We start from the raw sequence: 57,355 nt of genomic DNA on the forward strand, positions 1-57,355 counted from the left end.
TCGGTCTTGTCCAGCCGTTAACTCTTTTATAACTTGTCCGCAAACTTCAGGATTTTCCCTTGTCAGTACTGCTTCTGCCATATTATCTGTATCTTCTCCTTGATATCCGCCTGGCGCAATTACTGCACCATTTGCACGATAATAATCATACCAACTACTAATTGCTGCGATTGGAATAATTGTTTTTAAACCTTCAACTCCAGTAGTCGCAACAGCATTTGGTAGTGTACCATTATAAGACACTCCAGTCATACCTACATTTCCTGTAGACCAATTTGCCTGAACTTCCTCACCCTGTTCTGTAAATGCTTTCGCGCGACCGTTTACCCAATCAATAACAGACTTTGTACCGAGTATTTCTTGTTCATCTCCAGTTGTAGGGCATCCATCTGATTTTCCAGTACCGATACTTTCGCCTAGAATAACTGCATAACCTCTTGGCACGTAATAGTTCCCATACGAACCAAGATTAACCGCTCCATACGGTTTTCCTTCATACGCATACAATTCTTCATCTACATTATATACAGGAACATCTTTTAATCCAGATCGATATGGACTCATTTCATAAATAACAGGAACCTTCACATTCGAATCTGTCTTTGGACGCATAACTTTTATCGATACTCTGTCTTTCTTACCGTCGCGATCACTATCAACTTCTGTCTCTACATATAAATTTTCGATAATGGCTTCATCGAGAGAATAAATCGGCTTTGTCATCCCATTTTCTAATTCAATTTTCGTATTTTTAGTCTCTTCTTTCTTCTCTGCATGCACATCCATAGTAAAGCTAGGTATAATTGTTGCAGATAGCATTGCTGACAGTGTAATTGCCATTTTCTTTTTACTCAAAATGTTCCCTCCCCTTATTCGTTCTCTTTTACTATATAACAAAATAACTGAAAATTCAGTTTTATTTTTATATAATAGTTGAGAAACTCAAAGATTTCTTATTAAGTAAAATTCAATACAGGTGTGAAAGTATTTTCCCACTCCCAGCTTCTATATAAAGTGAGCCCTCACCAATCGGGCGTTTACGGGCAGCGGGGCCCCCACCTAACTTCTTTGCTTCCGCTGAATTTTGAGTTTTGGGGTCTTACTGCCCGGCAAATAGCCGGAAAAATAGAGAAAAAGACAACCGATATTTCTATCGATTGTCTTACATTCCATTTATTATTTTTCTAACTCTTTAAAGGTATCTTTCAAGTCTTTATCAGATACTTTTATATCTGCATTTTTAAGCAGATCTCTAGTAACTTGTTGATGGAATTGAGGATCTTGTATACGTTGCTGTTCTAATTCTTTACGAATATTCTCTTTCTCTTCCTCATATGGTTTAAGCTCTTTTTTATCCGTTAGCTTAATAATATGATATCCGAAAGAAGATTTAACAGGTTCACTCAATTGACCAACTTCTAACTTATACGCAGCATCCTCAAATTCTTTCACCATCATACCAGGTCCAAATTCAGATAGTTCCCCACCTTTTTCTTTAGAACCTGGATCCTCTGAATATTGTTTAGCCAATGCCGCGAAATCTTCGCCACTATTTAATTTTTCTTTAATTTCTTTTGCTGTCTTTTCATCTTTTACTAAAATATGGCTAACTTGAAGCTTTGGCTTATAATGATCTTTAATATCTTTTTCCGTTACGGTTGCTTTAATAGCTTTTTCAAAAGCGAAAGTAAGCTTTAATTTCTCTTTCAACTGATCTTCATTTTTCACACCATTAGATTCCATATATGTATTAAAATTATCGCCCATCTTGTCTTTTAATTCTTTTAGTTGTTTCGTTACCTCTTCATCCGTAACTTTATATTTATCATTTAATACTTTTTCTACTACCATTTCAGATAAATTCTGTTTACCGTAGTTTTCTTTTAATTTTTTGTTAAAATCGCTTTCTGAAATGCTTCCTGATTTTGTCGTTACAATATTATCTGATGAACCACATGCAGATAAAGATAACGTCATACCCATTAAAATGCTACCAATTACTAATTTCTTTCTTTTCAAATCTGAATACCTCACTTCATTAAATTCAAATATAACTATGTAAATATAACGTTTTCCTGTGAACTTCACGTGAATTTAATGAAAGTAGAACATTTGCTAATTCTCCATTTAATACATCAATTTTGAAAATTATGGTGATTCATCCTGTATCGCTAATCTCTAAAGCTGCAAAAAGGACTAATATTTTCATTAGTCCTTTTTCACATTTATATAAAATTGAATTTCTCCATCTATAGAGGAAACTCCATATTCAAAACCATGCCTTTCTAAAATACTTTTCACTATCGCTAAACCTAATCCTGTACCTGATTTTTCTTTACTACGAGAAGATTCTAGTACATAAAAAGGCTCCCAAATTTTCTCTATATCCTTAATTTTATCCGTAGGAATGCCATTTTTTATTTGGAAATATATACTTTTATTTCTATCTTCTAATGTAATTATTATGTTTTGATTTGCTGTATATTTTATCGCATTAGAAATTAAATTTTGAAACACCATTCTCATTTTATTTAAATCTGCATAAACGATTGTATCGCCCGCATTACAATTTACTTGCAAGTTAATTTCTTTCGAATCCAGTTCAATCTGATGCTTATCTAATATACTCTGGACCAGTGGTTCAATGGGGAATTCTTCTTTTTGTAAAATATCTCTTTCTAGTTTAGAAAATCGTAATAATTCTTCAATTAAGTTTGATATTTGATCTGTTTGTTTAATAATTGTATCTACATAAGTCCCATCATCTAATCCATCTTTAATCCCCATAGAGTATGCTTTTACTAATGCGATCGGTGTCTTTAATTCATGCGTTACATCACCCATAAATCGTTTTAAATGTTCATTACGATCAGTTAAGTCTTGATGTGCTTCATGTAGTTTTTCACTCATGATATTAATACTATTGGCCAACTCTCCTATTTCATCATTCGTTTTCACTTTCGTTCTTTTAAACTGCAAATGTGAAATATCCTGAGCCACATCACTTAACTCTTTCAGTGGTGTCGTTATTATTTTTGAAAGTATCCACACAAGTAAAATAATAAGAAGGAGCGAGAAACATAGGATATATAAGTAAAATGTATTTAACGTATTTATAATTTCATTTGAATTCGCAATGGAAGTCCCAATTAAAATTATCGTATCATCTTTCGCAATATATTTAGCAAAAAAACTCGCTTTTACCTTTCCTTGATCGTACAGTTTATTCGATTGCCCTTCCGTCTTCACTTTCATAACTTCGTCTTTCGTAATCCAAAGCTTATTTAACGTTACTTTCTTTTTCGTAAGTTGCATGCGTAACGCGTCGTTCATAGCATCTTCTGACTGATTAATTGGCGTATACGCAATTGTAACATTATTTTCACTTTCAATTGTATGAATAACATCTTCTAAATCATTGACTGGCGCATTTTGTATTTGAGTTGTAAATTCATTTAAGTTTTCACGTGTTTTATAAATATTATATTTCGGCAGGAGAAAGTTAATTAATAATAAAGAAATTGTAAATATAAGAATAACGGTTAAAGAAATGCTGAGAAATAGCTTTTTCCCAAGTTTATTCACTTTGTTCCTCCAAACTATAACCCAGCCCGCGATGCGTCTTAATAATATTTTCTCCAATTTTTTTACGCAGCCTTCTTACATGTGTATCAACCGTTCTCTCTTCTCCAAAATAGTCAAATCCCCATACAATGTCTAACAATTTTTTACGAGTTAAAATCGTTCCTTTATGATTTAAAAAGCATTTTATTAATTCGAGCTCTGTTTTTGTAATTTCTAACTCTATATCATTTTTATATACTTTATTTTTGGCTAAATTTATCTTTACATCTTGTACTTGAATAATATCATCATGCTGAATAAGCTTTTTCGCTCGCGTAATTAGTACTCCTGGATGAAATGGTTTTTTCACGTACTCATCTGCCCCGCTTTGAAGTGCTGCTAATTCATCTTCACTTTCACTTTTCGCCGTAAGCATTAATACTTTTACGCTTGAATTCTTTTTTATTTCCTGACAGACAGTAATACCACTATGTTTTGGCATCATCCAATCCAAAATAGCTAAATCAATTTTTTCATCATAAAATATTTGAAGTGCTTCCTCTCCGTCTTTCGCTAATAAAACTTCGAAGCCTTCTTTTTCAAAATAAGCTTTTAAAATTCTTAACATATCTTGTTCGTCATCTGCAATTAAAACTTTCATATTTTTTCCTCCATTGCTTTTAAACAAAAACCAATTGTATCATACAACATCTTTGTTACATGAATGTGACAGAAAAATATTTAAAGCTTTTGAGGGGATAGTAATGGTGAGGTGTTGTATTATGATAAAAAAAATCGGGGTCATTTCTCTTCTTTTATTTCTATTATCAACAAATGCATTAGCAAATACAAATCAACAAATTGAAGTGTTTGATTGTCAAAAAGAAATGGTCATTCAAAAACAATCTTTAGATCCAATAGTCCAAAAAGAAGCAGTTCAATACGCTAAAGCAATTACTGGTCCATTTAAAAACTTAAATGTCGTTCCAAAAGATGGCTATATGATAAAAATCCCATTATCTAAGCCGGTTTCTATTACTAATCAATGGTTACACACTACAATAGACGAAGTACTTATACTGCTCCCACTAAATGAAAAGCCTTATATTATGCTTTATGATGATGAAAATAATCCGCATTTTTATTATGTAAAAGGTAAACCAGGATTATTATTGAAACAAATGAACGTTAAAACGTAATTGACTGAAAAGGAGTCACCTTATAAGCTAAATTTTAAAAGCTAAGGTGCTCTTTTTTATAATAACAATTTAGTAAATGAAATTATAAAAGTTGTTTTTTAATATAAGGATCGCAACTTCATATATCAGCGATTTTTAAGATATATCGATTTACCAACTAAAATACCTGTCCGTCTATTCTTTTGGTAGCCACCTCGATAATACTTTGTAGTGACTAGATCCCTTATATAATCCCTCTTTTACAAATCCATTTGCAGTATAAAACGCATCTCCTTGCTTCGTGTCAGCATGTAATACAATCACTTCAAAATCCTTTTCCGCATGACATAATAGTTGGTTTAATAATAAGTTCCCTAACCCTATACGCCGAAAATCCTTTGAAATATAAAATCTCCTTAACCGCCCAATCTTATTGTCTTTTGTGTACGGATCCTCATTTAAACCTCCAACTCCAATTAACATATCACCTCGGAAAACACCATATAAACATTCTCCAGTTTTATTGAATACATTTATTTTGTTTTTATATTCATTTATTATCCTTATAAGGAAATTAAAACCTTCTTCTTCACTCTCTTGAACGAGATGACTGAATTCATATTCCATTAAATTTTCTATTTGTTGAATATGTATATCTTTCAAGTCCATTCCCCCTAAGTACGAAAATATATAAAAATGCTCGAGAATCATTTATTCTAAGCATTTTTATGGTTGTTACTTTATTTAATTCATAGCGTGCGTATTCTTCACTTCAGATAATATTCCCTTCAACCCCATTAAATCATCTATTACTATATCAGCCTGAGCAAGTTCATCTTCTTGCGCAAAATCAAAACTGCACCCAATTGCCAGTAAACCGTTGTCTTTCGCTGCATTTATATCAGATAGCCGGTCACCAACTACGGCTGCCTCTTTTATATCATATTTGTTCATAATACTTTTAACTAAGTCACCTTTATTTAGCGATTGTATTTGTTCAATACTAAACGTTTCAGTCACCCACTTGTCTAAAGCATAATAAGTTACGATTGCTCGTAAATATTCTTTCAAACCATTACTAGCAATGTAAATGGAACAATTATTTTCTTTTATATATGTAAATATTTCTTTTACATTTGGATATAAAGCGCCTTTTCCGCTTTTTATGTTTTCAATAAGTCTATCTAAAAAATATGCATCTGTTTGTTCTCTTATTTCAATAGAATGGTCTGGTAATAAAGCTTCCCAAACTTTCGGTAACGGCACACCCATAATTTCTCTATATTTATCAATTGGTGTTACTGTATCCCATAATTGTAATGATCTTAAGTGATCAAAAGTATCATCTAATGATAATTCTAAAATTTTATCTGTTTGAAATAATGTACCATCCATATCAAAAATTAATGCTTGTAACATTCCTATCTCTCCTTTTGGACTATGGTTTTACCAGATATATTTTTAAGCATCTCAATAATAATTTCTGAGCAATAATTCGCAGCAGTTTTCGCGAAGTCATCATAAGAAATTTGAGCTTCATCATCTGCGCTGTCAGAAATACATCTTATAATGAGAAACGGTATATCATTTATATAGGCAACATGTCCAATTGCTGCCCCTTCCATTTCTGTACAATGAGGTGCGTATTCGTCTATTAATTTCGCCTTTAACTTTGAATCTTCAACAAAACATTCACCGCTGACAATTCTTCCTTCATGAACTGCAATCTGTAAACTACTACTAATACAAGCTTTACGTGCTAACTCTACCAATTCCTTACTTGCAATAAATTCCTCTTGGAACGGAAATAAGTTTTTCATTTGAGTTTTACTTACATCATGATGAGTAACATTCGTTGAAATAACTATATCGCCGACTTTTACATCTGAATGTAATCCGCCAGCAACGCCCGTATTAATGATAGAGTCTACATCAAATTTATGAATTAATGTTTGCGCGCATGCAGCTGCATTTACTTTCCCTACACCAGAACGTGTAATAATTACTTCTATTCCCATGAATTCTCCAATATAAAAAGGCATTCCCGCTATTGTCTGTTCCTCTTGTATAACTAGTTTTTCTAAAAGTAAATCTATTTCAATTTGCATTGCTCCAATAATGCCGATTCTGTTCATGTATGTAGTCTCCTCTTTATTTATAAGTCGGCCAATATATTATGTAATACACCATAATTTTCAGCTATCCAATTCATTTCATCTGCAAAGCGTGAAGGTGGTACACTATGCTGATCCATATTGGCATGGATCCACCAAGTACTCTCCATGTACCAAAGCATTTGAATTGCCCGAACAATATTCCCTACTGGAAAGTCTACTTCATTGCGGTACCCTTCTAAAAATGATGCAACAAGACTCTTATTTAATACTCCGTCACTTAATGCGCACGATATAACTACACGGCCAATATCTAACTCTACATAATCGTAATCCATGCGATCAAAATCAAGAATCGCTGATACTTTATCATTATGAAACAAGAAATTATCTACCCATAAATCACGGTGCACCCATCCCCGTTGGCTATTATGAAATTGTTCTGTATTTACCAATTGTGTTGCTTCTTGCTGTAATTTTATATAAGAGAGAATGTGCTCTTTTCCTAGCTTCTCTACTTCTCTCATTTTTTCTTCCCAATGTTTCAATCTCGCCTCTTTAGTAGGTGGAACAAATTTAGGATTTTCTCCTTTTATTAAAGAGCCATCATTTAACAAGTTATGCATATAACCTATCGTCTGACCAAGAGAGTGAATTTCCTTTTGATTCACTTTTCCTGGTGAAACTAAGCTACCTTCCTTATGTTCTAATACTATAAATCTTTCATCACTTTTTGATATATGCATTACATTATTTTTATAAATTAATACCCTTGGACAACTTACACCATTATTATGTAATCTTTGCTGTTGTTGTAATGCTTGTATTAAAAGGTCTGAGTTATACATTTTGTACCGTTCTTGATTATATTGCTTTAATACAAAATCCCCTGCATCCGTTGCGAGTTTCCACTTCAAATTTAGCCAACCACGGTGAATAGGTATTGCATTTCGAATTTTAAATTCAAATAAAGTTTCACTTTCTACTTTCAGCTCTTGAAAAATCATTGTAGCTTTTTCATTAGATAACGGCTCTATCATCTTACTTATCCTTTCTTAGCTTGGCATTCCTTTCACTCTCTCTAACATAACCGACAATAAAAATTTCGGAAGTACAAGTTGCCTCTTCAATCTTTTCGGCTGTGAGAGTAACCTATACAGCCATTCAGTTCCAGTATCCCTCATCATTTTCGGTGCTCTTTTTACAGTACCAGATACTATATCAATCATGCCTCCGATACCAATAGATAGCGGAACGTTTAATGTTTGTATGTTTTCATAGATGAACTCTTCTTGTTTGGTGAACCTAGTCCTACGAGTAGTAAATGCGGCTTGAATTGCTTAATTTTTATTTTTATTTTTTCTATTTCTTCACCATTTACAAATCCATGCTGTCCTTTAAACTGTGCTCCTGGGAACTGCTCATTTAATTTTTCTAATGCCTTTTTATTACTTTCTGGAGCGGCTCCAAAAAGAAAGACACGATATTCATTGTCGTTACAATATTTTATTAAATCGTGAGTTAAATCCGCCCCAGTAACACGTTCTTTCAAAGTTCCTTTTAATATTTTCGAGCCAATTATGACACCAATCCCGTCCGCTGTTATTAAATCCGCAGATAGTAACATCTTTTTAAACTGCTTTGATTTTTCCGTATTTTCCTTTGCAGACATAACAATTTCAGGATTTGCAGTTACTACAAACCTTGGTTTCTCTTGTTGTTCATGTATCCAACCTTTTAATAAACTTATAGCTTTTGCATATTCTAAAGTTGAAAAAGGTATACCTTTTATAAACTGTTGATCCACTATACTCTCCCCTTACATAAGCTGCAAATATTCATCAATGTCTTTAGAAATTTGAATAAAAGCCTTATTCCAAAATTCATAATTTCTTATATCTATTTCAAAATATTTTTTCATAAGCTCCTCTACTGGAGCCTTTCCTGTTTCTCTTAAAAACTCTTTATATTTCGGATGAAAAGTACTTTTACTTTCTTGAGCTATTTCTAATAAACTAAAACTTACTAAATATCCAAATGTGTATGGATAATTGTAAAAAGGAACATCTGCTATATAAAATTGAATATATTTCATCCATACAAACGGCTGGTATTCACTTAAAGAATTTCCATATGCTTCTTTTTGTGCCATTATAGATAATTTCTCAATTTCATCAGCACTTAATGGACCCTCTTTACATTTTTCATAAAATGTTTTTTCAAACTGATACGATGCTCGTATTGCCATTACATAATTAAAACTATTTCTTATTTTCCAGCTAAGCAATGCCTTTTTCATATCTTTACTATCAGTTGTTTCAATTAGATAATTTAAGAGTACCGTTTCAAAGAAAATAGATGCTGATTCAGCCGTACTCATCGGCAAATAATCATCTAAAAAAGATGTAGATTGTTCAAAACTCATATTATAAAAATGCCAAGCATGTCCTAATTCATGAGCGAGCACTCTTACACTATCTATACTCCCATCATAACGCATGGAGATTCTCGATTCTTTCTCACTGAAAAATGGAGCACAAAACCCACCTGGTGGTTTATTCTCTCTCGGTTCAGCATCTATCCATCCACTTTCTATCGCATTACGTGCAAATACTGCTAATTCTTCGTCAATATTCTTACATGCATCATAAACGTTTTGTACTGCGACTGAAAAAGGAATAGTAACCTCATTACTTTCCTTTACTGTCATAAGTTCATGCCATGTAATCGAAGCTTTCCCTTTCTTATACACGCTTAAAGCACTTACTAATTTATCAAGGTTTTCTTCTGTCACATTCCACATTTGTAATAATACAGTTTCTGAAATGCCATTCGCATGAAAAGATTGTGTTAAAATCTCTCTATCTTCTATTTCATTACTCTTTATATTACGTAATCTCCCTATTTGATTTAATACAGTAGCAAAGATTTCTTTTTCTTTATTTAATGCATTTGTAAGTAACTCGAATAATTCTAATCTTTCCTTTTCATTATCACTATTCATTGCAATGTTATTTGCTTGTCCAAATGATAATTGTTTGTTATTGTGCGCTATTTCTATCCTATCCCGTAATTGTATGTACATATTTTCCCACGCATTAAGTTCATCTTTTATTAACTTAGTATTATCTGAAGTTTCCACTTCATTATGTTTTATTACTTGCTGTACTTCACTTTTTAGTTCCTTCACTTTCACAGTCAATTTAGTAAGGTCAGATGAAACACTTTCTTCAACCGATTGACAGTACAAATAGTATTCTGCTTTTTCAATAACTTGTATAAGCTTTGAAAGAATCTCTACATCTTTTGTTACAAAATATTGCTCTTTCAACTCCAAAATCGGAAATAGAATATCCTCATTCAAATACAGTCGATTTAAATCCCATCTAGCAATTTCTTGCATTTTTATAGCCGCCTCCTATTTTTACAAATAGTTACAGATATTTCTCCCTACACAATTATATATGAAATGACAAAATTTCGATATCATTAAATATTCAGATTCCTATAAATACATTCTTATTTATACTCTTTTCTTCTACCATTAAGTATCATTCCACATATAAAAAATACTCCCTCTACAAGATTGCATTTGATATAGGAAAACTTCAAAGATTTTATCTTCATCAATACCATAACGACCGATTATCACAGATTAAAAAATAAAAAAGGATTGATCAAAAGATCAATCCTTTACTCTACTTCATTTAAGAAAAATAACGTTATAACGCCAGGTCCTGTATGTGCTCCGATTGCTGCACCAATTGTATTTACGATAAATACTTCACAGCCAAATCTTTCCGTAATTAATGCTTTTAATGCTTCAGCTGTTTCTAAATCGTCACCGTGAGTCATACCGATTGTTTGACCTTTAAGGTCTTTACCACGCTCTTCCATAATATCAACAATACGGCTTAATACTTTCTTTTTCCCTCGTACCTTTTCAAGTGGTACAAGTTTTCCTTCTTCCACGTTTAAGATCGGCTTAATGTTTAGTAAACCACCGATAAAACCAGCTACTTTACTTAAACGTCCACCTCTAACAAGGTACTGTAAGTCAGCTACAGTGAAGATGTGCTCCATATGGTTCATTAGAAAAGCGACACGGTTTAAAATATCTTCTTTTGATGCGCCATCTTTTGCCATTTTAGCAGCTTCTAAAACGACAAGACCTTGACCAAGCGAAGCACATTTCGTATCAATAATTTCTAAATCTAAATCTACATATGTTTCTTTTACTTCCTCTTTAATGACAACTGATGATTGATATGTACCAGACAGTTCAGATGAAAAGGCTAAATATATACAAGGATTACCTTCTTTTGCATAAGAAACAAATTTTTCTTGGAAAGTTTCAAGTGAAGGCAATGACGTTCTATAAACAGCGCCTTCTCTCATTTTTTGCAATAATGTAACTGACTCTAATGTTACTCCATCTAAATACTCTGTTTCTGCTTCATCATATACACGGAGTGGAATTAAATCAATATCATATGCTTGCAGCAATTCTACTGGTAAATCCGCCGCACTATCCGTAATGATTTTAACACCCATTTTTAAACCTCTATTCTGTTATAAATATAAAATAATAAAATAAAAATAGTACTTTTAAATTATATACGTAAAACTTAAATGAAGAAAGGAAAACACTTTATATTGTATGCACTATTCTTCAAAACTTGAACTATTAATGAAAATGATTCTATTTTAAACACCTTTTTCTTATTATTTTTCTATAACACGAATAATTTTATAAGTATTTTGTATCATTATATTTTGATTCTTTATCTTAATATAATCTTTTCAAATTCATACTGTTTAAAATTTAAAAGCCAAATCCAATAAAGGAAATGGCTTTTAAATTTTCATAAAATAACCAAAATTTATTTTCCATCACATTGTTCTCATTATTATTTTGGCGATGTTAAATATTAGTCCAGTTATGATTAATATTTATAGCCTGTACTATAATTAAAACAGTGAATATTCACCTGTAAGAATCACTAGATAAAAAACAAGTTAAACATTTTATAAAATATTTAATTTTACTAGTAAAGCTAATAAAATTTGGAGAAGAATTTGAACATTTACTGCTATGTCTGTATCCGTAGTCGTAACTGTAACATTTCTAGAATTTCTAATAACAGTTTCTTGTTTATTAATTTGTTTAATAGATGATTTTTGAAACAATTCTTGTGCTACACGGTCAGCTTTTTCACTGTCTGCTATAGAAACACTTATTATAACCACAATAGCTGCTTGTAATGCTGCTTGAATAGATAAAGCAGCTTTTGTATCTGTAGTAGTAACTTCTACATCTGCTGAATCTACAATTGTAATAGATTCTTCAGAAATTTGGTACGTTTTACTTTCTTGCGCAGCTGCTTCTGAAACGCTAGCATTTTTAAAAGACGGATGAGGATTTGAGGAATCTAATGCACTCCACTTTTTATTTTCATCTGAATGACATGTTTTGTCCATACGTTCACCCCCTTTCAATCTAAATAATTATTAACTTGTGATTGTATTTCAGAAACAATACTTTTAATTTGCTGCTTTTTTTCTGGTGATAAATTTTTTAGTTTTTCTTCATTGATTCCATGCCTATTAAAAATATCTGAGAGTAAAAGGTCTATAATTATATTCTTTTGATCCTTATCAAACTTAAAGGAAGAAAATTTATTTAAATCATCCATTTACAATGTTCACTCCTATCAGTTTCCTATAAAAATTTCAAATAACTACCAGCATTATATGCATTTAAATAAAAATTGCTTGGACAAGTAACTTAATCTTCTATTTTCACTTCTTTTTACTAATAAAATCAAAAAGCTGTCTTCTAATAAGAAGACAGCCTTCCTTTACTTCACATATATAAGTTTTATTCAATGTTAAATTATAAGTTCACCTTTGTTATTGTGTAGTTTTCCACACTTAATTTCCCATTAATCTTGAATATTAATTCAGTCATAATGAGAAGTCCAAGCTTGTACCACATATTACAACAAAAAAATATTTATTTAGAGTGAACCCTTATAGCTAAATATAAATGGGATAGACACTTTATAAAATATTTAATTTAACTAGTAACGCTAATAAAATTTGAAGGAGAATTTGAATATTCACTGCAATATCTGTATCAGTAGTTGTTACGATTACGTTTCTGGAATTTTTAATAAATGTTTTTTGTCTATTAATTTGTTTAATAGATGATTTTTGAAACAATTCTTGTGTTATTTTATCTGCCTTTTCACTATCTGCTATAGAAATACTTACCACAACCACAATAGCTGCTTGTAATGCAGCTTGGATAGATAGCGCAGCTTTTGTATCTGTAGTAGTAACTTGTACATCTGCTGAATCTACTATTTCAATATATTCCTCAGAAATTTGATCGATTTCATCTGTTTGTATAGCTTTTTCTAAAAAATTTGCATTTTTACTAAATGAATAATAATTTAATGATTCGCAATCTTCTTTTTTTGATTCACAGTCCTCTTTTTTTGGCTCACAATCCTCTTTTTTTGGCTCAGGAACTCGTTTTTTCGGCTCAAACTCCCGGTTTAATGGATCCCGATTTTTCTTTCGTCTACAAACTTCACATTCACACATAAAATCACCCCTTTTAGTCTTAAAAATTAGCAATATTAAAATATTGACTAACTAATAGCATTTTATGTATTTTTTTAAAATTTGTTTGGACAAGTAACTTAAGCTTCTACTTCTTTTTCTAATAAAAAAAGCTGCCTTCTAATAAGAAGACAACTTTCTTTGTGACTACTCTAGAATAGATTTCATACAATATAATTGTTCCTTCCTTATAACCTGAGTTCGTCACTTTAGTTATAAAAATGTGGGTATATCCTATAACCTTTTTTAGGGATCATCCATAATTTATTTCATAAAAAGTGCTTTGTTTTACTGAAAGGTGGTTGCGGAAACAACCGCCTTTTTATTCGGAACAAAATAAAACTTTTATATAAAAGGCCCATAATTAAATACACTAAACTTCATATGATATATTGCATCCTTTCTTTTTAGAATGAGTAGTCATTACTGAAGGGCACTTTTCGAAGTGCTCTTATCTTTAATCTCCCTCTTTTTCAGGAAGAGTTTTTTACTAAATCCTAATATGATTTGTATCAATAAGGCTGGCGATTATCACATTTCCTTAATAGCTTCAATGAATACAGTAGCTACTAATTAAAATACCCCTATGATTTTCTCTACACTTAAACAATCGTGCGTTATCGAACACATGAACTATTTTTTATTTTGACTATGTAACACTAAATTCACAACATTATTATCCTATATTTGGTGAAGCCTACATTTCAATGCCAGCAATCCCAAACTTTTAACTAATAACTTAAACAAATGTGCTATCTCAAGGTTCTTTTGATATAGTATGTTATGTTCTATATAATGAAGAGAGCGCTAGTATTTCCAAGGAGGATGTATATGAGTATTCAATTGGCCACATCTAACGATTTAGAATGGGTTAATAATCAATATGACTCAATAGGATTTGTAAGAAGTGATTTAAAGAGAGATAAAGTTGCAATTATTACATATAACAATGAGTATGCAGGTGTTGGACGATTAGTCCAAATAGATGCAGATACTTTAGAAATGGGTGGAATTTTTATTCTGCCTCAATTTAGAGGGCTACAATTAGCTGGTGAGCTTGTTTCATTTTTAGTGGAAACTGCGAGAAAATCACAAATACAAGATGTATATTGTCTTCCTTTTGAGGAATTAGAAAACTTTTATAAGAAATATGGCTATACTGAAGTCGATACTACGAAAGAAGCAGTCCATCCAATTATTATAAAAAAATATAATTGGTGTTTGGAGAACTACGAAAAACACGTTCTACTATTTAAATTGTAAATGTAATAAAGTGAAACTTTAATCAGTGGGGCTTTGATTAAAACTCTATGTTCCGTCAATACTATAGATAACATGATTGTATTTCTCCATTCTCCCTTGGAGAGGAGCAGTTAGCTTTTGCTAGCTGCTCTTTTATTTTTTCAAAAAGTTACATAAATATCTTTAATTCCAAACATTCAAAAGATGAAATGTGATAAGATCGTTATGAAGATATTTACCAACTAATAAATGCGCCCTAGACTTACGTACTAGGGCGCATTTATTTTTTAGTATGTAATTCCTTCACTCATCTATTATCCACAAAATAAGTATCATACGCTTTATCAAAAACATATCCTAACTTTTCTGCTAGGTTAGCAGATGTAGTATTGGCTGCGTCCCAGTTTGGATACTTTCCATTTTCTAAGCAATCCAATATAAGAGCTGCACTAACTACAGTTGCCAAACCTTTTCTTCTATGATTGTGATCAGTCGCAACTTCAATTTCAATTCCATCATTATAAATACTATACGAGGATGCACCGCATACAACTTCTCCGTTATATAAAATGCTATAACCTATACCACGGTTTATATAATCTTCTACCGACTGAAATTGACTTGTAAAATCTTCGGAGATCTTATGTAATGTAGGGCTATTTGCGATATGCTCATCTATTCTTTTTAGCTCATATCCTTTTGGAAGTGTTGATATAAAAGATTGTAATTTTGAACGATTAAAAACTTCTGGATTTCGTTTGAATTTATAACGTAATAACTTATCTATTTTTCTTTCATGGAATGTTTCTAGGCGTTGTTTCCACTCTTCACTATTTACGATAACTAAAATTCTTTCTGGAATATTACGTAATAACTCTTCTGTTTCTTGCACATTTGGGTCTCCAGCGTAAAATGTGAAAATTCCTACCGTAACTTGTGCTACTGTTGGATTTTCAAGATCATTTACCCAAGCAGTACCCATATGTCCTTGTAAATAAGAAAGTAAAACAACGTTATTGAAATCATCAAACATAGAAACTAGTTTTTTTCTTGTACGTATATTCGCTTCATATATCATTTACATTCCCGCCTTCTTTAAAATCAATCGTATTCTAAATATTTAAGATTCAATATATATAATTTTTCAATAAACCACTTACCATATAAGCAAACACCTATTAAACTAAAATTTTATATAATTATAAATTATTCACAAATATAAAATTATTATAACATCTAATAAAAAAAGAGTATCTCACTTTTTAAACTTTAGAATATACATCGTGTATGTATAAACCCTCAACATAATGTATGAGGATTTATCAAAAAATGCGTTATAACTCCTTCTTAGAAATAAAAGATTCCGTCTCACCATTCTTATATACCTTAGTCAATTTAACAACCGATTTGTACGTGTTATCGTCATCCTTTATCATTTTTTTCAGCTCTTCTATTTCGATATTACCAGTTCCACTCTCTACTTTTAAACAATTTGAAATGTTTAAGTATCCACTAGATGCGAAAAGAATAATGAATGTAATATCAGGAAAATTAATGAATAGTATTCCAAACTTCAAAGGGTTCGCAGCAGTATCCGATAAAACTAATCGAAAATCTAACAGTTCAGGTACTTGAACAAAATCCTTAGAAACAATTGCTTCACCTACGATTGCAACTTGCTTTACTATATTCCCAAGTTCATCTGTAAATTCAGTACATATAGGTGCATCAATTGTTTTCGCTTGTAAAGATAAATTTAATTCTGGATCATGAAAATCGAAAAAGATTGTGCTCCCCTCTGTTAAACATTGCGGGCACACATTTCCTAGCAAGCTAAAGTCCTCTTCAATATATTTAACTTTCGATTTGCAACTACAAACTTTTCCTATTCGGATTGCATCAATTTTTGAGTAATCTACAAATATAACCTCACTGTCTTCTTGTACAAATGATACAATCCCTTTCATCACATTAAACGAAAGAAAATAGGATACAACGATTTCGTTTCCTGCTATTACAATACTTTCAACTTTAGTATACGGTTCTAGACTTTGTAAAAATTCACATATACTATTTTGGCAACATCCACAATCACGTTTCGGCTCACAATCCACTTACACTCCATCCCTTCTTTATATAGAATAGCTAATACATATATATGAAAGGAAAACAAAAAAGCTTGGACAATATAACTTTAACGTAGGAATATCGTTACCTATTCATAATATTAGTAAGGGAATTACACCAATAATGAGTAATAACAGATAATTTTTACTATAAATACATATAACAATTTCATCTTTCATGAAAAAAACGTTATAATGAAGTGTAGCCTCTACGATTACGTTATAAAGGAGATTAAAACAATGGCTAAAATTAAAGTATACCAAGTAAAAGAAGAAAATATGGAAGCAGTAAAAAACATCATTGATGTTGAGGAACAAAACCCAACTGCTGAAAACTTACAAAATCTATACGCATGTGTATTAGAAACTGAAGATATGGCATTGCCTGAATCATACATTGAAGAAGATATCTTAATTGATTCTATGGAAGTTATGGTTAACGCTTCTCAAAGCAAAGTAAGAGACTTAGGTGCATACGATGTAATCGAAGTTCAAAACAAAGGTAAGAAAACACAAATTTTATTACTTGCAGACGAAGAATACGAAATTATCGAAGGCTAATCTAACACCATACATATGAAAAAGCTCCTTTCCAATTGGAAAGGAGCTTTTTCATTACGCTTTTGATGTTTCGCTCTTTTTATTCTTTTGTTGTTTCTTAATTACCATGCGCTCATTTCCCATAAAGAAAATGAATATGAATGCTAATCCAGCTGGTACCAATGCCCACATGAACGTTTGAACAATTGAACTAGAAAGAGCATCAATAATCTTATCTAATATTTGCGGAGGGATTTGAGATCTTGCCGATTCTGATAAAATGGCTCTTGAATCCCCTAATGTGTTTGTATTCATTCCCCCGCTCATACCTTTAAATGCTTCTTCTAATTGACCTTGGAAACCTGTTCTTTGAATCATTCCGAAGATTGTAATACCAAGTGTCATACCTAATGAACGAATGAAATTACTCGTCGAAGTCGCAGATCCGCGCTGTTCCATACCGAAGTTGTGAATAGCTGCCATACTTAGTACAGAGAATGAGAAACCGACTCCAAATCCGATAATGATCATATACACTGTTAATAATGCACGACTTGTTTCTGGCGTTAATGTGCTTAATAAAAATAGTCCAATTAGCATAATAACCGCAGAAATGATCATAATGTTTCGGTAGCTAAGCTTTGTCGTTAAAAAACCACCTAACTGCGCTGTTACGACTGAGCCTAACATCATTGGTAAAAGTAATAATCCTGAGTTTGTTGCAGTGCCACCGTATACACCTTGAATGAATAATGGAATGTATACAGTTGCTGACATAAATGCAGCTCCGTAACATAAAGCAATAATTGTACTCATTCCGAACAAACGTTGTTTAAACATCTCAAATGAAATGATCGGTTCTTCTACTTTACGTTCAATAAAAATGAATGCAATAATTAAAATAACGAATCCACCAAATAAACTTAAAATAAAGTTAGAATCCCAATCATACTTTTGTCCGCCAAGTTCAAGCGCAAACATTAAAGAAACTACTGCACCAACTAAAGTAATTGCGCCAAACCAATCAATTTTTTGCTTTCTATGAACTCGTGACTCTTTATAAAAGAATGTAATAAAAATAAGTGCTAAAACGCCAAGCGGTAAGTTAATATAAAATACCCAGTGCCAGCTTATGTAATCTGTAATATACGCACCAAGCAACGGACCAAAAATACTCGATAAACCAAATACTGCTCCGAATAAACCACCCATTTTCCCGCGCTTTTCAGGAGGGAAAATATCAAAAACGATAGTAAACGCGATCGGCACTAATGCCCCGCCGCCAATACCTTGAATGGCACGATAAATCCCTAACTGTGTAATATTTTCAGCAGTACCACAAAGCGCCGAACCAATCATAAAGACGATTAAACCGAAAATAAAGAACCTCTTTCTACCATACATATCTGATAGTTTTCCGAATATCGGCATACCTGCCATTTCTGCGACCATATAGGCAGAAACGACCCATACAAAGTTTTCAAGGCCTCCTAAATCACCAACGATTGTTCCCATCGCTGTTACGACAATGGTATTATCCATTGATGCCATTAAAATACCTAGCAATAAGCCCGCTACAACAAAGCCGAGCTTATTATTCTTTTCAACCATAACCTTGCTCTCCCTCGTACTACTTATATTTGTTTATGTTCCTTTACGACTGCATTACCTTTTTGATTAAAACTAGTATGATATTCTACAACACTAATTTCACATCCGGGACCAATTGTAACATTATTTCCCCTTACTACTTCAGCAATCGTATGCTCTAAATAAATCTCATCTCCTTCAATGATAGACGTTTGGAGGCTTCCAGCATGATTTGTAAATGGAATAAATCTCGCTTTTTTACGAACGGTAATCTTCTTACCGCCAATTTCTCTTACTTTGCTACCTTCATAACGAAGTGAAATTTCAATATTTTCAGCATTAAGTAATCCATCACTTTCAAGGCCACCAGTTAGTGACAGTTCTTCAACTTCAATATCTCCTTTTACATTTAAAGCGCCTTTCACATCTACGAAATCACCAGTTAATTTCCCCTTAACTTCTATCATACCTCTTACTTTTATTTTTTCAATATGAGCATCACTATGCATTTGTGTATTTCCGTATACTTTTACATATTCCGCATCTACATTTCCTTGTACTTCACTATCTCCATACACGACATAACTTTTCACTTTCATATTACCGCACACTTCACTCGTGCCGTACGTTTTAAATTCATTACAGCTCATGTCATTAGAAATCGTTCCTTCACCGCGAATCTTCACTTTATTATAATCTCCGCCTGCTGAACTACCAGAACCATTAACAGTAAGACTATGTTGATGTTCCATATCATTTTCTCCCTTCCATTAAATCTGCTTCATTTCTTTTACATTTGCGCTTTTATCAACAGTAAGAACACCCGTATATTCGATCAGTTCAATCTCACAGTTCGGTCCTACCGTAACATTATTTCCTCTTACCGTTCTTATGTGAGCATAATCAATATCGATATTGTCACCTTCTAATAGTTCAGCCTCTAATTGCATACCAAATACTGATTTAAACAGCCTACTAAAAGTACTTAGTCTATGTTTTACTTTAATCGTTTGACCACCAATTTCTTTCGCTCGACATGTACCGTGAATATTAATATTTATTTCATCAGCGCTTAGTAATCCACCAATTGTAAATTGTCCTTCTGAAGAAAACGTATCCACTTCACAATTACCATCAATTGTCGCTTGACCATTGACTTTAAATTCTTCACCAGTGACATTTCCACCTACCGTACCTTTTCCTGCAATTTTCAAACTGTTTGCCTTCACATCTTGCGTAATTGTTGCTTTTCCATCAATTCGCATCGTTTCAGCATGAACTGTACCGTCGATTTTACCTGATCCACTAATTCTTGCATTGCTACTTTTCAAATTTCCAGTAACAGCACCGTAACCGTTACATTCAAATTGGTCACATTCAACATTTCCATTCACAGTACCTTTTCCGTTTAGTTGCACTTTATGAAACTCGCCACCATTCGATGAACCGTAACCATTTATAATCAAATTATCTGTACGCATACTTTCTCCTCCACTACAACAATTTCGTTTTTAATGCTTCGGTATATTTCATAATCGCTTCGCGTAAAACGATTTTAGTGCCTTTTTCAAAAATTAAATCTTCCACGTTTGAAACTAATAAACATGTAGAAATCCCTAACTTTCGTACAATGATTAAATCACAATTTTTATGTTTAATTGCTTCATAATTTTCACGTAAAACTTGCAAGACCATTTTTCCTACTTCTAAACTAATATCTCCCGATTGTAATAATTCTTCTAACATGTACACATAAAGAATATCTACAAATTGAAACTCTGCTGTTTTATTCGTTTGTTCTATGAAAAATTGTAAAACTGGTTCTGATGCAATCCCCTTACGTAAAATGTCTTCCTTTGTTAAAAGAATTTCTCTCACACTCGGTGAAAACATATTCGCTAGTTCATCAAGTGATAAATCCTCTTTCATCGTTTGGATTTTATCAATACGCTCTAATATCTTTTCTTTCGGAAAAAATGTCTCTTGACCCGTGAATGTTGACTTTCGTACAAACCAATCTTCCGGTATTAAATTTTTTCTTTTCCACCTATATAACTGTCCGTATGAAATGCCAGTTAGTTCTAATAAATCTTTTTTTGAAATCAAATCTGTACTCAACTGTATAACACTCCTTCCTGATAACAATGTAACATAACACTGTTACGCTGTAAATAGACTTTTATCACAAGTAGCGTAACAATGTGTAAAACAAACCTATTCCTACATACAAAAAAGACTCTTACACATCTTATGAAAATGCGCAAAAGCCCTTATATATCAAGATTTAAACCAAATATTATAAAAATCAATCCAACCTTGTGAATTAATCATTATATTTTGGACTTTTTCATGTGTACTTACCTCTTGTTTATTACGATACAAAGGAATAATATGAATTTGACGTAACAAAGTATCCTCAATATCGCGTAACAATGTAACTCTTTTCTCTAATTCTTCTTGTTTAAAATAAATAGACAACTTTTCATAAAAGTCCATGTTGCTTTGTCCATGAATAAAACTATTTTTTGTAAGAAACATATATAATAGACTATCTTCTATTCGTTCGCTTATTGTGGCACTATCATGCATCATATCAGCCTTTTGTATCGTACTTACTTCCAATAGCTCTTCTATATCAAGAAAATTATTTTCTACACGAATCCCGTACTTCGCACACTCTTTTTGTATCCATTGTGCATCTTCAACATGATCTCGTCCTGTAAATGTGTAGAGCTGTAGCACTTCATTATGATAAGTACTCCTTTTAATTAAACTTTCTACATCTTCCTCAATCTCTACAATGCTTTCACCTGCTAATATTAGTTTCTTTGCCACTTCTCCACGTTCTCCGCCGAGTTCTTGAACGATTGTATAACCATGAATGATTTTATATAACGCTTTCCGAAATAACTCATCTTGCATTGGTCCTTCTTTCGTAAGATTACATGTTATATATGTCACGTTCGACTCAAGCCGAGACAATTCTTTATTATGTTTTTCTTTATCTTTATACTGCGCCTTTACTAAAATATCGTATGTACTTACACCTTGTTCTACATTCCACAACTCAACACGATCTAAAAAAGGTCTTTCACGAAAATATAAAGGATGACCTTCTAAAATGAACAGATTTTCATTACTTTTATATAATTGAAAAGACCCTGTTCCAATTAGCTCTCCTGCTTCATCTTCACTCACGATAGAACACTGTTCTGCACTTATCATATGTAAAAACATTTTATTTTCCGTTTGTAATTGAATTTCGACAACGTAGTCATCCACTGAACGGATACTTTCAACGTGTTGTAACATCCATGCGTGTGCATTATTTTCCAGATTCATAAATCGATTCAATGAGTATATAACATCATGTGCAGTAAGTTGTTTTCCATTATGAAAGTGAACTCCTTTTCGTAAATAAAACGTCCATATTTTTTCAGCGTCATTATATTCCCAGTGAAATGCAAGTCTTGGCTCTATAATGTTTGTATTACCGTCTACATACACGAGTGTGTCGAATATATGTTTTACCATATGACATTCTGAACGCATTGTAGCGTATACAGGATCTAATGTGATATCTAAATTCATTTGTACTTGCAACCGGAGTACATCTCTTCTCCCTTCAGATGTCATTTCAATCTTATGACCAAATATTGAATCTACCCAGCAGTGATATTCTCCCTTTACTGACGGAAAATGTGAGCTATAGCGTTCCACAAATATGCTTCCGCTTTTCACATCCCCTTTTTTCGTTATTTCTTTTCCTCTATCTAAAATTAAAGACATCGGGTGCTTTTGAAATATTAACTTGGAACGATTTCCCCTGCCGCGACCTGGAAACCACTTGATCCAATTTAACTCATCTAATTTTTTTATAATTAATTTACTATTACGCTCTGTACAAAATAATGTTTCAGATATATTTTGCACTGTTACTTCCAATCGTTCTCCCTCTTTTTTCCCTTTTCCATAAGCAATCCATAGTTCAATATATTGATCTAAAATAAACATCATAATCCCCCTAAAAGGTGAAAAATACTCCCTATTGTTTCTACCCTTTTTCCAATTCTTCTTTCATCTTATCATTTCAATATAGAAAGGAGGAATTAATATTGAATTATCTCTTACTTCGTTACAATAAACCTATTTTTATTAGACTGTGTGGTGAATTATTAACCCGAACGACTGAATCTATGCTAGCTATCATTATGATTATTTACGTTAATAAAATGTTAAACGGCAATGTAATAATAACTATGCTGATTTTCGGATTACAGCCACTTTCAGACATTTTATTTACACTTATTGCTGGAGGAATTACTGATAAATATGGCCGGAAAAAGATTATGTTACTCGGCTTATTGCTACAAAGTGTTGCAATCGGTAGTTTCGTTTTCGCTCAATCCGTTTTTATATTTGCACTGTTATATGTCATTAATGGCATTGGCCGTTCCTTATATATTCCGGCTCAACGTGCACAAATTGCTGATTTAACAAAAAAAGAGCAGCAAGCAGAAATTTTTGCTCTCCTACAAACGATGGGAGCAATTGGATCCGTAATCGGCCCTTTAATCGGTGCAAGTTTTTATAATACTCACCCAGAATATTTATTTATCGTGCAAAGTGTAACCCTTACGATATATGCCGTTGTTGTTTGGACCCAGCTCCCAGAAACCGTTCCGACTATAAGTAAGACGAAACAAACAATTGAGGCAAGTTCACCAAAGCAATTTGTTTTTAAACATTACGCCATATTCGGTCTTATGTTTTCTACACTTCCTATTAGCTTTTTTTATGCACAAACTGAGACGAATTATCGTATTTTTGCAGAACATGTATTTCCTAATCTCGTATTCATACTCGCATTTATTTCAACATGCAAAGCCATTTTGGAAATCATTCTACAAATCTTCCTCGTAAAATGGTCTGAACGATTTTCTATGGCGAAAATCATCCTTATTTCTTACGCCTGCTATACGATAGCTGCAGTTGGCTTTAGTTATTCAACGACGATATTGTCGTTGTTCTTCACCTTACTCTTTTTAGTCATTGGAGAAAGTATTGCTTTAAACCATTTATTGCGATTCGTTTCAGAAATTGCACCTCATGATAAACGTGGTTTATATTTTTCAATTTACGGTATACACTGGGATATATCTCGAACGTGTGGACCTGTTATTGGTGCAGTTTTATTAAGTAAATTAAATGGAAGTATGCTGTTTTATATTTGTGCTAGTTTCTTATTAATTGGAGGTATTGTTCAAGCACTGTTTGTTCAAAATTTAGAACGTAAAAAAATCATGAACCAGCCTACACATAATTTATAGGTTACTACTTTTTCAGTAGATCAATATTTCTTATTGGATGAATATTAAAAAACAAAAGTGAAGTATTTCGCATATGAAAGTATGTTTTATATGGCAGGAGACGTTCCTTATTTACAACTAAAAACACCTCACTTCAATAAAGTGAGGTGTTTTTGAAATCACTTAATTTCTTATCCTGCCATTTTATTAATACTATCCTCTGGTGAAAATACAGAAATATGATCTACCTTACCAGTCGATTTTGGAATGACAAATTTCAGCTCATACTGGTTATTTACTTTGTATACATATATTTTATCTTCACCATTCTCTTTAACTGAAGATGGTTTTCCCAATGCTTTTTCAATTTCTTGTAATGTAATCAATTTTAGTTCTGCATGATATGAGCGTACATCAAAAACTTGTGACCCTTTATTAAATCCGAAAACAACATTTTTATTTGTAAAAGTTGCGTACATACCATTCCCTGCATATTCGGTTTTATTTGCTTGCCCCCACGCTTTTTCAATTTCTTCAATATCCCCTGTATGGGCTCCAAATGGCACATTAGGTACCTTTCCTTCTTTTGCTAGTTCAAACAAATCTTTAACGTGGTTAATTGATTTTTGATTAAGTGTTCTATTTTTCGAATCTGGCTCAGGTGATGGTTTTGTTGTTTTTTCATTACTTGGTTTTGCTTCAGGATTTTTCTGTTCTTCTGAAGAATTGCTTTGTTCATTTTTATTATTTTCCAAGGTTGGATTTGTTTCCTTTTTTTCGTCTGTCCCATTACATGCTGCTAGCGCAAACATACATGCTATAGCCAAAAACAACATAACTATTTTCAAATACCCTTTCATCATTTTACCCCCCTATTGCATCTTATTCATTTCGATAACCAACCCATTACACTACTTTTCAAATTATGTTTGTTCCAAAAAGTCAGTGCTTCATTCTCTCCAAAGGCTTGTACAAAATATGTTACAAAAGCTGTTCCTAAAAAATAACCAAGTCTGTTATATCCGAAGTAACTACCTCCTGATAAACGGAACCATTCTTTCTCTTTTTCATCTGTCCATCCTTCAACATAATCTTGTAAAAAACGTTTCTTTATTTTCTCTTCATTTTCTTTATAATATTGTAGCCATAGATCACCGTCACTATTATATGAGTAGTAAACAGACTCATTTAAATCTTTAACGATTTTTTTTGATAAATAAGTTGCAACACCTTCACGATACAAACTTACCGACGCATCGGTCCATTCAGCCCTAGTCCAATCCATTCCAGTATTTTGTAGCATAACATTATGATATATATGACCTATTTCGTGAGCAGCAATAACACGAAGATGATTCAAATCTGGAGATAATTTTTCTGCCGCAAAAAATATGTCTCCAATGATTTCCCTTTCTACAAATGCATTTGAACCAAATCCTCCAACGAATACATGGAATTTCATATTTACATCAAAGTTATATTTATTACGATATTCATTTGTTACCTCTTGAATAATGATTGGTAATGATTCTGCAATAATATGAATATCTTCTATTTTTGCGGGATATTGTTTAATGGCATTAGAAAGACGTTCTTTCGTTTTAGGACAATGATACTTAAAGTATTCTTCAAATATCTCTGAATGCGAAGTAAAGTATCGATTAAGGAGTTCTAATTCTAAATCGTCACTTTCCCATAATTTCAAAAAACTTGGAATTATATTGTTAATCACTGTATTCATCTCCTTATTTAAACCTTCTCTTCTCAATGATAATATCCTCTATCTATAGCTGAAAATATGCCGTCACAACAGCTCCTTGAAACAGAAAAAAACCAGTAGGAAGTGATTACTCTTTTCCTACTGGTTGAAATGAAATTAAACGGTAAATCTTAGTTTCTTAAAAAATGTAGCGATAGTGCTTTTTACAGTTTCAAAATTATAAGCAAATGTATTATCTCCACTTAATGATGAAATACATGTTAAACCTGCAGCTTTAATAAAAGCTTTTACATCTACAAGCATAGAATTAGCCTCCATGAATTTAATTACAATCATTATAACAGGTGTTTTACGATACTAACATGAAAGTAATAAATAATCCTACTTAATAAATAAATTTCTATTATTAATTTATCCCGCTATTTGCCGGGCAGTAAGATCCCCACTTCGAAGCAAAGAAGTTAGATGGGGGTAAGGGCTGCCCGTAAAAGCCCGATTGGTAGGGCTAATAATCAGTGGGGATGAACCACCCACTGATTAAAGCTTCACTTTATTTAGCTCAAAGTACACCATTTCAATGTCATATAAAAAAGCTGCCCCAAAAGGACAGCTTTAAATATGTATATTACACTTCGATTGACTTACCGTCTTCAACAATATGATAAAGTAAGTGAGCTAAATGATGAATTGGACCATATTCTTCCTCTTCCTCATCTGTTTCACCTTGGTATTCCAGATCATTTAAGTATAGTGCTAAAAATTGATAGTATAGTTTTAAATCAAATCCATAACACGCAGTTGGTTCTTCATGATCTCCTTCATATTGTAACATTAAGTATTGATCATTTCCTTCTGCATCTTCTGCATCAAAGAATACGAAGAAGCCAACGTTTGTATCTAAATCAAATAAATGACGAGTACCTTTTTCAGTTGCTTTATTGAAGTCCTCTTCACTTAATTTATGTACTGTTGTCGCTTTAGCATTATCTTCTTGATGGAAATTTACTGTGAATGTTTTCAATGCTGACACCTCCTGATTGTATAATACTAGCATAACATATAAAAAGGACTGCTTACAAATGTAAACAGTCCTTACATTCATTTTCGCATTGCTCGTAATAAGAAGCTTACGATGAAAATTAAAATGATCGCACCGATTAAAGCTGGAATAATTGCATATCCGCCAATGACTGGACCAAAACTACCAAGTAATTTCGAACCAACCCAAGAACCGATAATACCAGCAATAATATTACCAATTACACCACCTGGTACATCCCTTCCAGTAATTAAGCTTGCAAACCATCCTAATAAACCACCAACGATTAAAGACCAAATCATATAATAACCTCCTTTATATTTAACCAATCAAAATATAATTAGAAACAATTGCTTACCATTAGTTATGTGACATTTTTCATAAGTTATTCATGCTGCTCAACTATAAGATTTTTGAGAATAATACACACCGATAAACTATTTTTCGAACTAACGATTTATCCGACTTGTTATTACACACATTAAGGACAATCTGGCTTCAATATTGTTCGCATAAACTCTTCTTTAAAAGCAGGATAGTTAAAACCAACAGCAATTCTCTGAATCGGCCGATCATCAAACCTTGTTGGTTCAGCTATTTTTCTAAAGTCAGCTACACTTTGGCCCCTAGTCACATCATTTGTCGTACTAATCCACACTGCCGATTTTTTATATTCGAAAATACTATCGTTTATAAACGAGACAAACGGTAGTAAATCGTGTATGGGACTTCCACCAATACCTGGATATTCTTTTTTATAAAAATTCTCATAATAAAAATCAATCATTGGTTTAATGAGTTTCGCCTGTCCAGTTCCTTGTTTATCTATTATATTGGCCATTTCAGGCGTAATAAGCGCACCCTGTGTTACATTTAACGGGTATATAGTAGCGTTTTTCGCATATTTCATAACAATATTTGCTGCAATTGGATCACCATAAAAATTCGCTTCAGATACTGGTGTAACATTACCTGGAAATAGGAAAGCGCCGCCCATTATATAATACGAACAAATACGATCCATTATATTTGGATACAATAAAAATAACGTAGCAAGCGTCGTTAGTCTTCCTGTCGCCACAATTATAATATCTTCTGGACAAGGTTCGATTAATTTGATTAATTCACAAAAATTTTCTCGTTTACAAATTCTCATTTCAGGTGGAATAATAGGACCTAAACCATGATCCCCATGGATTTCAGGGAAAAACAAAGGTTCTTCAGCTGTCATCGGCCTACTCGCACCTTCAATAATTTTCACTTGTGTAGCATAGTACCTTTCTAAAAAATAAACATTTTCCGTAACGATATCTCGTGATACATTCCCGTACTCTGCAACAATACCTAGAATATCTAATTTACATGTTTTATTTGCATAAATTAACGCTACGGCGTCATCAATACCAAAGTCTCCAAAAAAGATGATTTTCTTATTAACTATTCTCACCCCTCTTCAGCATAATCTACTATTATTATTATGTGAAAAAGACAAGGCGGTGAAACAGTGCAAACTAAAAAAGCCGCCTATTTATTGGCGACTTCAATCTTTTTATAAGACAAATATGCTAGTACATTTTTACTTGAATCGTATTTCGGGTTATTTCCTTTTCTTGGCTCTCTCATATGTGTCTTTTCAAATCCAGGAATGTCTGGCATTTTCCCCATAAATTCAAGCATTTCTTCCTCAGTACCTTCAATGCGTACACGAATCATAATAACTATTCCTCAATTCACAGTTTCTCTGTACTAAGTATATCGTACTTCAGAAAGACTGCAACACATTTATCTTTTTAATGTTGTACTTTTTTTACATATAAACATAGCCATTTCAGTATAGAACGAATCTACTTTATTATTTTTAAGTTGAATATTAAAATATTCCTTCATTTCGTTTGGTGCTTTCATCATACATTCTGTTAATTTTTCACGCTTTTGTACAGGGACATCCATCATATTACACCACCAGTCAAAATCAAACTTCTTATCAAAAGTAAGACATGACTGCATTTGCAAACCGTTTTTTTCTAATAAAGTAAGCCATTCTGTCTTTTTTAGAGCTCGTTCATGACTTGGGTCCCGCTTCTTTTCTATAAAATTATAAAATGTATCATATTCATTATTTTCTGGCGAAACATTATCTATTAAGATGAATAATCCATTATCCTCCAACGTACGATTTACTTCATAAATAAATTGAGCCGGATTCGTAAAATGATGGGCTGCAATCCGGCATGTAATTGTATCAAAAAAATGGTCTGCAAATGGTAAATTCTCTGCATTTCCTGCTACAAAAGATACATTTTCATGACCATTCTGCTTTATAAAAACTTTTGCTTTTTCTAACATCTGTTCTGTTAAATCAAGTGCAACTACTTCTTCAAACATAGGTGCTAACATATTTGCCACATGCCCGCCACCAGTAGCAACATCAAGAAGACGATTATTATGACGAGACTCAACTTGTTGAACTACATATTGTAAATCCAGTCCTTTAGCATGTATTTTACTATTTACATATTTATCTGCATTGCTCCCAAACTGTTTTTTCACAAGCTCTTCTTTACTCATATTATCATCTTCTTTCTATTGTTATTTACATATACGACTCATATAATTACTACAATTCTCTTAATGTATTTTCAAATCCTCTTTTCATCTCACTTCTTATCATATTTACCTTTCATTAAAATAATATAATTTTTCACTTTATTATTAAACAAAAAAAAGACTATGGGAACTTCCCCCCTAACCTGAATAAATATTTACTACATTTTTATTTATTCGTATATATCTATATAATATAAATCCTCTTTCAACTTCATAATAACATCTACTTCGTTATAAGTAGCCTCACGAGCATGTAAACCAAATTGATCCATACCAATCCATATCCACCCAGGTGTAAGATATAAAACATCTATATTAAAATAATCTAACTTAGTAAGCTCCGCTGTAATAAATTTATCTTTATTAGCGATTTGTTTATCTATTAAACCGTATTCTTTCCCATTTTCAAATAGCGATATAAATTTCCCTACAATCGGATGTTCACGAACAATAAAATGATATTCTTTTTCCTCTATATTTACCACAATCAAACGAGAAACAGATAAATCAGGCCCTGAATTCGACATATTTGTTTATTCACCTCCTTATATAGGCTTCTTAAATATGATAACAAATGAATATTCAAATTAAATTAATATAATGTAAAAAATAAAAAAGCTGATTTCCCTTTAGAAATCAGCCTTTATAATTTGATCAACTTTATTCTTTTACAAATTATTATAATGTTTCTTTTTCCTCATCATTTCCAGAAACTAAATTTCCTATAGCATCCGCTGTTACTTCCACTACAAATTCACAAATACCAGCTACAACTTCTCCAATTATTTCATCCATCTTTTTACCCCCTTATTTTATGTAACCTATTTGCATTATAGAAGAAACTGGTAAATACAAACTATCGAAAAAGGTGACATAAACCTTACAGAATTGTAAGCTCTTTCATCCCTTTACTTATCCCCTTTGAAACTCCAAGTATTTTTAGCAGACATATAGGCCATCATAATATGAAGCAAGTAATAATCTAGTGTCAGGAGGCGTTTAATATGTATTACGTAAAATTAATTAAAGGTCAATCTTTCTACGCTTTTGATCATCGTTTCTTAGTGTCTGAAGAAGAAGAGGTTTCAGAGAAAATTTATAATTACTTACGACGTAATGAATTTTTTGAAGTACGTAAAGAAGAATATTCTGCTTAATTACAAAAAGCATTAAGAAATATATCATCTTATTGTGATATATTCTTAATGCTTTTATGTGAATTTCTTCTTTTCAATAATTATTGTTGACTCTATTAAATAATCTAGTATTTGTCCAAACTAATTATTCACTATTTTCATATTCTAGTATATGAGGAGGTGAAGAATATGACTCATATCATTGATTACCAAGCTACTCAGCCTATAAGTAAAACTGGTGAAACAACTTTTGCAATCCCAGCTTCTCCAAATAAAGCAATTTTAGCAAATTTGAAATTGCGAATTTCAAGTAGAGATTCACGTAATAATCGAGTAGAATTAATCGCTACAATTGGTGTAGAAGGTATAACTGAGACTTCACAAGTTTTATTCCGAATTTTCCGTGATAATATTGAAATTTTTAATGCACAAGTAGGTATTGAATCTACAGATTCTGAACAATTCTACGTACAAACATTTCAAGCTATAGATCAAAACGTTAGCAGTGGAACACACGAATATTCATTAACTGTAGAAAACCTTACTAGTGGTGCAAGCGCAGAAGTTGTTGGCCCACTATCTTTTAGCGCTTTAGCTATTGGACAAGAGCGTAAATGTTGCTAAGTGAATCTAATATTTAATTTTGTACTTGAGAAAAGCGAGGCGTAGTTATACGTTCTTGCTTTTTTATATGTACCCTTACTTTCTATTAGCTTTAATCATAAATTTTTTATGTTTTAATTCACTTATTTCATCAATTAACGCATCAAATTTTTGACAAATCAAAAAGATTGAAATCCAATTATGAAACACGTAATATAGACTCTGACTCTAAAAAAGTTCGTATAAAAATACTACATAAATAAGGAGGTTTTATATACGAGTTTTTCATTTTAAAAGACGGAGAGGTTTTATGTTATGTGGCGTAATAAAAACGTTTGGATTGTTTTAATTGGGGAGTTTATTGCAGGTCTAGGATTATGGCTTGGTATTCTTGGCAACCTTGAATTTATGCAAAAATATGTCCCTTCTGATTTCATGAAATCAGTTATATTATTTATCGGACTATTAGCCGGTGTTCTAGTTGGACCTATGGCTGGCCGTGTCATCGATCAGTATGAAAAGAAAAAAGTTCTTCTTTACGCTGGGTTTGGTCGAGTTTTAAGTGTTATTTTCATGTTTTTTGCTATTCAATTTGAAAGTATCGCATTTATGATTGCATTTATGGTTGCTCTTCAAATTTCAGCAGCATTTTATTTCCCTGCATTACAATCTGTAATTCCACTCATCGTACGTGAGCATGAGTTATTACAAATGAATGGTGTACATATGAATGTTGGTACAATCGCTCGTATTGCAGGTACTTCACTAGGTGGAATTCTTTTAGTGGTGATGAGTTTACAGTACATGTATGCCTTCTCAATGGCAGCATACGCCTTATTATTCCTCTCGACTTTCTTCCTACAATTCGAAGACAAGAAATCAACAACACCAAGTAAACAAGCTGCAAAAGATAATAGCTTTATGGAAGTATTTCGTATTTTAAAAGGAATTCCTATTGCTTTTACAGCACTTATATTAAGTATTATCCCTCTATTATTTATAGCTGGGTTTAATTTAATGGTTATTAACATTAGCGAAATGCAACATGATCCTACGATTAAAGGGTTCATATATACAATTGAAGGTGTCGCATTTATGTTAGGTGCCTTCGTAATTAAACGTCTATCTGATCATTTCAAACCTGAAAAATTACTATATTTCTTCGCAGTTTGTACTGCTTTTGCACACCTTTCATTGTTCTTTAGCGATATAAAATGGATGGCTCTTACATCATTTGGTTTGTTTGGGTTTAGCGTTGGCTGCTTCTTCCCTATTATGTCGACAATTTTCCAAACGAAAGTTGAAAAAAGTTATCACGGTCGCCTCTTCTCATTCCGTAATATGTTTGAGAGGGTTATGTTCCAAATCGTCTTACTTGGCACAGGATTCTTCTTAGATACAATTGGGTTACAATATATGGTTCTCATCTTCGGAGTCGTTTCATTATTGATTATTTCTATTTCCCTTTCTAAGCAGAAACATTATGAAAAACAGCATTCGCAATCTGCGAATTTATAAAATAAACAAAGAAGTATGGATATAATATTGAATCCATACTTCTTTGTTTTATAATACGCCTATTTATTACGTTTATTGAAATTATCTAAAGGAGTAGCCCTCTTTTATTTCGAATAGATTATAAAGAGTACTCTTTATAAAAGGAGTGGTAAAATGTCTGATGGCATCCAAGTATTTATTGTCCTGCTCTTTGCAATTGCTCTGTTTAGCATCCTAAACTTTTTAGCCATTTCCTTATCTGGACATAGTTTTAAAAAAAGAATCGTGGCAGGTTTCATATTTTTACTACTGACTCCCATTATCTTTTTGACTATCGCAACATTTGCTTCTATATTCGATAAAGCAGGATTTGGCGCAGGTACGTTAGCCTTTATGATCGCAAGCGTATATATAATAAATGGAATAGTGCTTCTGCTTTCCTCTTTATATATCCTCAAAAAAGACATAACATAGGCTATAGTACTAGCATGAATCTGACTTTACACTAGATTCATGCTTATTTAATTTCTCCTAAATTTTTATATGAAATTAAATAATTCTTTAAAAAAATTTAAACTTTATTTATTATAATATTCCTATCGTATTCGCACGTTTATTCAAATTTAAAAGAAAGGAGCACAAAATGAAAAAGGTTCTACTTACAATTCCTATACTAATCATCCTACTTAGTGGATGCAGCAATAACGATATATACGGTTCTTGGGAAGTCGTTGACAATAAAAATGGTGAATGCCCTGTATATTATAAATTTGAAACAGTTGTCAAAAAAGAAAATAAAGAGGAAATTGTGCAAAATTTAGTAGAAATGCAAACCACAAAGAATAAAGACGATTTATATAAAGGCTCATTTGTCAAAAATTCTAATGTATATCACATTGATTATGGTAATTCATTTACATCAGAGCAAACTTTAAAAGTTGCCGACGGTACATTAAATGTATACTTTTTGACAGCTGAAAAATTATGCACGTATAAAAAGAAATGATTACATTTCAGAGGAAACGCAGAAAATATTTTCTGCGTTATTTCACTTTAGAAATCTTCCACAAATACTTAATAAAAACTATAAAATAACTTAAGTTATATAAAATGAATCCTATAATAGACATTTCAATTAACACGTCTACGCTATTTACATCGATACTTTTCAAAATAGGCTAATCCTTCCTCTAAATTTGTCAATCGTTTTAATTTTCATAAAAAAATGATAAAATATAAACATGTGTTTTCAGAATAATTAAAAACGCAGAATGAAAGCACTGTTTTAGGAGGGGTTTTGATGACTTACACGTTAGCAACTAGAATGAAAGCATTCCAATCTTCTATATTTAGTGAATTAGGAGCCTATAAAAAAGAAAAAATTGCAGCAGGTCATAACATGATTGATTTGAGCATCGGAAATCCTGATATGCCGCCCGCTGATTTTGTAAGAGAAACAATGGTACATACAGCGAGTGAGAAAGAGAGCTACGGGTATACATTATCAGGTATTCAAGAATTTCACGAAGCTGTAACTGAATATTACAACAACACTCATAACGTTTTATTAAATGCGGATAAAGAAGTTTTATTATTAATGGGTTCACAAGACGGGCTCGTTCATTTACCTATGGTTTATGCAAATCCAGGTGATATTATATTAGTTCCTGATCCAGGATATACAGCTTATGAAACAGGTATTCAAATGGCTGGTGCAACATCTTACTACATGCCTTTAAAGAAAGAGAATGATTTCTTACCAGACTTAGGAGTCATCCCTGAAGAAATTGCCGATCAAGCGAAGATGATGATTTTAAACTTCCCAGGGAATCCCGTTCCAGCAATGGCTCATGAAGATTGCTTTAAAGAAGTAATCGCATTCGCGAAAAAGCATAATATTATCGTTGTCCATGATTTTGCTTATGCTGAATTTTATTTCGATGGTAATAAGCCAATTAGCTTCCTCTCTGTACATGGTGCTAAAGAAGTTGGTGTAGAAATCAATTCTTTGTCAAAAAGTTATAGTTTAGCAGGTAGCCGTATTGGATATATGATTGGAAACGAAGAAATTGTTCGTGCACTTACTCAATTTAAATCTAATACCGATTACGGTGTATTTTTACCAATTCAAAAAGCGGCATCTGCAGCACTAAGAAATGGCGCTGTATTTTGTGAGAAAAACCGCGATATTTATCAAAAACGGAGAGATACTTTAGTCGATGGATTCCGAACATTTGGCTGGAATGTCGATAAGCCAGCTGGTAGTATGTTTGTCTGGGCTGAAATTCCACAAGGATGGACTTCTCTAGACTTCGCTTATGCATTAATGGATCGTGCGAATGTCGTTGTTACACCTGGTCATGCATTTGGACCTCACGGAGAAGGCTTCGTACGTATTGCACTCGTTCAAGATAAAGAAGTGTTGCAACAAGTTGTTGAAAACATTAGAAATAGCGGCATTTTCACTCTTGAAAAAGTAAATGAATTAGTTAAAAATTAGTTCCCACTCCCCTGCTTAAATTTAGCAGGGGTATTATTAATTGGAGGTACTTTCATATGCATATTAAAGACACTCTTCCCCATCGTTATCCATTTTTAATGACTGATAAAGTAACAAATGTAAAACAAGGTGAATCCGTTACAGGATATAAACTCATTACAAATAACGAATGGTTTATAAATGATAATCAAAAACATATGCCTCATATGTTAATTGTAGAAGCACTTGCTCAGCTTAGTGCATTTGTACATACAAGTGATTCTGAAGGACTAGGATTCCTCTCCTCTTTAGATGGAGTTGAATTCCAAGGAAAAGCATATCCCGGTGATAAACTTGATTTACATTATGAACTAACGCGCAATTGCCGAGGTTTTGTTCTTGGTAAAGGTATTGCAACTGTAAACGACCAGCCTATTGTAACTATAGAAAAACTATTAATATATCAAGCAGATTAAATTGTTCCTTATATCAGTTGGGAATATCTATTCTCAACCAATTAAAAATAAATAGGAAAACATATTACGTAGTTAGGAGCAGGAAAATGGAACGTACTATCGGTATCGATGCTGGAGGCACATTAACGAAAATAGCTTATTTTAACGAAAAAAGGCTATTAACTTTTGAAAAATTTTATTCGCATGAACAACATAAAATAATAGATTGGATTAAAAACAACAATGGCATAAAACAAATATGTATTACGGGTGGTAAATCGAAACTATTACAGCAACTGCTTACAGGTTCATATAAAATAATAGAGCTAAACGAATTTGAAGCTACTCTTGCAGGTGTCCAATACATATTAAAAGAAGAAAAACATGCTATACGCAATTTTATTTTAACCAATATCGGTACAGGTACTTCTATCCATTACGTTTATAATGAACAATATATTCGCGCTGGTGGAACCGGAGTTGGCGGTGGGACTATTATGGGACTTTCAAAATTGTTAACAAATATAGATCATTTTGAAGATGTAATCCCTCTAACAAAAGTAGGATCTAGAAAAGAACTAGATATTACGGTTGGAGATATTTATGGTGGTATTCTTTCCCCTATCGATAATAACTTAACTGCTAGTAACTTCGGAAAAGCAGCCATTACAGAATCAAATAATAGTAGCTCCGATATACTAGCTACTGTACAAGGACTTGTCGGTGAAGTCGTTACTGCATTAAGCCTTCAATTCGCTGAAACAAAAAACATTGAACATATTATTTATATTGGTTCGACTTTATGTAATAACGTACAACTTCAACATATTATTAGTAGCTACACCGAATATCAAAATAAAACACCAATCTTTTTACAAGATGGTGGTAATAGCGGTGCAATTGGTGCATTACTTTATGCTACGAAATAAAAAGCTGACTTTTGTCAGCTTTTTAGAAATGGCACTTCAAATTCAATAATTGATTCCCCGTTCTCTCCAATTCGCTCCACGCTTATTCTATCAATCACACAATTTAACTTCCCATGAAAACTAGCAATCTCCTTCACTACTTCAGCAGCTAACGCGACACTTTCTTTTCTTCCGACTGTTACATGCGGGATGTACGGAATGTCTTCTTTCAAAAATTGTAATAAAGGTCCTGTATATAGAATATTATGTAGTTCCTCTATTTGTTCTTTCCCCTTTTCAACTCGTAAAAACAAATATTCTCTTTCACTTGTAATTTGATTCTTAAATTCAATTTCTATATTCTGTATCGGTTTTGATACATTTATAATATGTAATTTCAGCTCATCATTTGAAATCGAACTTTCAAATGGGAATACAATTGTAATATGCGGTGGAATTAATCCAAATAAAGGATCATGTTTTTGCCTAATGTCCTCGATTTCGCTAATGAACATGTTGTTTAGAAAAAGTAAAATTGTACGCATTTTTATCCCCTCAACTTTTCCTCATTATAATATGTATCATATTCTATGACAGCCTGCCCTTCAACAACTTGTTTTGCTTACCTGTAAAAATAAAAAAACTTCTCAAATGAGAAGTTTTCATATAGCATGATTATTATTTTCCAGCCAAACTTTCCTAAACTTTATATAACAGGCAATTCTCCAAGGAAAAATATACGATACTGCAACAACGTAAAATAATAAACCAATCGTTTGTTGATCTAAATCAACGATAAATTGTCTTGAACCATATCTTAAAAAGACAAGTGCAATAAAAGTAATTAAAAAAGCTGCACTTTTTTTCGTATAAATATTCCCATCATCTCTTCGTTCATAATTTGTTAATACTATAAGCGGTACAGCAAAAAGTACACCAATGAATACCGCTATAATTACTTGTAATATAGCTGGATGTACGGGACCTAAAAACCATACAATACCTGGTGTTAAAAATAGTAATGGCCATAAAATACGTTTTCCCGATCCCTTTATTGGCTTATGCATGGAGCGATAACGACGCCAAAATATTAGTAGTGCAATGCATAAAAAGACGGTTATTAGTGAGGACGTGCCTCCCATATATTTTCCTTCTCCCTAAAAGAATAATCTATCACTATTTTAAACTGTTCGTTCAAATGATACTTTACGAATAAATATACTACTAGTTATGATATAAAGAATTGTTAATCCAATTGAAATAACAATAAAATAAGGGATATCTATTAAAGATACATCATTTGTAAATAACAATCCTTTTATCCCTACTTCTCCATACAGCACACTATTTGTTGAAAGGAAAAGCGACCCACCAATCATGAGACCAATCCATTGAAATCTTTGCTTAACAATTACTACTACTTGAAAGAAACATGCTATCGTAACATAAAATAAAAATTGTAAAATAAACTGTTGTATTAATTGCTCTCCAAAGTTAACATTTACTAAGTTATATTTTATATCTTGTAAAAACAGTATTTGAAGGAATGAAAACAATGCGGATTGCAACACGATATAACAAATCGCTCCGATAAAATATTGTATTCTCGTTATACCAAATGAAACTGCTAAACGAAATACATCATCTTGAACAATGAAAACACTCCCTACTATAAAAATCATAATTGGAATTGAAGGATTATTGATAATTTCGGGTAAATAACCAACTTTCGCTTCATTTAAATGAGCAGCATATAAAGCTCCTTTTATTAATAAAGCTACAATCCAAAATATTAAAATTGCTTTATAATGAAAATTTATATGTAACCTCAATTGTTTCATTAACGTCGTCATTCCACTTCACCACCAGTCATATGAATAAATAGTTTTTGTAATGTAATTCTATCAATTACTAAACCTTCTTTTTCAAGAGAGTAACAATCTTCATTAGAAAGCTCTTCCCATATAACAGCAATACCTTTATTCCCATAAATTTCTTTATTTATAACTTTTTTATTAATCAAGAACTCCTCCACTTTACCTTTTTGCCCTGAAATAATATGACCTTGTTGCAATAAATCTTCCACTGTTGATTGAACAACAAGTGCACCTTCTTTTATGATAATTACTTCTTCAATAACATGGGTTACTTCTTCTACCAGATGTGTTGATAATATAATTGTTCTGGGATACTCCCCGTAATCTTCTAGTAGTAAACTATAAAATAACTCACGATGTGCTGCGTCTAATCCTGTAGTTGGTTCATCAAAAATAGTAATTGTCGCTCTGCTTGCTAACCCTTTAATAATTCCTACAACTGTTTGCATGCCATGAGATAGTTTATGGTATTTCTCTGTTATATTAAGCTGAAATTTACCCGCCAGTTCTTCAGCAAACTTCTGATCCCAATTTTTATAAAACATGTTACATATCTTAAAAATTTCTTTTACGCTATAACTTAAATGAGACTCTTCTTTTACTCTAACGAAACAAATATTTTGCATCGCTTTACTATTTTCAAAAACATCTTCACCAAATATTGATACACTTCCACTACTTGAAGTAATTTGTCCTGCTAGTAAATTTAATAAAGTCGTTTTCCCTGCTCCGTTCCTTCCAAGCAAACCATATATTTTATTCTCTTCCAATGAAATCGTTACTTCATTTACAGCTATTTTCTTTTTATACTTTTTCGTTACATCTTTCGTTTCAAGTGCAATCATCCCTCTTTCCCCTCCTTCGTAATCTTTTGAATCATATCCATCAATTCATCTTTTGATATTTCTAGTACTTTCGCTTCTTCCCACACTTTAGGTAAATATTCAGTCATAAAAGTATTTTGTCTTTTTTTTAGTACGACTTCTTTCGCTCCTTTTGCAACAAACATTCCGATCCCTCTCTTTTTATATAAAATCCCCTCATCCACTAATACATTCACCCCTTTAGCTGCGGTAGCCGGATTTATTTGTAACATCTTCGCAAATTGATTTGTCGATGGAACTTGTTCTTCTTCAAGCAATATGTCTTTTAAAATATCAGATTCAATCGTTTCTGCAATTTGTATGTATATTAATTTATTTTGTTCTAGAGTCGGCTTCACATTTTCACCACCTTAGGTTCATAGGTTCATTACTTATGTAATCAACCATATCACATAGAATTATTTTTTTCCATAAATTTCTTTTACAAAAAAAGAGAGTCATTCAATTAAGAATGTCTCTCTTTCTAAAAATGCGAAGTTTCAACTCTTGTTCTCAAATTCTTTTCATTTATACCATTTTGACAAAAATTAAACTGTTGTCCCTCAATACATTTTGTACGATCTACTACTTGCCCTAAATGATAGCTTGTATGCTCAACCAAATGTAATAGACTTTGAAGATCAATATGCCTTTTTTCTTCCCAGACCTGTATATATGCTTTGCCCCACTCATCAAATATTTCTTCAACAGTTTTTAACAAAGCTTCAGATCTTATTTGTTTCACTGGAAAATATTCTTCAATTCCATTTTCAAAAACTATATTTGGATCCTTATAACGCCTTGTATTTCTCTGTAAATGTTCACAAATATGTAGTACGATTCCACCAATTGAATTAACAGAGGTCTCTTTTTTCCACAAATCTTCTTCACTAACGAGCCTAATTGCCTGTACTAATTTAGGTAAATAATGATCCTGCATTCTATGATAAGAAATTTTGTATACTAACTCCATCTTCTCCCCTCCATTATTTCAACTGGCTCACTGGATATTTAGCAAATAAAGATTTCCGAAAATCTTTATCTTCCACAAGCATTTTAATTTTTTCATTATTATCGTTAAGAAACTTTACTACTTTCTTTTTATCCCATATATCATCTTCTTTTGGAAAATCATCAAATTTTCCATGCAAGATTGATAGGATTTCCTCCCTTTTCATCATAAATTTTATATTCTCTACCTGAAACTCGTAACTGTTTGCATTTGGAACTAAAACTACAAGATAAATAATGTTAAAGAGAAAATTCTTCTTCATCGTATCTTTCTCATCAAACCAATACGTCTCAATCATTTCTTCTGTAAGAGCCCCACTCCCTTTTGCGCCATAGTTCACTTTTATATTTTCATTTTCTAAACTTATACTTTGAACTGTTCCACCACCGGGTAAATGATTAATAATTGCAACCACATCTGAATTATTACCAACGTATGTCCCAGTATATTTCTTAAAATCATCTGACCTAACATCATATATAGCTTTTATTCTTTCCCCGTTAGAACAAGCCGTAATAAATAAAAAAATTGTTAGCATAACGATTATGTTATGATGCATATATTTCATTTAGCATCCCCCATTTTTATCGATATTTCGTTAATTACAATATTTACTTTCAAATCCCTTTTTAAATATACGCATTTTAATCAAAATTAAAAATTTTCATTTTTTATGTTTACAATTATCCATTAATTGTATATACTTACTAACGTAAGAAAAAAATTCTAAAAGGAGGTCGAAGGAAATGATGAACTTACAATTACATGCATTAACTTTAGCGTTAACTGCACCTGTGTTTTCTGGACAATTAAATATGAATTCGACCACCCTAATGGAGAATTGAAAATCGTAATTTATTTCATTTAATTCATAAATTCGCCACAGGAGGTCGTATACTTTCCTGTGACTTTTTCGCGCCCAGCCATAGGAGAACTGTATCTTCCTGTGGTTTTTTTGCGCGATTTTTTAGTCTCTTACATTATTTTTCTAAGAAAGGAGCAACATTCAATGACTATTAGCGTATTGTTTTTAAGTATTACGATTCAAAGAAATACAATTTCCAAAGGGGAAATTCTTCATAATGAGCAAATTGAAAAAGCTATGAATGATGTTAAGGAGCGCCAAGCACTTTACTGTGATCACCTGTAATTCCTTTTCGAAAGGAGGAATTCATTTATGACTTTTCATATTTTCTTTTTTACGACTGTGCTTCAAAAAAATACTTTATCTGAAACTGAAATCAATCGTAAACAACAGTTAAAACAACTGACTGATAAAATAACTGACATTAAAAGTTCATACTACACTCAAATGTATTAAAAATATATTTTAAAGGGGCAATATATTCATGAAATTTAAAGCATTCTTTTTAACAATCACCATTCAAAAACGTAAGCTTTCACAGAAAGAGATTTTACGTGAGCAACACATCCAAAGCATTATGGACGAAGTAAAAGAGCGCCAATCTTCTTATTACACTCGTCTTTTCTAAATCACTTATAAAGGGGTCATAAATCTAATGAAATTTAAAGCATTCTTTTTAACTATCACTATTCAAAAACGTAAACTTTCACAGAAAGAGATTTTACGTGAGCAATACATTCAAAACATTATGGACGAAGTAAAAGAGCGCCAATCTTCTTATTACACTCGTCTTTTCTAAATCACTTATAAAGGGGTCATTATCCAATGAAATTTAAAGTATTCTTTTTAACCATTATCATTCAAAAAAATACATTTTCCGAGTCTGAAATGTTTCATGAGCGACAAATTAATCAGGCTATGGATCATGTAAAAGAAAGACAAAGTCATTACTGTAGTCATCTGTAATTTCTTATTACACTCGTTTTTTCTAAATCACTTATAAAGGGGCAATTATCTAATGAAATTTAAAGTATTCTTTTTAACCATTACCATTCAAAAAAATACATTTTCCGAGTCTGAAATGTTTCATGAACGACAAATTAATCAGGCTATAGATCATGTAAAAGAAAGACAAAGTCATTACTGTAGTCATCTGTAATTCCAATTCGAAAGGAGGAATTCACATATGAAGTTTCACCTTTTCTTTTTAACGATTACAATTCAAAAAGAAACAATATCTCAAAATGAATTAAAACAAGAAAGACAATATAAACAAGTTATTGATGAAATTCGAGATCGTAGGAGCAAATACTACACTCACCTTTAATCGTTTAACTATATAGAATTGAAAGGAGTCGATTATGATGTTGATAGCACGCTGTAAGGAAATGATTTGGATAGTTCAGAGGGATTCCACATAGTTTTATAGAGCTTATATCACACAAGTTTATCACTGAATTTGATGTATAAAAAATATATAATAAAATCAAATCAATCTGCTTTTAATTATTTATTTATAAACAAAAGATACACCACTTAAAAAGCGGTGTATCTTTCTCAGGTTTCACTATTTCCGATTACTTCTCTTTGTCTTAAACAATCTCACTAAGTTCGAAACAACAGTTTTTGTTACTGCATAAACTGGTACTGCTAAAATCATTCCGATGATTCCAGCAAAATTACCTACCCCTAAAATTAGGATAATAATTGTTAATGGGTGAATGTTTAATTTCGAGCTCATAATACGCGGTGAAATAATATTACTTTCAAACTGTTGTACAATTGTTACGATAATAATTACGTATAAGGCTTGCATCGGAGAAACGAACAGTCCTACAATAACAGCTGGTGCTGCCCCAATAAATGGCCCTAAGTTAGGAATGATGTTTGTAAATGCTGCAATAATTCCTAAAACAAAAGCGTACGGTAAATCGATAATTAAATAACCGATAAAAGTAAACGCACCTACAAATATACAAACGAGCGCTTGCCCTTGAATATATGCAGATAATGTTTCGTTCGTTTCCTTAATGATACGAAGCCCCTCTTCACGGTAAGACTCAGGTAATAAACTTACCGCTTTTCCTGGAAAGGCATGTCCATCTTTAAACATGTAAAATAAAATGAACGGTACTGTAAATACAACTAATGCAACGTTCGTGATAATACCAAATAAAGCCGTTGCACTCGACGTAATTGTATTTGGAATATCTTTTAAGTATTCAATCGCATTTTTTTCAATTGTTTCAATGGAAACGTAGTTTTGTGTAGATAACCATTCAAACAACCTATGATGTGATAATTCTTGTATGTATACTTTCCCCTCTTTTATGTAGCCTGGCATATTTTTTACTAAGTCCATTAGCTGTTGTGAAATCGTAGGAACAACTACTCCAACGCCAACCGCAGTTAATGTTATGATAAAAAGATATAACAGTAATATCGCTAAATTTCTAGGTACTTTTTTATTCTCCAAAAAGATTAATACAGGATTAAATATGAAGTATAAAAAAAGCGCGATTAAGATTGGGAAAAACAATGTTGATATGAAGATACCAATCGGTTGAAATAAAAATGATATTTTTGTGCAAATAAATATGATTCCTACAACCATTAGCACTTCTAATGTCCAAAAGTGCACTTTTGATTTCAAAAAAACGGCCTCCTTTAAACTAGCACTTCTCTTCATTGTACCAAAATAAGTATGAATTTCACATAATATTTTCCTTTACAATATTCCAAAATACCAATAAATACACTACAATGAGATTACATACAAATTTGCAGGTAAAGGTGATAAAAATGACACAATGCATCATTTGCAGAAAAGATACGAAAGAACTTAGTGAACAATATGTCATTCCAGAAATATTATGTGGATATTATTTCACAAACTCAATTTGTGATACTTGTCATGAACAAATGACAACAGATATTGATCGTCCTTTAATTAGGCATAAATTGAGTCAATTTAAGATTGAACAAATGAAAAGACAAATTGATTCCCCACTCTATACGAATGAGCACGGTGAGGAACTTGCGGCTGCTGAGACTGATGTTGTCGAAGTAAGCGACGAGATTCTTTATTCTAATGCATTAATTATGAAACTATGTAAAAAGCACGATATTTCCTTACATAATGAAATTTGGAAGGAGGAACGTGTAACGAAAGTAGCGAGTTCTATTCAACGTGAATTACTATTAGATAACCGTAAATATAAAATGAGTGTATTAAAAATGGCTTATACATTCGCTGTACAAACAGTTGATGGCTACTTTGAAGATCAAGATGCAATTGATATTTCTACCATTCTCTCAAATGCAGATTTCGTGGAACTAAAAGAAAAAAGCATTGTACGTGATTTAAGCAAAAGTTCTTTATGGAATACGCTAAATACAAGTAGTGAAAATCATTACTTTATTTTACTTAGCGATAAAGACGGCCTGTTTTGCTTCATTCGTTTGTTTGACATCTTTGATGTTGTCGTTCATTTATCAGAAAAAAGATTTGACCTTCCATCGCCGATTGTCGGTGTAAATAATGTGAATACGCAAAAATTTTATGTCCAAAGTTTAAAACAGTATATGGATGGGCTGTTTAAAGAAAAAGCACCTACAATATAACAGGAACCAGAACATACGGTCTCCTTTCTTGATGAAAAGACACTGTGTTATAATGAGTATGAAAAGAACAATACAATCACATAAACCAATTATAAATTGTATATAAATAAAAAAGACTAGTGTGCGGCTACACACTAGTCCACGTAACTTAGCAGATTGGATTGTTCATTTATCCTATTTGTTTCTTACAAACAAAACAACCCACATTCTATAAGCATAGGTGGGTTGTTATTTTTTGAGCTTGTCTATTAAAACGACGACGAACGTTAACAATGCAACGAGAAACAGTCCACCTTGCAGTAGCAACGCTATTTCACTCACGTATTATCACCCCCCTCCTACTCGGAGAAGTGATAATTGAACAACCAACCGCACCTTAAGTTACCCTTTAATTTTACCATATTTTCTAATAATTTACGATGAAAACCCGCAAGCGAATAACTTGCGGGTTTTTTATCCCGTATTAACAGGCAGTGAACAAAATAAAGCAATAAATATGTGAAACTTTATTTCTCACTATTTTTTTAATGCATATGCATCAGCAATCATTTCACCAACAATTTTATTTTCTTCTTTCTTCTCGTCTTTCAATAATGGGAATAACAATTCTGCGACCTCATACGCTTCTTCTAAATGCGGATATCCTGATAAAACAAACGTATCAATTCCTAACGATTCATATTCTTTTATCCTCTCTGCTACTGTATGTGGATTGCCTACAAGTGCAGTACCTGCCCCACCTCTTACAAGTCCGATTCCAGCCCATAAATTAGGGCTTATCTCTAACGACTCTCTCGTACCTTTATTTAAATGTGTCATCCTCTTTTGACCAACCGAATCATATCTTGCAAATGTCTTTTGAGCAAGCTCAATTGTTTCATTATCCACATATTGAATTAAACGTTCTGCCTCTTCCCACGCTTCTTCTTCTGTTTCTCTTACAATTACGTGTAATCTAATGCCAAATCGTACTGTACGCCCCTTCTCTTCTGCAAGTTTTCTTACTTCTTCTATTTTCTCTTTCACTTGCTCTGGTGGCTCTCCCCACGTTAAATATACATCACTATGTTCAGCTGCTACTTCTTTTCCAGCAGCTGATGATCCTCCGAAATATATAGGAGGATATGGTGTTTGAACTGGCGGGAATACAACTTTACTATCTGTAACTTGAATATGTTTTCCTTCTAAAGAGATCGTTTCACCTTGCAATGTCGATTTCCAAACCTTTAAAAATTCATCCGCTGCTTCATATCTTTCATCATGCTCAAGATATAATCCATCTCCTTGTAGTTCAACTGGATCTCCTCCAGCTACTACATTAATAAGTAGTCTCCCATCTGAAATTCTATCAAATGTAGATGCCATCCTCGCTGCAACTGTAGGTGACATTAGTCCTGGTCTCACTGCTACTAAAAATTTTAGTTTTTCTGTTTCAGCAGCAAGAGCTGAAGCTAACACCCAAGGGTCTTCACATCCTTGACCAGTTGGAAGTAAAACACCCGTATATCCTAAATAATCAGCTGCCGCAGCAACTTGCTTATAATAACCATATTCAGCTGCTCTTCCTCGTTTTGTCGTTCCTAAATATCGACCATCTCCATAAGCCGGAATAAACCATAATAATTCCATGCCTTTACACACCCCTTATTTATTTTGAATCGTATACTAACACATTCTATATAAATTACCCCTAATAATTTATATGTTAATTCCCAGTCTCACCTTTAAAATTATCTCGCCATCTTAAAAACTTCACTTCTAGTAAACGTACTAGAGAGTCAGAAAACTTCCCAACAAATGCAAAGATAATTATGCCGACAAATACGATATCTGTATTTGAAAATTGCCTTGCATCCATAATCATATAACCAATACCTTCTGTAGATCCCATAAGTTCTGCTACTACTAAACTCACCCATGCAACACCTAACGATAACCTTGCTCCTAGTAAAAGGTTAGGCAATGCAGATGGTAAAATGAGTTTCGTAATTAGTTTTCTTTTGCTAAACTCTAGCACTCTCGCAACATCAAATAACTTTGAATCCACACCTCTAATACCTAAAAATGCGTTTACGTATAAAGGAAAAAATGCACCATCTGCAATTAATAACACTTTCGATGTTTCACCAAAACCGAACCATAATACGAAAAGTGGCGCAACAGCTAGATGAGGTACAGTTCTTAACATTTGCACAGATGGATCTAAATATTGCTCACTTCTCGTTGAAAATCCAACAATCGTTCCTAAAATGATTCCTAAGCCCCCACCAATAAAGAAACCAGCCGCAGCCCTGAATACACTAATACTTAAATGGCCGAATAACTCTCCTGTTTTAATAAGCTCTTGGAAAGCTAGAAAAATATCTAATGGTGTTGGTAAAACTGTTTTAGAAACAAGGCCGAATACGCCAGCTAACTGCCAAATTATTAATATAATAACCGGTATAGTAATCGCCCTTACTAAAACTTTTACATTTAACTTTCGCACATTCTTAACTCTGTTTTTCTCAATCGTTATACTCGCTGGTTTAATAACAGCTTTCGTATTTTCCACTTTACAAAACCTCTTTTCACTTCGCTTTCAATGCTTTTTCTACGAAAGAATTATCTACAACTTTTTCCGCCCTAATTTCTTTCTTTATAGAACCGAGCTTATATTGAAAATCCGCTGTCTTTTGTTGTTCTGCTATTATTTCCTTCGTTACCGGAACTAAAATTGGTTTGTCGTGATTAAACACTTCTTTTACGATCTCCGCATCTATCTTTTTTACAGAAGTATATACTTTTATTGCTTCATCCAAGTTAGCATCTTGCCATACACGTGCTTTCTCATAAACTTTGAGGAATTTCTCAACTAATTCTGGATGTTCTTTCGCAAATTTTGTTCTCGTAATTAAAAATTCTGGTGAAGAGACATTTAATGTTTCACCGTCTGCAATCACCTTCGCACCTTTATTTAACGTATGTAATGATATGAAAGGGTCCCAAATCGCCCATGCATCTACTGATCCTGATTCGAATGCAGGCTGCGCTTCATCTGGTTGTAATTGAATGACATTTACCTCTTTTGCATCAATCCCTTCTTTATCAAGTGCTCGATACAATAAATTAAAGGCACTACTTCCTTTTGCTACCGCAATTTTTTTACCTTTTAACTCTTTTACACTCGCAATCTTGCTATCTTTTTGAACGAGAATTCCAGTTCCTTTTCTCGCATAACTTGTATTGGCGATTTCGGTAAATCCAATACCTGCTGCTTGCGCTGAAATGACTGGAGAATTCCCTACTTCACCAAAGTCTAATCGGTTTGATGCGATTGCTTCAAAATAAGGAGGTCCACTTTGGAACTCTGTCCATTTCACTTTAACTCCTTCTTTTTTAAACTCCTCTTCAAACCATCCCTTTTTCTTTGCTAGTAATAGTGGGCTTAATCCTTGCTGTATACCAATTTGTATTGTTACATCTTCTTTCTTACTACTTACTGTACTTTTTTCACATCCTAATAAAAATACTGATATAGCTAAAGCAAAAGAAAGAATTTTAAATTTTTTATACATATAAAATCACCCTTTTCCTATATACTTGTTTGAATCAACCCTCCATATTCAAACTGCTGTAATACTTTCGTTCGAAGTTGTTGGAACGATTGAGAAGTTTTATTTCGCGGATAAGGCAAATTATTTTCAATCACTTTATGTATTTTCCCTGGTTTTGCACTCATAATGATAATTCGGTTTGAAAGATATATCGCTTCATCTATATCATGTGTAACGAATATCATTGTTGTTTTCTTCTGCTCCCAAATATTCAGCAATACTTCTTGTAAATGACTTCGAGTAAAAGCATCCAGCGCTCCAAAAGGTTCATCAAGTAATAATACATTCGGATCTCTTAATAACGCTCTCGCTATCGCAACACGTTGTGACATCCCGCCTGAAATTTCTTTCGGATACGATTTTTCAAAGCCATCTAACCGAACGATTTCAACCCATTCTCTCACCTTATCTTTCACATATTTATCTTTTAACGACAAATCTGCCGCTATATTTTCTTCAACTGTTAACCATGGAAAAAGCCTATGCTCTTGAAAAATAAAACCTTGTTTCTTGCTCGTTTTTAAGATAGGCTCCCCGTCAATAATAACTTCACCTTCAAAATCATTATCTAGACCTGCAACAATTTTTAGTAATGTACTTTTTCCGCACCCACTCGGACCAATTACTGTAACAAAATCCCCTTTCTCTAATTGAAAATTAATATTCTCTAATACTTGAACAGTACCAGTTTGTTTCAAAAAATATTTTGATACCCCATCAATTGAAACAGTCATTTCTTCTCCTCCTTAAAATGATTCATATAAATGAACAGATTCAGTATTTGTGCAATAAAAAAACCAAAGGCATTTTATCAACAGATAAAATGCCTTTGGTTTCTCCAATCAGCAATACGTTATGGAATTAAGTACATATTATACAAATATTTCCGATAAGTCAACTAGGTTTTAGCGAACATTATTTATTTTTAAAGATATCAGCAGTCCCTTTTATTATTTTTGGAAGGAACGTTTTAATTGTATCCGTTAATAAATGAAGAGCTTCGTTCACATAACCACCTTCGAAATTTCCTAATGGTTCTGGTAATTCATCCTCATCTAATAGGAAGTATTCTCCATTTGGAAGTACCATAATATCGATGATTAAATCTTCGAAGGAAACCACTTCTCCTTTTATTTGTGTGTTTTTTACGATATTAAAATAGGAACCTAAATACTTCCCTTTTATATCTCTCCATACGTATAAATTGTACGGACGATCTTTCCAATAATATGCGATTGTATAACTTCCTTTTGGGATTGTTAACTTAGTATCTTTTGCAGTCATTGTAAATGAATACTGCACCTCGTGAAATAAAACGATACTTTGTGATTGCTTTTCAAGTAATAAACAATTGTGATCTACTATTGTTGAGTTATACCGGATTTTTCTTTCTATAATTTCACTTTTCGATGTAAGTAACTTATTCATTATTTTGTTTCCCCTTATACTAGTTCTATCCTCAATTATATCCACTTATCTAACGATAAAGAAGTATATAGTTTTTTATATAATGATTTATACAAGTACACAAGAAAAACTCCTTCTTATTTAGAAAGAGTTTTTCACTATCCATGTTTCATATTTTTTCACTTCTAACGGAAGCTTATTTGTTTTTATGTAACTAACAGCACTATTACTCATGTTTTAACTTTTCCTTAACCGCATCATAAAATTTTCGTTCTTCATCAACATTTAAGTGCACACGACTTACTGTTTTAGAAAATCCATATAACAACTGTGCTTTCACTGGCTCTTTTAATGTTATTTCAAAAGTAGCAGGTTCTTTTATGAACTCCATAACAGTTGCATCCAATACCTGTTTCCCTTCTTTTGCCGTTAGCAATTCATCACCCTTGTAGAACGCAATATTATCAATTTGTGTAAATGGTATAACAATTTTCTTTCCTAATCCAATTTGAATGATTACTTGTTCTTCTGTTACGTTAAGTGGATTTTTACGCATCGCTTGTATTTCAGCTATAAAATAAATCATCGCGTATACATTTAAAATAAGTAAAATCCATGCTATTACTGGATTCCACTGGTGTAGCAAATAATGAAAACCAATACTTTCTATTAAGGTCGCATGGATGATCATGATATATACACCTATTGCACCAGTCTTTTTGTGATATGAGTATACGTATTCACCTTCTGGTACTTTTTCACGCCACGATAAAAATGCATAATAGATTAACTTACACTCCGTTACAATGATATCTATTAATTTATTTCTTTTCATAGTAGCGTCAAACGCAGCATCAATTGCATAAGAAAATGAAGAGTACTCACTTTTATATTCTTTATATTTTTTTATTATGGTAGGAAGCTTTCTAACAATTTTATATAGAAGGAATAACTCTAAACATACAAAAGCAATTTCTCCTGCAATTATAATATAAGAAACGTATGAAAAATCTTGTAAATAGTCACTTGGAATAATAAATCTTGCAAAAATATAACCAGCTATTACAACAGGAACTATATACGTTAACGAGTACCTTTTTCGAATAATGAAGAAATACGTGATGATTGGAATGACAAACATGCAATCTAATAATGACCCAAGTACAACTTCTTTCGGCGCAGCTGGTACTATTGGAAGAGCATACAATAAATAGTTTGATAGCATAATTAAAGAGACGAGTCCAATCCAAATACCTTTTCGCCTTCGCGATAGTGTAACATTCATACGTTCACTCCTTTATTTAAAAACCTCATTTAAGTGGTCTTTATAAAATGAAATGGCACGTTCAAATTCTTTTACTTCCTCTACTTTCACGACAGTTTCAAGTAATAATTTCATCGCTGACTCGTGATCGTTTACGTTATATTTTGCTAATGATAAAAATACTTTCATCGGATCGTTCTCTGGGAATTTTTTCACCCCAGCTTCTAATACTGTAATTGCCTTTTCATATTCCCCTATACAACGATATGTACTTCCTAGACCAATATAAGCACCGCAAAGGGATTCGCCATCAAGTCCATTTGCGATTGCCTGCTCATAATACGGAACTGCTTCTGTTTCTAGCCCCATTACATCATGTATCCACGCACACTGATACAGTACTTCTGCATCCTTTGTAAAGTTTGTTAATCCTATAAGCATCTCTTTAGACTGCGCATATTTCTTTTCGTTTCTAAGTTTAATAGCTTGCTTTAATAAATGTTCCATAGAATCCACTCCTCACCAATTATTCTGTGTATAGCTCTTGATTGATATACGCTTCACATTCGTGTAAAAGTAAAATTCCCACCAATTAAAGTTTCGCTTACTTATTACTATGCGGATTCATTCTTATCTAAAAACTTAATTTTAAAAAGCAGTGACACGATTACATAATACCTCTAAGCTTTTGACAATTTCTTTCGCTGTTTCATCTTTCCCATTACACAACTTCCCTTTACCATCTTGTCCAATTACATAATGCACAGCTCCGCGCGAATATAAAGAATGTGGTGAATTCGCAATCATTACATTCGCCCTTGCTTCTTTCATTCTATTTTTCGCTCTTTCAAACAGTTCTTCTTCATTTAAATCACTTTCAAGTTTAAAACCAATAAGTACTGTTTCTGGGTCCCATTCTTTTATTTGTTTTAATACTTTTGGAGCCTTTTGAAAGTGAATAATCGGTGCTATATCACTTGAAATTTTTCCGTTCATATTAAGAACATTACCATCTTGATCACAGATCTTCTCCACAATCCAATCTGATCCAGCCGCTGCCATAATAACCGCATCAACCTTTTCATGTGTGATGATACTTTTCATTTTATCTTGTAAATCAACAATCCCTTCAAATGGATGTAATTCTAACCCTCTATGTACATCGCTTGGTTTCTCCGCAAAATAACCGTGTAAATATATAACATGTGCCCCTTTAGCTAGAAGTTCTTCTGCGATTATCCTTCCGATTGTACCTTTAGCCATATTCGTATGCCCGCGTACTTGATCCCATTTTTCTAGACAACCACCGCTCGTAATTAATACTTTTTTCCCTTTCATTGTAACCATCCCTTACTAATTTTTCTTACGAAACCATTCTGTTCCAAAGTCAACTATATCACGCTGTTTCATTAGACGACACGTTGCATTCCCTATCTTCCCATTTTTTACAGTTCCTTTTCGCTCAAACTCAACACCAATTTCTACAAACTTCTCAGATTCGTAATCCATTTCAACAAACTCTTTCCACACTCTTTCACCGTTTTCTATAATAGGTGCTCCTACTTGTATTAACTCACATGCACCAGTACGCACCTCGGATAAATGAACAGACGTATTTGAATCATATCCAACACCAATTAATAATACGTACCCGTCTAAATCGTATATTTTTCTTAATGGAGATTCTTCTCCAAAGCTCATTGATAATGAATGGTTCATTGTTATTTCTACTGCATGTTTTCCCCATGCAGCAAAACTTCCTAGCGGATGATTACTACGTACTACATTCGGATATGTACGAAAACATTCAACTATTTCACCCATTCCCCTTGTTGGGGTTATACGTGAATCAAATGCAGGGACGTTATCTCGGATAATTTGCCACCAGTCTTCCGGTACAGGTGGTCTTGACCAGTGTTTCGGATCGGACAAATCCGAAGATTGCGTTGGCATTATTATCGTTCCTTCTTCCGTAACAACTTTCATTAATGCTTCTACTACGGCAACCGCACCACCAGATATCCATCCGATAGAACTTAGTGATGAATGAACGATAATTGTCATTCCTTTTTCGATTCCTAATGCTTTTAAATCTTTTGTTATTGTTTCGATTGTATTTGGAAATTGTGTGCTTGCTACTATTTCATTCATTTTCATATTGGTTCCCTCACTAGCCACGTAAATTTAAACTTTTATATAAATATATTATCATATTTTTCTTAATTTTTAACTTAATCATATTCATTACTACAAAAATATGTATATGGGTGTACTGAAGCCTCAAAACTCTATTAAAATCGTAGAGAATGATAAACGAGAGTTTTATTAAATGAAGAAAAATGTAAATCTTATTTTTTCAAGCTATACTCCATATACATATTTTTATACTATTTTTCCAAATAACAATGAAATCTTTCGATTCCCATATATTTTTCTCCTAAACTTTTAACTTGAAAACCAATTCTTTTATAAAATTCTACCGCCCCATCGTCTGTCTCTGCTTCTATATAAGTCAATTGATATATCCTTACCACTTCTTTAATCATTTGCAGTGCAATTCCTTTTTGACGATAATCTGAAGCCACTGCTATATGACATACTCGTGCTTTAGTTGCTCCGATTACTTCAATACCTATACAAGCTTTTTCTTCATATTTGTACAAAGTCCCTTTATTACTTTGATAAAATATTACTGCCTCCTTTAAGCTTATTTCATTTGGACCGACCGCATATTGTAGCACATTTAATATTGAATCTTTTTCAATTTGTTCAACACGCTGTAAATTCATATTTTCATCCCTTTCTATGAAAAAAGACTAACTCTTAATAAAAAGAGCTAATCTCATTACGCCGTTATTTTTTCTTCTTTTTTTACAACGACAGCCACATAACTATGAAGTATCATTCCAATAATAACGAGACTCATACCAACCCAAGATAAAGATGACGGAATTGGTGCAGATAACCATATCAGCTCTCCTACTAGCGCAAATAAAACTTCACCAGACTGCGTCGCTTCCACTGTTGCTAGTTTTTGTGGATCATCTTTTACAAGATCTGTTGCAAAGAAAAATAATATTGTCGCGATTAACCCAGAACTAACTGCTACAATAAAACATTGAAAAACTTGGTTACTTGACGGTAATCCGCCAGTTGATACTTCGTAACCAGATAATAAAAACCAAAATGGTAAACTTGCTAATGTCATACCGAGTACTCGCTGAAATACATCTAATTCCCCTTTACAAACTTGCATCATTTTTCGATTTCCAAGAGGATACGCAAATGCTGCAATAAGTACAGGAACTACACATAAAACGGTTTCACGAATACCTAATGAAGAAGCATGTTCTACTTGCATGAGAACAACACCGAATAAAATAATGCCCGACATAACTAATTCCTTCATCGGAAGTTTTTTATGTAGTGGATCCACCGCAAAAAATGGTGTTAACAAAATCCCTGCAACGATTGTAATTTGCCATGTTGATGCAACGAGCCAACCTGGTCCGAACGCTCCAGCAAAACTAAGCGGTGCATAAAAGAGACCAAATCCAACGACACTCCATACTAACCATTCTTTCGGATTGTTTTTCATATATTGAAAGAGTTGCTTTAAGTTCCCTCTATACATAACAATAAGTAATAGCATTGGAAACATAAAATAATACCGTAATGATGCACTCCAAATCCAGCTTCCACCTTCTAAGTCCATTGCCCGGTTTAAAACAAAGGTAAAGGCAAAGAAAAATGATGCCAGTATCCCTATAACAATTGCTTTCATTGTAAAACCCCTTGTATTTAATTTTTAATCTCTATAACATATATTTTAGTATACGCGATGAAAAATCTACATACAAACTTACATTTCACTTTCCATTCACTTGCAATGAAAAGGATAATAATACATTCATTTATTATACTTAATATAAAAACATTAAACAGAAATAATTTTAAAAATAAGTTACTTCTATGGATGTGATAACACTGAAAATATACAGAGCCTCTATACAATCTATTTTATTTGTACTTTCTTTCGGAGTTGTTTTCCTTCTAATAAGTGTTTTATCTTTAATGGAAGAATTTGATTTACTAGGAATTATTTCAATATTTTTCTCCTTATGGCTACTAAAGTATGCCCTAACCTTATGGAAAACACGTGCAAACGATATAGGTTCCTATTGGGATGATGAAAGAATTGTAGTAGATTTGCATGGGAATAAAGTGTATTGGTATGAAATCAAGGATATTACATACCAAAATTTTCAAGGGTCAAAATCTACCTTAATCTCGACCCACTATACTCACCATGAAAATATACGAATCCGCCATAAAAGATGGCTACCAACTATTGCACATTCAATTTACTGGTTTTCTATTGAAAAACCAAAAGATTATCATAAAAATTTAATGATAGCTTGGGAAGAAAAGCAAACAAATAAAAATAAACGCCTCCTTTAATTATTATTTAGGGGCGTTTGTTCATTCAAAAATTAAAGAATATGTAGTTTATATTCTCTATATAATTTCCTCAATCGACTTATATGTGCTTGATGATACCGATTATGATCTGCTATATGCCAAACTCCCCATCTTATAGTCGCATTTTCCCCTTTTTCATACAAAACTTCATCTCTTAAAAGAACAACACCATATGTTCATCATCACTATACACACCATTCATTTTTATAGCCCTTTTTTCAATTCCGTACGTTTTAAATCCCATTGATTCATATAATCGTTTGGCTGGTTCGTTCGTTGACACAACCCCTAAGTTCAATTGCTCTAGCTTCATCTCTTTTGCCCTTTCAATTGCTTTACGTATTAAATCACGTGCAAGACCACTTCTTCGATTTTCAGTATCTACATACATTGCAACGATATGCCCTTTATGCTTATATGCGTCCTTTTCTTCTGTTAATAAAGTAACAACCCCAACTAAACGATTTTCATTATTAAAAGCACCAAATGTAAAACTACTGTTGGATGAAAGATTACTAGCAACGCGTTCAAGAGGGTTTTCTTGACGTACTGCTTCTTCATAAGTCGTTACAAATGCTTCTGGATTTACTTGTAGTGCTTGTAAACGTAACTCCCAATATTGTTTTGCATCCGCTTTTGTAAGTAATCGAATCATTTTATCTTCCCCTTTTTAATTGACATAATATTTTTATAGGTTATTATTTTTTGATTCATACTCTTCTTTTAATATACTGTAACGATAGCGATGAATGAACTTTCCCTGTCTCAATCGATCATTTCTCATTAACCCTTCGCATACAAATCCGGCATTTTCATAGCTCTTTTTAGCTTGTGTATTATCTTCATCTACACGTAACCAAATTTTCTCCAATTCAAACTGGGAAAAACCTATTTGTAACATGCTGTTTAGAGCTGCCATTCCAAATCCTTTCCCCCAATAGTCTTTATTTCCAATCGCAATTCCTAGTTCTGCATTTTTATTTGTTTTATCAAAATTTTTAAGATCTACCCATCCAATATGTATACCTTTCTCAGTAACGATCGCCCTTTGTTCATAACCATTTTTTCGGCTTATACAAGCTTCAATCCAGATTCTCGTATCTCCACGAGTGAACGGAGGATATTGGTCTGGTACGACTAAATGCTTTGTTACATCTCTATCTAACGACCATTGATAGCGATCTTCTACATCATCTAATGTCATTTCTCTTAATTGAACATATGGTACATTCATTTTTCTCTCCCCTTTTTATTTACCAATAGAAAATCCTTCGAACACTCTTCCACCATACTGTTCTAACGTCATTTCTATAAAATGAATTAATTCATTTTTCTCTCCCGTTTTATAAAAATGATCAAAAGCCGCTACAAATTTGTTTGCATATTGCCCATCATATCTTCTTAGCACTCTAATAAACCATTTTGAACTCCCAAGCCACCTACCATTTACTCTTAATACATATTCATGTACTAAATCCGCTAATAAATTAGCGATAAACAATTCTTCTTCTCTTTTTGTTGCACCAATAAAGTCATCTAAAATATCCGTAATAAAATATCGCTTCTGCTTAATCGTATCTTCGGTCCATTTAGCTGGTCCTTTATGTAGTAAATCATTCGCTTCTTTT

73 protein-coding genes and 2 pseudogenes (2 of these 75 cut by a window edge) are annotated in these 57,355 nt (G+C 32.6%); 21 read left to right on the plus strand and 54 right to left on the minus strand.

From position 1 onward, the window contains the following. From OXT04_RS04245 to OXT04_RS04260, 4 genes are all read right to left on the minus strand, one after another. Positions 1-855, minus strand: partial view of a Xaa-Pro dipeptidyl-peptidase gene (locus OXT04_RS04245; protein ID WP_090977808.1) — the start only. 885 nt of this gene lie to the left of the window's left edge; 855 of the gene's 1,740 nt are visible here — the first part of the coding sequence; its start codon is at positions 853-855; its stop codon lies off the left edge, out of view. Between the two features lie 321 nt (positions 856-1,176). Further along, a complete protein-coding gene (locus tag OXT04_RS04250) occupies positions 1,177-2,019 on the minus strand; it encodes a peptidylprolyl isomerase PrsA (RefSeq protein WP_001987511.1) in 843 nt (280 codons plus the stop codon). Between the two features lie 189 nt (positions 2,020-2,208). Further along, the gene (locus OXT04_RS04255) at positions 2,209-3,585 is read right to left on the minus strand and encodes a sensor histidine kinase (RefSeq protein WP_001037252.1); all 1,377 of its coding nucleotides are present in this window, start codon (positions 3,583-3,585) and stop codon (positions 2,209-2,211) included. Then, on the minus strand, positions 3,578-4,225 hold the full coding sequence (locus OXT04_RS04260) for a response regulator transcription factor (protein WP_267413324.1): 648 nt from the start codon (positions 4,223-4,225) through the stop codon (positions 3,578-3,580). The genes OXT04_RS04255 and OXT04_RS04260 overlap by 8 nt, the downstream gene beginning before the upstream one ends. Before the next feature lie 121 nt (positions 4,226-4,346). Here OXT04_RS04260 and OXT04_RS04265 point away from each other — a divergent pair, with 121 nt between their 5' ends. Continuing rightward, positions 4,347-4,763 (plus strand): hypothetical protein, encoded by a 417-nt coding sequence (locus OXT04_RS04265; protein ID WP_000591776.1) that lies wholly within the window; start codon positions 4,347-4,349, stop codon positions 4,761-4,763. Positions 4,764-4,937: 174 nt separating this feature from the next. On the opposite strand, the gene OXT04_RS04270 is transcribed toward OXT04_RS04265, so the two are convergent. The 10 genes and pseudogenes from OXT04_RS04270 to OXT04_RS04315 all read right to left on the minus strand — a co-directional run bounded on the left by OXT04_RS04270 (position 4,938) and on the right by OXT04_RS04315 (position 13,468). Next, complete coding sequence (locus OXT04_RS04270; RefSeq protein ID WP_267413327.1) at positions 4,938-5,453, minus strand: GNAT family N-acetyltransferase; 516 nt, start codon at positions 5,451-5,453, stop codon at positions 4,938-4,940. 33 nt (positions 5,454-5,486) lie between these two features. Further along, the gene (locus OXT04_RS04275) at positions 5,487-6,161 is read right to left on the minus strand and encodes an HAD hydrolase-like protein (protein ID WP_000938416.1); all 675 of its coding nucleotides are present in this window, start codon (positions 6,159-6,161) and stop codon (positions 5,487-5,489) included. A gap of 2 nt (positions 6,162-6,163) precedes the next feature. Further along, entirely contained in the window at positions 6,164-6,877 is a 714-nt protein-coding gene (locus OXT04_RS04280) for a 5'-methylthioadenosine/adenosylhomocysteine nucleosidase (protein ID WP_001079715.1), read from the minus strand. 20 nt (positions 6,878-6,897) lie between these two features. Then, positions 6,898-7,896 (minus strand): phosphotransferase, encoded by a 999-nt coding sequence (locus OXT04_RS04285; RefSeq protein ID WP_267413333.1) that lies wholly within the window; start codon positions 7,894-7,896, stop codon positions 6,898-6,900. Positions 7,897-7,911: 15 nt separating this feature from the next. Then, positions 7,912-8,663: pseudogene (locus OXT04_RS04290) on the minus strand (WecB/TagA/CpsF family glycosyltransferase). Between the two features lie 12 nt (positions 8,664-8,675). Next, on the minus strand, positions 8,676-10,259 hold the full coding sequence (locus OXT04_RS04295) for a M3 family metallopeptidase (protein ID WP_097946198.1): 1,584 nt from the start codon (positions 10,257-10,259) through the stop codon (positions 8,676-8,678). A 290-nt stretch (positions 10,260-10,549) separates the two neighbouring features. After that, positions 10,550-11,410: a DegV family protein gene (locus OXT04_RS04300; protein ID WP_000538280.1), complete on the minus strand. Its 861-nt coding sequence runs from the start codon at positions 11,408-11,410 to the stop codon at positions 10,550-10,552. 474 nt (positions 11,411-11,884) lie between these two features. Continuing rightward, positions 11,885-12,337 (minus strand): spore coat protein, encoded by a 453-nt coding sequence (locus tag OXT04_RS04305; protein ID WP_000361677.1) that lies wholly within the window; start codon positions 12,335-12,337, stop codon positions 11,885-11,887. Positions 12,338-12,351: 14 nt separating this feature from the next. Next, a complete protein-coding gene (locus tag OXT04_RS04310) occupies positions 12,352-12,552 on the minus strand; it encodes a spore coat protein W (RefSeq protein ID WP_000342253.1) in 201 nt (66 codons plus the stop codon). 367 nt (positions 12,553-12,919) lie between these two features. Continuing rightward, positions 12,920-13,468: a spore coat protein gene (locus OXT04_RS04315; RefSeq protein WP_267413340.1), complete on the minus strand. Its 549-nt coding sequence runs from the start codon at positions 13,466-13,468 to the stop codon at positions 12,920-12,922. 849 nt (positions 13,469-14,317) lie between these two features. On the opposite strand from OXT04_RS04315, the gene OXT04_RS04320 reads away from it, so the two are divergent. Then, complete coding sequence (locus OXT04_RS04320) at positions 14,318-14,749, plus strand: GNAT family N-acetyltransferase (protein WP_000027160.1); 432 nt, start codon at positions 14,318-14,320, stop codon at positions 14,747-14,749. A 286-nt stretch (positions 14,750-15,035) separates the two neighbouring features. Here the strand turns inward: OXT04_RS04320 and OXT04_RS04325 are convergent, their stop codons facing one another. Next, on the minus strand, positions 15,036-15,806 hold the full coding sequence (locus tag OXT04_RS04325) for a GNAT family N-acetyltransferase (protein WP_097821859.1): 771 nt from the start codon (positions 15,804-15,806) through the stop codon (positions 15,036-15,038). 256 nt (positions 15,807-16,062) lie between these two features. Next, complete coding sequence (locus OXT04_RS04330) at positions 16,063-16,842, minus strand: BC_2878 family exosporium-associated protein (protein WP_097821860.1); 780 nt, start codon at positions 16,840-16,842, stop codon at positions 16,063-16,065. A 252-nt stretch (positions 16,843-17,094) separates the two neighbouring features. On the opposite strand from OXT04_RS04330, the gene OXT04_RS04335 reads away from it, so the two are divergent. Then, positions 17,095-17,415, plus strand: coding sequence for a hypothetical protein (locus OXT04_RS04335; RefSeq protein ID WP_001062742.1), 321 nt, complete (start codon positions 17,095-17,097; stop codon positions 17,413-17,415). Between the two features lie 54 nt (positions 17,416-17,469). On the opposite strand, the gene OXT04_RS04340 is transcribed toward OXT04_RS04335, so the two are convergent. The 5 genes from OXT04_RS04340 to OXT04_RS04360 form a co-directional block, all read right to left on the minus strand. After that, on the minus strand, positions 17,470-19,005 hold the full coding sequence (locus OXT04_RS04340; RefSeq protein WP_267413348.1) for an MDR family MFS transporter: 1,536 nt from the start codon (positions 19,003-19,005) through the stop codon (positions 17,470-17,472). Positions 19,006-19,028: 23 nt separating this feature from the next. Further along, positions 19,029-19,736, minus strand: a complete 708-nt coding sequence (locus tag OXT04_RS04345) for a polymer-forming cytoskeletal protein (RefSeq protein ID WP_000401031.1) — start codon at positions 19,734-19,736, stop codon at positions 19,029-19,031. Positions 19,737-19,754: 18 nt separating this feature from the next. After that, entirely contained in the window at positions 19,755-20,465 is a 711-nt protein-coding gene (locus tag OXT04_RS04350; RefSeq protein ID WP_001258371.1) for a bactofilin family protein, read from the minus strand. A gap of 13 nt (positions 20,466-20,478) precedes the next feature. Beyond that, positions 20,479-21,102 (minus strand): YhbD family protein, encoded by a 624-nt coding sequence (locus tag OXT04_RS04355; protein WP_267413353.1) that lies wholly within the window; start codon positions 21,100-21,102, stop codon positions 20,479-20,481. A gap of 159 nt (positions 21,103-21,261) precedes the next feature. Further along, complete coding sequence (locus tag OXT04_RS04360) at positions 21,262-22,998, minus strand: ABC transporter substrate-binding protein (RefSeq protein WP_000470196.1); 1,737 nt, start codon at positions 22,996-22,998, stop codon at positions 21,262-21,264. A gap of 101 nt (positions 22,999-23,099) precedes the next feature. Between OXT04_RS04360 and OXT04_RS04365 the strand changes: the two genes are divergently transcribed. Then, complete coding sequence (locus OXT04_RS04365; protein ID WP_061660911.1) at positions 23,100-24,314, plus strand: MDR family MFS transporter; 1,215 nt, start codon at positions 23,100-23,102, stop codon at positions 24,312-24,314. 170 nt (positions 24,315-24,484) lie between these two features. Here OXT04_RS04365 and OXT04_RS04370 read toward each other — a convergent pair whose 3' ends face one another. From OXT04_RS04370 to OXT04_RS04410, 9 genes are all read right to left on the minus strand, one after another. After that, positions 24,485-25,156: a YjgB family protein gene (locus tag OXT04_RS04370; protein ID WP_002094054.1), complete on the minus strand. Its 672-nt coding sequence runs from the start codon at positions 25,154-25,156 to the stop codon at positions 24,485-24,487. A gap of 23 nt (positions 25,157-25,179) precedes the next feature. Next, positions 25,180-26,034: an aminopeptidase gene (locus OXT04_RS04375; protein WP_029948217.1), complete on the minus strand. Its 855-nt coding sequence runs from the start codon at positions 26,032-26,034 to the stop codon at positions 25,180-25,182. 135 nt (positions 26,035-26,169) lie between these two features. Continuing rightward, positions 26,170-26,316 carry a hypothetical protein gene (locus OXT04_RS04380; RefSeq protein WP_000959551.1) on the minus strand — a complete coding sequence of 49 codons (147 nt, stop codon included), beginning with the start codon at positions 26,314-26,316 and terminating at the stop codon, positions 26,170-26,172. Positions 26,317-26,638: 322 nt separating this feature from the next. Next, on the minus strand, positions 26,639-27,034 hold the full coding sequence (locus tag OXT04_RS04385) for a hypothetical protein (protein WP_025118014.1): 396 nt from the start codon (positions 27,032-27,034) through the stop codon (positions 26,639-26,641). Positions 27,035-27,111: 77 nt separating this feature from the next. Continuing rightward, positions 27,112-27,354 carry a GlsB/YeaQ/YmgE family stress response membrane protein gene (locus OXT04_RS04390; protein ID WP_025118015.1) on the minus strand — a complete coding sequence of 81 codons (243 nt, stop codon included), beginning with the start codon at positions 27,352-27,354 and terminating at the stop codon, positions 27,112-27,114. Between the two features lie 179 nt (positions 27,355-27,533). Then, the gene (locus tag OXT04_RS04395; RefSeq protein WP_001223685.1) at positions 27,534-28,499 is read right to left on the minus strand and encodes a nucleoside hydrolase; all 966 of its coding nucleotides are present in this window, start codon (positions 28,497-28,499) and stop codon (positions 27,534-27,536) included. Between the two features lie 77 nt (positions 28,500-28,576). After that, entirely contained in the window at positions 28,577-28,765 is a 189-nt protein-coding gene (locus OXT04_RS04400) for a DUF3970 family protein (protein WP_000621885.1), read from the minus strand. 69 nt (positions 28,766-28,834) lie between these two features. Continuing rightward, complete coding sequence (locus OXT04_RS04405; RefSeq protein WP_000031302.1) at positions 28,835-29,620, minus strand: class I SAM-dependent methyltransferase; 786 nt, start codon at positions 29,618-29,620, stop codon at positions 28,835-28,837. A 209-nt stretch (positions 29,621-29,829) separates the two neighbouring features. Then, the gene (locus OXT04_RS04410; RefSeq protein WP_267413373.1) at positions 29,830-30,186 is read right to left on the minus strand and encodes a hypothetical protein; all 357 of its coding nucleotides are present in this window, start codon (positions 30,184-30,186) and stop codon (positions 29,830-29,832) included. Positions 30,187-30,663: 477 nt separating this feature from the next. On the opposite strand from OXT04_RS04410, the gene OXT04_RS04415 reads away from it, so the two are divergent. From OXT04_RS04415 to coaW, 8 genes are all read left to right on the plus strand, one after another. Continuing rightward, entirely contained in the window at positions 30,664-30,816 is a 153-nt protein-coding gene (locus OXT04_RS04415; protein ID WP_000291905.1) for a YqbF domain-containing protein, read from the plus strand. 168 nt (positions 30,817-30,984) lie between these two features. Next, a complete protein-coding gene (gene exsC, locus OXT04_RS04420) occupies positions 30,985-31,419 on the plus strand; it encodes an exosporium protein ExsC (protein ID WP_000148797.1) in 435 nt (144 codons plus the stop codon). A 294-nt stretch (positions 31,420-31,713) separates the two neighbouring features. Further along, positions 31,714-32,916 (plus strand): MFS transporter, encoded by a 1,203-nt coding sequence (locus OXT04_RS04425; protein ID WP_000269261.1) that lies wholly within the window; start codon positions 31,714-31,716, stop codon positions 32,914-32,916. A gap of 153 nt (positions 32,917-33,069) precedes the next feature. Next, positions 33,070-33,369 (plus strand): hypothetical protein, encoded by a 300-nt coding sequence (locus tag OXT04_RS04430; protein ID WP_001279472.1) that lies wholly within the window; start codon positions 33,070-33,072, stop codon positions 33,367-33,369. 169 nt (positions 33,370-33,538) lie between these two features. Further along, complete coding sequence (locus tag OXT04_RS04435) at positions 33,539-33,901, plus strand: hypothetical protein (protein ID WP_000757024.1); 363 nt, start codon at positions 33,539-33,541, stop codon at positions 33,899-33,901. A gap of 294 nt (positions 33,902-34,195) precedes the next feature. Further along, entirely contained in the window at positions 34,196-35,395 is a 1,200-nt protein-coding gene (locus OXT04_RS04440) for an LL-diaminopimelate aminotransferase (protein ID WP_267413379.1), read from the plus strand. A 56-nt stretch (positions 35,396-35,451) separates the two neighbouring features. Next, complete coding sequence (locus OXT04_RS04445) at positions 35,452-35,850, plus strand: 3-hydroxyacyl-ACP dehydratase FabZ family protein (RefSeq protein ID WP_267413381.1); 399 nt, start codon at positions 35,452-35,454, stop codon at positions 35,848-35,850. An 86-nt stretch (positions 35,851-35,936) separates the two neighbouring features. Continuing rightward, positions 35,937-36,758 (plus strand): type II pantothenate kinase, encoded by an 822-nt coding sequence (gene coaW / locus OXT04_RS04450; protein WP_267413383.1) that lies wholly within the window; start codon positions 35,937-35,939, stop codon positions 36,756-36,758. 14 nt (positions 36,759-36,772) lie between these two features. On the opposite strand, the gene OXT04_RS04455 is transcribed toward coaW, so the two are convergent. The 7 genes from OXT04_RS04455 to OXT04_RS04485 form a co-directional block, all read right to left on the minus strand. After that, the gene (locus tag OXT04_RS04455) at positions 36,773-37,282 is read right to left on the minus strand and encodes a 2'-5' RNA ligase family protein (protein WP_267413385.1); all 510 of its coding nucleotides are present in this window, start codon (positions 37,280-37,282) and stop codon (positions 36,773-36,775) included. Positions 37,283-37,399: 117 nt separating this feature from the next. Then, entirely contained in the window at positions 37,400-37,879 is a 480-nt protein-coding gene (locus OXT04_RS04460; RefSeq protein WP_267413387.1) for a CcdC family protein, read from the minus strand. Positions 37,880-37,918: 39 nt separating this feature from the next. After that, positions 37,919-38,590 carry a DUF4052 domain-containing protein gene (locus OXT04_RS04465; protein WP_267413389.1) on the minus strand — a complete coding sequence of 224 codons (672 nt, stop codon included), beginning with the start codon at positions 38,588-38,590 and terminating at the stop codon, positions 37,919-37,921. After that, on the minus strand, positions 38,587-39,459 hold the full coding sequence (locus OXT04_RS04470) for an ABC transporter ATP-binding protein (RefSeq protein WP_000560921.1): 873 nt from the start codon (positions 39,457-39,459) through the stop codon (positions 38,587-38,589). The genes OXT04_RS04465 and OXT04_RS04470 overlap by 4 nt, the downstream gene beginning before the upstream one ends. Further along, positions 39,456-39,836: a GntR family transcriptional regulator gene (locus OXT04_RS04475; protein ID WP_000805185.1), complete on the minus strand. Its 381-nt coding sequence runs from the start codon at positions 39,834-39,836 to the stop codon at positions 39,456-39,458. The genes OXT04_RS04470 and OXT04_RS04475 overlap by 4 nt, the downstream gene beginning before the upstream one ends. 125 nt (positions 39,837-39,961) lie before the next feature. After that, positions 39,962-40,450 (minus strand): DinB family protein, encoded by a 489-nt coding sequence (locus OXT04_RS04480; RefSeq protein WP_000424635.1) that lies wholly within the window; start codon positions 40,448-40,450, stop codon positions 39,962-39,964. A 13-nt stretch (positions 40,451-40,463) separates the two neighbouring features. Beyond that, entirely contained in the window at positions 40,464-41,057 is a 594-nt protein-coding gene (locus tag OXT04_RS04485; protein ID WP_000876527.1) for a DUF4825 domain-containing protein, read from the minus strand. Between the two features lie 441 nt (positions 41,058-41,498). On the opposite strand from OXT04_RS04485, the gene OXT04_RS04490 reads away from it, so the two are divergent. From OXT04_RS04490 to OXT04_RS04520, 7 genes are read left to right on the plus strand one after another with little or no spacing between them, the layout of a single operon-like run. Further along, positions 41,499-41,639 (plus strand): YrzI family small protein, encoded by a 141-nt coding sequence (locus OXT04_RS04490; protein ID WP_000156197.1) that lies wholly within the window; start codon positions 41,499-41,501, stop codon positions 41,637-41,639. A 27-nt stretch (positions 41,640-41,666) separates the two neighbouring features. Beyond that, entirely contained in the window at positions 41,667-41,810 is a 144-nt protein-coding gene (locus tag OXT04_RS04495; protein ID WP_000142729.1) for a YrzI family small protein, read from the plus strand. Between the two features lie 28 nt (positions 41,811-41,838). Further along, entirely contained in the window at positions 41,839-41,982 is a 144-nt protein-coding gene (locus OXT04_RS04500; protein WP_000668965.1) for a YrzI family small protein, read from the plus strand. Positions 41,983-42,009: 27 nt separating this feature from the next. Continuing rightward, positions 42,010-42,153: a YrzI family small protein gene (locus OXT04_RS04505; RefSeq protein WP_000668968.1), complete on the plus strand. Its 144-nt coding sequence runs from the start codon at positions 42,010-42,012 to the stop codon at positions 42,151-42,153. A 26-nt stretch (positions 42,154-42,179) separates the two neighbouring features. Then, positions 42,180-42,320 carry a YrzI family small protein gene (locus OXT04_RS04510; protein ID WP_000669797.1) on the plus strand — a complete coding sequence of 47 codons (141 nt, stop codon included), beginning with the start codon at positions 42,180-42,182 and terminating at the stop codon, positions 42,318-42,320. A 52-nt stretch (positions 42,321-42,372) separates the two neighbouring features. Beyond that, positions 42,373-42,513, plus strand: coding sequence for a YrzI family small protein (locus OXT04_RS04515; protein ID WP_090977759.1), 141 nt, complete (start codon positions 42,373-42,375; stop codon positions 42,511-42,513). Between the two features lie 27 nt (positions 42,514-42,540). Then, positions 42,541-42,681, plus strand: a complete 141-nt coding sequence (locus OXT04_RS04520; protein ID WP_000668497.1) for a YrzI family small protein — start codon at positions 42,541-42,543, stop codon at positions 42,679-42,681. A gap of 240 nt (positions 42,682-42,921) precedes the next feature. Here OXT04_RS04520 and OXT04_RS04525 read toward each other — a convergent pair whose 3' ends face one another. Continuing rightward, complete coding sequence (locus tag OXT04_RS04525) at positions 42,922-44,007, minus strand: AI-2E family transporter (RefSeq protein WP_000837892.1); 1,086 nt, start codon at positions 44,005-44,007, stop codon at positions 42,922-42,924. Between the two features lie 149 nt (positions 44,008-44,156). Here OXT04_RS04525 and OXT04_RS04530 point away from each other — a divergent pair, with 149 nt between their 5' ends. Beyond that, positions 44,157-44,978 carry an HNH endonuclease gene (locus OXT04_RS04530; protein WP_000189684.1) on the plus strand — a complete coding sequence of 274 codons (822 nt, stop codon included), beginning with the start codon at positions 44,157-44,159 and terminating at the stop codon, positions 44,976-44,978. Positions 44,979-45,206: 228 nt separating this feature from the next. On the opposite strand, the gene OXT04_RS04535 is transcribed toward OXT04_RS04530, so the two are convergent. The 12 genes from OXT04_RS04535 to OXT04_RS04590 all read right to left on the minus strand — a co-directional run bounded on the left by OXT04_RS04535 (position 45,207) and on the right by OXT04_RS04590 (position 55,029). Then, the gene (locus OXT04_RS04535) at positions 45,207-45,299 is read right to left on the minus strand and encodes a putative holin-like toxin (protein ID WP_001289320.1); all 93 of its coding nucleotides are present in this window, start codon (positions 45,297-45,299) and stop codon (positions 45,207-45,209) included. Positions 45,300-45,494: 195 nt separating this feature from the next. Continuing rightward, entirely contained in the window at positions 45,495-46,607 is a 1,113-nt protein-coding gene (gene ssuD, locus OXT04_RS04540; RefSeq protein WP_043938042.1) for an FMNH2-dependent alkanesulfonate monooxygenase, read from the minus strand. Between the two features lie 76 nt (positions 46,608-46,683). After that, positions 46,684-47,532, minus strand: coding sequence for an ABC transporter permease (locus tag OXT04_RS04545; protein ID WP_097821868.1), 849 nt, complete (start codon positions 47,530-47,532; stop codon positions 46,684-46,686). Between the two features lie 16 nt (positions 47,533-47,548). After that, positions 47,549-48,535 carry an aliphatic sulfonate ABC transporter substrate-binding protein gene (locus tag OXT04_RS04550; protein WP_097821869.1) on the minus strand — a complete coding sequence of 329 codons (987 nt, stop codon included), beginning with the start codon at positions 48,533-48,535 and terminating at the stop codon, positions 47,549-47,551. Positions 48,536-48,552: 17 nt separating this feature from the next. Beyond that, a complete protein-coding gene (locus OXT04_RS04555) occupies positions 48,553-49,308 on the minus strand; it encodes an ABC transporter ATP-binding protein (RefSeq protein ID WP_000218578.1) in 756 nt (251 codons plus the stop codon). A gap of 181 nt (positions 49,309-49,489) precedes the next feature. Then, the gene (locus OXT04_RS04560; RefSeq protein WP_001037890.1) at positions 49,490-50,002 is read right to left on the minus strand and encodes a ribonuclease FAU-1 family protein; all 513 of its coding nucleotides are present in this window, start codon (positions 50,000-50,002) and stop codon (positions 49,490-49,492) included. Positions 50,003-50,207: 205 nt separating this feature from the next. Beyond that, positions 50,208-51,266: a hypothetical protein gene (locus tag OXT04_RS04565; RefSeq protein WP_097821870.1), complete on the minus strand. Its 1,059-nt coding sequence runs from the start codon at positions 51,264-51,266 to the stop codon at positions 50,208-50,210. Between the two features lie 12 nt (positions 51,267-51,278). Further along, positions 51,279-51,752, minus strand: a complete 474-nt coding sequence (locus OXT04_RS04570) for a tetratricopeptide repeat protein (RefSeq protein ID WP_000400637.1) — start codon at positions 51,750-51,752, stop codon at positions 51,279-51,281. A 141-nt stretch (positions 51,753-51,893) separates the two neighbouring features. Further along, complete coding sequence (locus OXT04_RS04575) at positions 51,894-52,583, minus strand: phosphopantothenoylcysteine decarboxylase domain-containing protein (RefSeq protein WP_000676727.1); 690 nt, start codon at positions 52,581-52,583, stop codon at positions 51,894-51,896. Between the two features lie 15 nt (positions 52,584-52,598). After that, positions 52,599-53,402, minus strand: coding sequence for an AAC(3) family N-acetyltransferase (locus OXT04_RS04580; RefSeq protein WP_000783341.1), 804 nt, complete (start codon positions 53,400-53,402; stop codon positions 52,599-52,601). A gap of 230 nt (positions 53,403-53,632) precedes the next feature. Then, on the minus strand, positions 53,633-54,034 hold the full coding sequence (locus OXT04_RS04585) for a GNAT family N-acetyltransferase (RefSeq protein ID WP_267413423.1): 402 nt from the start codon (positions 54,032-54,034) through the stop codon (positions 53,633-53,635). A gap of 56 nt (positions 54,035-54,090) precedes the next feature. Further along, on the minus strand, positions 54,091-55,029 hold the full coding sequence (locus OXT04_RS04590; RefSeq protein WP_267413425.1) for a DMT family transporter: 939 nt from the start codon (positions 55,027-55,029) through the stop codon (positions 54,091-54,093). A gap of 290 nt (positions 55,030-55,319) precedes the next feature. Here OXT04_RS04590 and OXT04_RS04595 point away from each other — a divergent pair, with 290 nt between their 5' ends. Continuing rightward, positions 55,320-55,706 carry a hypothetical protein gene (locus OXT04_RS04595; protein ID WP_232733576.1) on the plus strand — a complete coding sequence of 129 codons (387 nt, stop codon included), beginning with the start codon at positions 55,320-55,322 and terminating at the stop codon, positions 55,704-55,706. 32 nt (positions 55,707-55,738) lie between these two features. On the opposite strand, the pseudogene OXT04_RS04600 reads toward OXT04_RS04595, so the two are convergent. From OXT04_RS04600 to OXT04_RS04615, 4 genes and pseudogenes are all read right to left on the minus strand, one after another. After that, a pseudogene (locus tag OXT04_RS04600) lies at positions 55,739-55,885 on the minus strand (DinB family protein); the annotation flags it as partial. After that, entirely contained in the window at positions 55,882-56,382 is a 501-nt protein-coding gene (locus tag OXT04_RS04605; protein WP_000620322.1) for a GNAT family N-acetyltransferase, read from the minus strand. The pseudogene OXT04_RS04600 and the gene OXT04_RS04605, both read right to left, overlap by 4 nt. A 33-nt stretch (positions 56,383-56,415) precedes the next feature. Next, positions 56,416-56,961: a GNAT family N-acetyltransferase gene (locus OXT04_RS04610; RefSeq protein WP_267413435.1), complete on the minus strand. Its 546-nt coding sequence runs from the start codon at positions 56,959-56,961 to the stop codon at positions 56,416-56,418. A 15-nt stretch (positions 56,962-56,976) separates the two neighbouring features. Continuing rightward, positions 56,977-57,355 carry the 3' portion of a nucleotidyltransferase domain-containing protein gene (locus OXT04_RS04615; RefSeq protein ID WP_016512664.1) on the minus strand. Its footprint extends 323 nt past the window's final position, so 379 of the gene's 702 nt are visible here — the last part of the coding sequence; the start codon falls outside the window, past its right edge; the stop codon is at positions 56,977-56,979.

This window comes from Bacillus sp. GC_Bacil_1, from assembly GCF_026540675.1.
Lineage (GTDB): Bacteria > Bacillota > Bacilli > Bacillales > Bacillaceae_G > Bacillus_A > Bacillus_A cereus.

Coding starts and splice junctions, on each gene's coding strand:
- OXT04_RS04260 (WP_267413324.1), bottom strand. CDS start 4,225: ATGAAAGTTTTAATTGCAGATGACGAACAAGATATGTTAAGAATTTTA.
- OXT04_RS04265 (WP_000591776.1), top strand. CDS start 4,347: ATGATAAAAAAAATCGGGGTCATTTCTCTTCTTTTATTTCTATTATCA.
- OXT04_RS04270 (WP_267413327.1), bottom strand. CDS start 5,453: ATGATTCTCGAGCATTTTTATATATTTTCGTACTTAGGGGGAATGGAC.
- OXT04_RS04275 (WP_000938416.1), bottom strand. CDS start 6,161: ATGTTACAAGCATTAATTTTTGATATGGATGGTACATTATTTCAAACA.
- OXT04_RS04280 (WP_001079715.1), bottom strand. CDS start 6,877: ATGAACAGAATCGGCATTATTGGAGCAATGCAAATTGAAATAGATTTA.
- OXT04_RS04285 (WP_267413333.1), bottom strand. CDS start 7,896: ATGATAGAGCCGTTATCTAATGAAAAAGCTACAATGATTTTTCAAGAG.
- OXT04_RS04295 (WP_097946198.1), bottom strand. CDS start 10,259: ATGCAAGAAATTGCTAGATGGGATTTAAATCGACTGTATTTGAATGAG.
- OXT04_RS04300 (WP_000538280.1), bottom strand. CDS start 11,410: ATGGGTGTTAAAATCATTACGGATAGTGCGGCGGATTTACCAGTAGAA.
- OXT04_RS04305 (WP_000361677.1), bottom strand. CDS start 12,337: ATGGACAAAACATGTCATTCAGATGAAAATAAAAAGTGGAGTGCATTA.
- OXT04_RS04310 (WP_000342253.1), bottom strand. CDS start 12,552: ATGGATGATTTAAATAAATTTTCTTCCTTTAAGTTTGATAAGGATCAA.
- OXT04_RS04315 (WP_267413340.1), bottom strand. CDS start 13,468: ATGTGTGAATGTGAAGTTTGTAGACGAAAGAAAAATCGGGATCCATTA.
- OXT04_RS04320 (WP_000027160.1), top strand. CDS start 14,318: ATGAGTATTCAATTGGCCACATCTAACGATTTAGAATGGGTTAATAAT.
- OXT04_RS04325 (WP_097821859.1), bottom strand. CDS start 15,806: ATGATATATGAAGCGAATATACGTACAAGAAAAAAACTAGTTTCTATG.
- OXT04_RS04335 (WP_001062742.1), top strand. CDS start 17,095: ATGGCTAAAATTAAAGTATACCAAGTAAAAGAAGAAAATATGGAAGCA.
- OXT04_RS04340 (WP_267413348.1), bottom strand. CDS start 19,005: ATGGTTGAAAAGAATAATAAGCTCGGCTTTGTTGTAGCGGGCTTATTG.
- OXT04_RS04345 (WP_000401031.1), bottom strand. CDS start 19,736: ATGGAACATCAACATAGTCTTACTGTTAATGGTTCTGGTAGTTCAGCA.
- OXT04_RS04350 (WP_001258371.1), bottom strand. CDS start 20,465: ATGCGTACAGATAATTTGATTATAAATGGTTACGGTTCATCGAATGGT.
- OXT04_RS04360 (WP_000470196.1), bottom strand. CDS start 22,998: ATGTTTATTTTAGATCAATATATTGAACTATGGATTGCTTATGGAAAA.
- OXT04_RS04370 (WP_002094054.1), bottom strand. CDS start 25,156: ATGATGAAAGGGTATTTGAAAATAGTTATGTTGTTTTTGGCTATAGCA.
- OXT04_RS04375 (WP_029948217.1), bottom strand. CDS start 26,034: ATGAATACAGTGATTAACAATATAATTCCAAGTTTTTTGAAATTATGG.
- OXT04_RS04380 (WP_000959551.1), bottom strand. CDS start 26,316: ATGCTTGTAGATGTAAAAGCTTTTATTAAAGCTGCAGGTTTAACATGT.
- OXT04_RS04390 (WP_025118015.1), bottom strand. CDS start 27,354: ATGATTTGGTCTTTAATCGTTGGTGGTTTATTAGGATGGTTTGCAAGC.
- OXT04_RS04400 (WP_000621885.1), bottom strand. CDS start 28,765: ATGATTCGTGTACGCATTGAAGGTACTGAGGAAGAAATGCTTGAATTT.
- OXT04_RS04405 (WP_000031302.1), bottom strand. CDS start 29,620: ATGAGTAAAGAAGAGCTTGTGAAAAAACAGTTTGGGAGCAATGCAGAT.
- OXT04_RS04410 (WP_267413373.1), bottom strand. CDS start 30,186: ATGTCGAATTCAGGGCCTGATTTATCTGTTTCTCGTTTGATTGTGGTA.
- OXT04_RS04415 (WP_000291905.1), top strand. CDS start 30,664: ATGTATTACGTAAAATTAATTAAAGGTCAATCTTTCTACGCTTTTGAT.
- exsC (WP_000148797.1), top strand. CDS start 30,985: ATGACTCATATCATTGATTACCAAGCTACTCAGCCTATAAGTAAAACT.
- OXT04_RS04425 (WP_000269261.1), top strand. CDS start 31,714: ATGTGGCGTAATAAAAACGTTTGGATTGTTTTAATTGGGGAGTTTATT.
- OXT04_RS04430 (WP_001279472.1), top strand. CDS start 33,070: ATGTCTGATGGCATCCAAGTATTTATTGTCCTGCTCTTTGCAATTGCT.
- OXT04_RS04435 (WP_000757024.1), top strand. CDS start 33,539: ATGAAAAAGGTTCTACTTACAATTCCTATACTAATCATCCTACTTAGT.
- OXT04_RS04440 (WP_267413379.1), top strand. CDS start 34,196: ATGACTTACACGTTAGCAACTAGAATGAAAGCATTCCAATCTTCTATA.
- OXT04_RS04445 (WP_267413381.1), top strand. CDS start 35,452: ATGCATATTAAAGACACTCTTCCCCATCGTTATCCATTTTTAATGACT.
- coaW (WP_267413383.1), top strand. CDS start 35,937: ATGGAACGTACTATCGGTATCGATGCTGGAGGCACATTAACGAAAATA.
- OXT04_RS04455 (WP_267413385.1), bottom strand. CDS start 37,282: ATGCGTACAATTTTACTTTTTCTAAACAACATGTTCATTAGCGAAATC.
- OXT04_RS04460 (WP_267413387.1), bottom strand. CDS start 37,879: ATGGGAGGCACGTCCTCACTAATAACCGTCTTTTTATGCATTGCACTA.
- OXT04_RS04465 (WP_267413389.1), bottom strand. CDS start 38,590: ATGACGACGTTAATGAAACAATTGAGGTTACATATAAATTTTCATTAT.
- OXT04_RS04470 (WP_000560921.1), bottom strand. CDS start 39,459: ATGATTGCACTTGAAACGAAAGATGTAACGAAAAAGTATAAAAAGAAA.
- OXT04_RS04480 (WP_000424635.1), bottom strand. CDS start 40,450: ATGGAGTTAGTATACAAAATTTCTTATCATAGAATGCAGGATCATTAT.
- OXT04_RS04485 (WP_000876527.1), bottom strand. CDS start 41,057: ATGAAATATATGCATCATAACATAATCGTTATGCTAACAATTTTTTTA.
- OXT04_RS04490 (WP_000156197.1), top strand. CDS start 41,499: ATGACTATTAGCGTATTGTTTTTAAGTATTACGATTCAAAGAAATACA.
- OXT04_RS04495 (WP_000142729.1), top strand. CDS start 41,667: ATGACTTTTCATATTTTCTTTTTTACGACTGTGCTTCAAAAAAATACT.
- OXT04_RS04500 (WP_000668965.1), top strand. CDS start 41,839: ATGAAATTTAAAGCATTCTTTTTAACAATCACCATTCAAAAACGTAAG.
- OXT04_RS04505 (WP_000668968.1), top strand. CDS start 42,010: ATGAAATTTAAAGCATTCTTTTTAACTATCACTATTCAAAAACGTAAA.
- OXT04_RS04510 (WP_000669797.1), top strand. CDS start 42,180: ATGAAATTTAAAGTATTCTTTTTAACCATTATCATTCAAAAAAATACA.
- OXT04_RS04515 (WP_090977759.1), top strand. CDS start 42,373: ATGAAATTTAAAGTATTCTTTTTAACCATTACCATTCAAAAAAATACA.
- OXT04_RS04520 (WP_000668497.1), top strand. CDS start 42,541: ATGAAGTTTCACCTTTTCTTTTTAACGATTACAATTCAAAAAGAAACA.
- OXT04_RS04530 (WP_000189684.1), top strand. CDS start 44,157: ATGACACAATGCATCATTTGCAGAAAAGATACGAAAGAACTTAGTGAA.
- ssuD (WP_043938042.1), bottom strand. CDS start 46,607: ATGGAATTATTATGGTTTATTCCGGCTTATGGAGATGGTCGATATTTA.
- OXT04_RS04550 (WP_097821869.1), bottom strand. CDS start 48,535: ATGTATAAAAAATTTAAAATTCTTTCTTTTGCTTTAGCTATATCAGTA.
- OXT04_RS04555 (WP_000218578.1), bottom strand. CDS start 49,308: ATGACTGTTTCAATTGATGGGGTATCAAAATATTTTTTGAAACAAACT.
- OXT04_RS04560 (WP_001037890.1), bottom strand. CDS start 50,002: ATGAATAAGTTACTTACATCGAAAAGTGAAATTATAGAAAGAAAAATC.
- OXT04_RS04565 (WP_097821870.1), bottom strand. CDS start 51,266: ATGAATGTTACACTATCGCGAAGGCGAAAAGGTATTTGGATTGGACTC.
- OXT04_RS04570 (WP_000400637.1), bottom strand. CDS start 51,752: ATGGAACATTTATTAAAGCAAGCTATTAAACTTAGAAACGAAAAGAAA.
- OXT04_RS04575 (WP_000676727.1), bottom strand. CDS start 52,583: ATGAAAGGGAAAAAAGTATTAATTACGAGCGGTGGTTGTCTAGAAAAA.
- OXT04_RS04580 (WP_000783341.1), bottom strand. CDS start 53,402: ATGAAAATGAATGAAATAGTAGCAAGCACACAATTTCCAAATACAATC.
- OXT04_RS04585 (WP_267413423.1), bottom strand. CDS start 54,034: ATGAATTTACAGCGTGTTGAACAAATTGAAAAAGATTCAATATTAAAT.
- OXT04_RS04590 (WP_267413425.1), bottom strand. CDS start 55,029: ATGAAAGCAATTGTTATAGGGATACTGGCATCATTTTTCTTTGCCTTT.
- OXT04_RS04595 (WP_232733576.1), top strand. CDS start 55,320: ATGGAAGAATTTGATTTACTAGGAATTATTTCAATATTTTTCTCCTTA.
- OXT04_RS04605 (WP_000620322.1), bottom strand. CDS start 56,382: ATGATTCGATTACTTACAAAAGCGGATGCAAAACAATATTGGGAGTTA.
- OXT04_RS04610 (WP_267413435.1), bottom strand. CDS start 56,961: ATGAATGTACCATATGTTCAATTAAGAGAAATGACATTAGATGATGTA.